This window comes from Acinetobacter sp. MD2(2019) (assembly GCF_035615615.1).
GTDB lineage: Bacteria > Pseudomonadota > Gammaproteobacteria > Pseudomonadales > Moraxellaceae > Acinetobacter.
Genome location: NZ_VTDU01000008.1, coordinates 57,672 through 114,129, shown reverse-complemented (window position 1 = coordinate 114,129; position 56,458 = coordinate 57,672). Strand labels below are relative to the sequence as shown.

The 56,458-nt window shown below is 41.6% G+C and carries 51 protein-coding genes and 2 pseudogenes (1 of these 53 running past the window's edge); 27 read left to right on the top strand and 26 right to left on the bottom strand.

The features are described from left to right. Positions 1–59 precede the first annotated feature (59 nt). A pseudogene (locus I2F62_RS13185) lies at positions 60–176 on the top strand (hypothetical protein); the annotation flags it as partial. A gap of 22 nt (positions 177–198) precedes the next feature. Here the strand turns inward: I2F62_RS13185 and I2F62_RS06410 are convergent. From I2F62_RS06410 to yccS, 4 genes and pseudogenes are all read right to left on the bottom strand, one after another. Beyond that, a pseudogene (locus tag I2F62_RS06410) lies at positions 199–831 on the bottom strand (xanthine permease); the annotation flags it as partial. A gap of 257 nt (positions 832–1,088) precedes the next feature. Beyond that, on the bottom strand, positions 1,089–3,695 hold the full coding sequence (locus I2F62_RS06405; protein ID WP_324626189.1) for a sulfite reductase flavoprotein subunit alpha: 2,607 nt from the start codon (positions 3,693–3,695) through the stop codon (positions 1,089–1,091). Between the two features lie 169 nt (positions 3,696–3,864). Further along, the gene (locus I2F62_RS06400; RefSeq protein ID WP_324626188.1) at positions 3,865–4,425 is read right to left on the bottom strand and encodes a YcxB family protein; all 561 of its coding nucleotides are present in this window, start codon (positions 4,423–4,425) and stop codon (positions 3,865–3,867) included. A gap of 80 nt (positions 4,426–4,505) precedes the next feature. Next, the gene (gene yccS / locus I2F62_RS06395; protein WP_324626187.1) at positions 4,506–6,677 is read right to left on the bottom strand and encodes a YccS family putative transporter; all 2,172 of its coding nucleotides are present in this window, start codon (positions 6,675–6,677) and stop codon (positions 4,506–4,508) included. Positions 6,678–6,802: 125 nt separating this feature from the next. Between yccS and I2F62_RS06390 the strand changes: the two genes are divergently transcribed. Then, positions 6,803–8,005, top strand: a complete 1,203-nt coding sequence (locus tag I2F62_RS06390) for a multidrug effflux MFS transporter (protein WP_324626186.1) — start codon at positions 6,803–6,805, stop codon at positions 8,003–8,005. A gap of 298 nt (positions 8,006–8,303) precedes the next feature. Here I2F62_RS06390 and I2F62_RS06385 read toward each other — a convergent pair whose 3' ends face one another. The 5 genes from I2F62_RS06385 to I2F62_RS06365 form a co-directional block, all read right to left on the bottom strand. After that, on the bottom strand, positions 8,304–8,858 hold the full coding sequence (locus I2F62_RS06385) for an RNA 2'-phosphotransferase (RefSeq protein ID WP_324626185.1): 555 nt from the start codon (positions 8,856–8,858) through the stop codon (positions 8,304–8,306). A gap of 1 nt (position 8,859) precedes the next feature. Beyond that, complete coding sequence (locus I2F62_RS06380; RefSeq protein ID WP_324626184.1) at positions 8,860–9,447, bottom strand: hypothetical protein; 588 nt, start codon at positions 9,445–9,447, stop codon at positions 8,860–8,862. A gap of 202 nt (positions 9,448–9,649) precedes the next feature. Beyond that, a complete protein-coding gene (locus I2F62_RS06375; protein ID WP_324626183.1) occupies positions 9,650–10,201 on the bottom strand; it encodes a hypothetical protein in 552 nt (183 codons plus the stop codon). A 99-nt stretch (positions 10,202–10,300) separates the two neighbouring features. Further along, positions 10,301–11,236 carry a tRNA dihydrouridine synthase gene (locus tag I2F62_RS06370; RefSeq protein ID WP_324626182.1) on the bottom strand — a complete coding sequence of 312 codons (936 nt, stop codon included), beginning with the start codon at positions 11,234–11,236 and terminating at the stop codon, positions 10,301–10,303. A 144-nt stretch (positions 11,237–11,380) separates the two neighbouring features. After that, complete coding sequence (locus I2F62_RS06365; protein ID WP_324626181.1) at positions 11,381–12,187, bottom strand: cytochrome C assembly family protein; 807 nt, start codon at positions 12,185–12,187, stop codon at positions 11,381–11,383. Between the two features lie 144 nt (positions 12,188–12,331). Here I2F62_RS06365 and ffh point away from each other — a divergent pair, with 144 nt between their 5' ends. Both ffh and I2F62_RS06355 read left to right on the top strand, forming a co-directional pair. Beyond that, complete coding sequence (ffh, locus tag I2F62_RS06360; protein ID WP_324626180.1) at positions 12,332–13,738, top strand: signal recognition particle protein; 1,407 nt, start codon at positions 12,332–12,334, stop codon at positions 13,736–13,738. 51 nt (positions 13,739–13,789) lie between these two features. Then, entirely contained in the window at positions 13,790–14,179 is a 390-nt protein-coding gene (locus I2F62_RS06355) for a tautomerase family protein (RefSeq protein ID WP_324626179.1), read from the top strand. Here I2F62_RS06355 and I2F62_RS06350 read toward each other — a convergent pair. Both I2F62_RS06350 and I2F62_RS06345 read right to left on the bottom strand, forming a co-directional pair. Beyond that, entirely contained in the window at positions 14,161–14,886 is a 726-nt protein-coding gene (locus I2F62_RS06350; RefSeq protein ID WP_324626178.1) for a type III pantothenate kinase, read from the bottom strand. The genes I2F62_RS06355 and I2F62_RS06350 overlap by 19 nt on opposite strands. 3 nt (positions 14,887–14,889) lie before the next feature. Next, positions 14,890–15,648 carry a biotin--[acetyl-CoA-carboxylase] ligase gene (locus tag I2F62_RS06345; protein WP_420713732.1) on the bottom strand — a complete coding sequence of 253 codons (759 nt, stop codon included), beginning with the start codon at positions 15,646–15,648 and terminating at the stop codon, positions 14,890–14,892. A gap of 29 nt (positions 15,649–15,677) precedes the next feature. On the opposite strand from I2F62_RS06345, the gene I2F62_RS06340 reads away from it, so the two are divergent. Continuing rightward, the gene (locus tag I2F62_RS06340; protein ID WP_324626176.1) at positions 15,678–16,481 is read left to right on the top strand and encodes a sulfite exporter TauE/SafE family protein; all 804 of its coding nucleotides are present in this window, start codon (positions 15,678–15,680) and stop codon (positions 16,479–16,481) included. Positions 16,482–16,606: 125 nt separating this feature from the next. On the opposite strand, the gene I2F62_RS06335 is transcribed toward I2F62_RS06340, so the two are convergent. Further along, positions 16,607–17,800, bottom strand: coding sequence for an aldose 1-epimerase family protein (locus tag I2F62_RS06335; RefSeq protein ID WP_324626175.1), 1,194 nt, complete (start codon positions 17,798–17,800; stop codon positions 16,607–16,609). A 411-nt stretch (positions 17,801–18,211) separates the two neighbouring features. Between I2F62_RS06335 and smc the strand changes: the two genes are divergently transcribed. The 4 genes from smc to ftn all read left to right on the top strand — a co-directional run bounded on the left by smc (position 18,212) and on the right by ftn (position 25,457). After that, on the top strand, positions 18,212–21,664 hold the full coding sequence (gene smc, locus I2F62_RS06330) for a chromosome segregation protein SMC (protein WP_324626174.1): 3,453 nt from the start codon (positions 18,212–18,214) through the stop codon (positions 21,662–21,664). Between the two features lies 1 nt (position 21,665). Next, the gene (locus tag I2F62_RS06325) at positions 21,666–22,652 is read left to right on the top strand and encodes a cell division protein ZipA C-terminal FtsZ-binding domain-containing protein (protein ID WP_324626173.1); all 987 of its coding nucleotides are present in this window, start codon (positions 21,666–21,668) and stop codon (positions 22,650–22,652) included. 68 nt (positions 22,653–22,720) lie between these two features. Continuing rightward, entirely contained in the window at positions 22,721–24,754 is a 2,034-nt protein-coding gene (ligA, locus tag I2F62_RS06320) for an NAD-dependent DNA ligase LigA (RefSeq protein ID WP_324626197.1), read from the top strand. A 238-nt stretch (positions 24,755–24,992) separates the two neighbouring features. Continuing rightward, positions 24,993–25,457 carry a heteropolymeric bacterioferritin subunit Ftn gene (gene ftn, locus I2F62_RS06315; RefSeq protein ID WP_324626172.1) on the top strand — a complete coding sequence of 155 codons (465 nt, stop codon included), beginning with the start codon at positions 24,993–24,995 and terminating at the stop codon, positions 25,455–25,457. Between the two features lie 129 nt (positions 25,458–25,586). Here ftn and I2F62_RS06310 read toward each other — a convergent pair whose 3' ends face one another. Next, a complete protein-coding gene (locus I2F62_RS06310) occupies positions 25,587–26,018 on the bottom strand; it encodes a hypothetical protein (RefSeq protein WP_324626171.1) in 432 nt (143 codons plus the stop codon). Between the two features lie 193 nt (positions 26,019–26,211). On the opposite strand from I2F62_RS06310, the gene I2F62_RS06305 reads away from it, so the two are divergent. Then, complete coding sequence (locus I2F62_RS06305; protein ID WP_324626170.1) at positions 26,212–26,742, top strand: YaeQ family protein; 531 nt, start codon at positions 26,212–26,214, stop codon at positions 26,740–26,742. Between the two features lie 45 nt (positions 26,743–26,787). Here the strand turns inward: I2F62_RS06305 and I2F62_RS06300 are convergent, their stop codons facing one another. The 3 genes from I2F62_RS06300 to I2F62_RS06290 form a co-directional block, all read right to left on the bottom strand. Beyond that, positions 26,788–27,270 (bottom strand): peroxiredoxin, encoded by a 483-nt coding sequence (locus I2F62_RS06300; protein ID WP_324626196.1) that lies wholly within the window; start codon positions 27,268–27,270, stop codon positions 26,788–26,790. A gap of 203 nt (positions 27,271–27,473) precedes the next feature. Beyond that, a complete protein-coding gene (nadC, locus tag I2F62_RS06295; RefSeq protein WP_324626169.1) occupies positions 27,474–28,322 on the bottom strand; it encodes a carboxylating nicotinate-nucleotide diphosphorylase in 849 nt (282 codons plus the stop codon). Between the two features lie 62 nt (positions 28,323–28,384). Beyond that, entirely contained in the window at positions 28,385–29,335 is a 951-nt protein-coding gene (locus I2F62_RS06290; RefSeq protein ID WP_324626168.1) for an NUDIX hydrolase, read from the bottom strand. Between the two features lie 406 nt (positions 29,336–29,741). On the opposite strand from I2F62_RS06290, the gene nadA reads away from it, so the two are divergent. Both nadA and nadB read left to right on the top strand, forming a co-directional pair. After that, on the top strand, positions 29,742–30,890 hold the full coding sequence (gene nadA, locus I2F62_RS06285) for a quinolinate synthase NadA (protein ID WP_324626195.1): 1,149 nt from the start codon (positions 29,742–29,744) through the stop codon (positions 30,888–30,890). Then, positions 30,868–32,430 (top strand): L-aspartate oxidase, encoded by a 1,563-nt coding sequence (gene nadB / locus I2F62_RS06280; RefSeq protein ID WP_324626167.1) that lies wholly within the window; start codon positions 30,868–30,870, stop codon positions 32,428–32,430. The genes nadA and nadB overlap by 23 nt, the downstream gene beginning before the upstream one ends. Here nadB and I2F62_RS06275 read toward each other — a convergent pair. Then, positions 32,427–33,059 (bottom strand): riboflavin synthase subunit alpha, encoded by a 633-nt coding sequence (locus tag I2F62_RS06275; RefSeq protein ID WP_324626166.1) that lies wholly within the window; start codon positions 33,057–33,059, stop codon positions 32,427–32,429. The genes nadB and I2F62_RS06275 overlap by 4 nt on opposite strands. 150 nt (positions 33,060–33,209) lie before the next feature. On the opposite strand from I2F62_RS06275, the gene I2F62_RS06270 reads away from it, so the two are divergent. From I2F62_RS06270 to bioD, 6 genes are all read left to right on the top strand, one after another. Then, positions 33,210–33,935: a phosphatase PAP2 family protein gene (locus I2F62_RS06270; protein WP_324626165.1), complete on the top strand. Its 726-nt coding sequence runs from the start codon at positions 33,210–33,212 to the stop codon at positions 33,933–33,935. A gap of 120 nt (positions 33,936–34,055) precedes the next feature. After that, positions 34,056–34,766, top strand: a complete 711-nt coding sequence (locus I2F62_RS06265; RefSeq protein ID WP_324626164.1) for an alpha/beta fold hydrolase — start codon at positions 34,056–34,058, stop codon at positions 34,764–34,766. 89 nt (positions 34,767–34,855) lie between these two features. Next, on the top strand, positions 34,856–36,136 hold the full coding sequence (gene bioA, locus I2F62_RS06260; protein ID WP_324626163.1) for an adenosylmethionine--8-amino-7-oxononanoate transaminase: 1,281 nt from the start codon (positions 34,856–34,858) through the stop codon (positions 36,134–36,136). Position 36,137: 1 nt separating this feature from the next. Beyond that, a complete protein-coding gene (locus I2F62_RS06255) occupies positions 36,138–37,298 on the top strand; it encodes an 8-amino-7-oxononanoate synthase (protein ID WP_324626162.1) in 1,161 nt (386 codons plus the stop codon). Between the two features lie 2 nt (positions 37,299–37,300). Beyond that, positions 37,301–38,068: a malonyl-ACP O-methyltransferase BioC gene (bioC, locus tag I2F62_RS06250; protein ID WP_324626161.1), complete on the top strand. Its 768-nt coding sequence runs from the start codon at positions 37,301–37,303 to the stop codon at positions 38,066–38,068. After that, positions 38,065–38,733 carry a dethiobiotin synthase gene (gene bioD / locus I2F62_RS06245; protein WP_324626160.1) on the top strand — a complete coding sequence of 223 codons (669 nt, stop codon included), beginning with the start codon at positions 38,065–38,067 and terminating at the stop codon, positions 38,731–38,733. Before bioC ends, bioD begins: the two co-directional genes overlap by 4 nt. A 24-nt stretch (positions 38,734–38,757) precedes the next feature. Here bioD and rluB read toward each other — a convergent pair whose 3' ends face one another. The 5 genes from rluB to I2F62_RS06220 form a co-directional block, all read right to left on the bottom strand. Continuing rightward, positions 38,758–39,723 (bottom strand): 23S rRNA pseudouridine(2605) synthase RluB, encoded by a 966-nt coding sequence (gene rluB / locus I2F62_RS06240; RefSeq protein ID WP_324626159.1) that lies wholly within the window; start codon positions 39,721–39,723, stop codon positions 38,758–38,760. A 41-nt stretch (positions 39,724–39,764) separates the two neighbouring features. Continuing rightward, positions 39,765–40,352, bottom strand: coding sequence for an SMC-Scp complex subunit ScpB (gene scpB, locus I2F62_RS06235; protein ID WP_324626158.1), 588 nt, complete (start codon positions 40,350–40,352; stop codon positions 39,765–39,767). Next, entirely contained in the window at positions 40,342–41,139 is a 798-nt protein-coding gene (locus I2F62_RS06230) for a segregation and condensation protein A (RefSeq protein ID WP_324626157.1), read from the bottom strand. The genes scpB and I2F62_RS06230 overlap by 11 nt, the downstream gene beginning before the upstream one ends. A 184-nt stretch (positions 41,140–41,323) precedes the next feature. Continuing rightward, entirely contained in the window at positions 41,324–41,941 is a 618-nt protein-coding gene (locus tag I2F62_RS06225) for an L-threonylcarbamoyladenylate synthase (RefSeq protein WP_324626194.1), read from the bottom strand. Between the two features lie 91 nt (positions 41,942–42,032). Further along, positions 42,033–42,695 (bottom strand): elongation factor P hydroxylase, encoded by a 663-nt coding sequence (locus I2F62_RS06220; RefSeq protein WP_324626156.1) that lies wholly within the window; start codon positions 42,693–42,695, stop codon positions 42,033–42,035. Positions 42,696–42,789: 94 nt separating this feature from the next. Between I2F62_RS06220 and I2F62_RS06215 the strand changes: the two genes are divergently transcribed. From I2F62_RS06215 to acpP, 5 genes are all read left to right on the top strand, one after another. Further along, positions 42,790–43,350, top strand: coding sequence for a YceD family protein (locus tag I2F62_RS06215; protein WP_324626155.1), 561 nt, complete (start codon positions 42,790–42,792; stop codon positions 43,348–43,350). 74 nt (positions 43,351–43,424) lie between these two features. Then, positions 43,425–43,607, top strand: a complete 183-nt coding sequence (rpmF, locus tag I2F62_RS06210; RefSeq protein WP_086213569.1) for a 50S ribosomal protein L32 — start codon at positions 43,425–43,427, stop codon at positions 43,605–43,607. A gap of 185 nt (positions 43,608–43,792) precedes the next feature. Further along, complete coding sequence (gene fabD / locus I2F62_RS06205) at positions 43,793–44,782, top strand: ACP S-malonyltransferase (protein WP_324626154.1); 990 nt, start codon at positions 43,793–43,795, stop codon at positions 44,780–44,782. Continuing rightward, positions 44,779–45,513 carry a 3-oxoacyl-ACP reductase FabG gene (gene fabG, locus I2F62_RS06200; protein WP_324626153.1) on the top strand — a complete coding sequence of 245 codons (735 nt, stop codon included), beginning with the start codon at positions 44,779–44,781 and terminating at the stop codon, positions 45,511–45,513. Before fabD ends, fabG begins: the two co-directional genes overlap by 4 nt. An 85-nt stretch (positions 45,514–45,598) precedes the next feature. Next, on the top strand, positions 45,599–45,835 hold the full coding sequence (gene acpP / locus I2F62_RS06195; RefSeq protein ID WP_324626152.1) for an acyl carrier protein: 237 nt from the start codon (positions 45,599–45,601) through the stop codon (positions 45,833–45,835). Positions 45,836–46,047: 212 nt separating this feature from the next. On the opposite strand, the gene I2F62_RS06190 is transcribed toward acpP, so the two are convergent. Both I2F62_RS06190 and I2F62_RS06185 read right to left on the bottom strand, forming a co-directional pair. Next, a complete protein-coding gene (locus I2F62_RS06190) occupies positions 46,048–48,453 on the bottom strand; it encodes a membrane-bound PQQ-dependent dehydrogenase, glucose/quinate/shikimate family (RefSeq protein ID WP_324626151.1) in 2,406 nt (801 codons plus the stop codon). Between the two features lie 157 nt (positions 48,454–48,610). Next, a complete protein-coding gene (locus tag I2F62_RS06185) occupies positions 48,611–48,808 on the bottom strand; it encodes a heavy metal-associated domain-containing protein (protein WP_324626150.1) in 198 nt (65 codons plus the stop codon). A 167-nt stretch (positions 48,809–48,975) separates the two neighbouring features. Between I2F62_RS06185 and I2F62_RS06180 the strand changes: the two genes are divergently transcribed. The 3 genes from I2F62_RS06180 (at position 48,976) to I2F62_RS06170 (ending at position 53,142) form a co-directional block, all read left to right on the top strand. After that, positions 48,976–51,459 carry a heavy metal translocating P-type ATPase gene (locus tag I2F62_RS06180; RefSeq protein ID WP_324626149.1) on the top strand — a complete coding sequence of 828 codons (2,484 nt, stop codon included), beginning with the start codon at positions 48,976–48,978 and terminating at the stop codon, positions 51,457–51,459. Positions 51,460–51,464: 5 nt separating this feature from the next. Next, positions 51,465–51,875, top strand: coding sequence for a Cu(I)-responsive transcriptional regulator (gene cueR, locus I2F62_RS06175; RefSeq protein WP_324626148.1), 411 nt, complete (start codon positions 51,465–51,467; stop codon positions 51,873–51,875). Between the two features lie 67 nt (positions 51,876–51,942). After that, positions 51,943–53,142: an amino acid aminotransferase gene (locus tag I2F62_RS06170; RefSeq protein ID WP_324626147.1), complete on the top strand. Its 1,200-nt coding sequence runs from the start codon at positions 51,943–51,945 to the stop codon at positions 53,140–53,142. Between the two features lie 82 nt (positions 53,143–53,224). Here I2F62_RS06170 and I2F62_RS06165 read toward each other — a convergent pair whose 3' ends face one another. Continuing rightward, on the bottom strand, positions 53,225–53,878 hold the full coding sequence (locus tag I2F62_RS06165) for an SMI1/KNR4 family protein (protein WP_324626146.1): 654 nt from the start codon (positions 53,876–53,878) through the stop codon (positions 53,225–53,227). A 252-nt stretch (positions 53,879–54,130) separates the two neighbouring features. On the opposite strand from I2F62_RS06165, the gene I2F62_RS06160 reads away from it, so the two are divergent. Continuing rightward, a complete protein-coding gene (locus I2F62_RS06160; protein WP_324626145.1) occupies positions 54,131–54,709 on the top strand; it encodes a DJ-1/PfpI family protein in 579 nt (192 codons plus the stop codon). A gap of 66 nt (positions 54,710–54,775) precedes the next feature. Here the strand turns inward: I2F62_RS06160 and betA are convergent, their stop codons facing one another. Beyond that, positions 54,776–56,458, bottom strand: the 3' portion of a protein-coding gene (gene betA / locus I2F62_RS06155; RefSeq protein ID WP_324626144.1) for a choline dehydrogenase. 21 nt of this gene lie beyond the right edge of the window; 1,683 of the gene's 1,704 nt are visible here — the last part of the coding sequence; its start codon lies beyond the right edge, outside the window; it ends in the stop codon at positions 54,776–54,778.

Genomic DNA, 56,458 nt, shown 5'->3' with positions numbered 1-56,458 from the left:
AGCTTTAGATATAGCATTTAATGAAATGTAGTAAACTTTTTTAATCTAGCTATAGCCCTGATTTTAATCCAATTGAAAAAGCATGGTCAGTTTTAAAAAGAAAAGTACGAAATATTGTCAGTCAAAAACAGAAAAATGTTATCGAAGCTTTAGATATAGCATTTAATGAAATGTAGTAAACTTTTTTAATCTAGCTATATAAGTCGTCATATCTCGATTTAAACCATAGGCAATAATTGCAATCAATATAAAGCCAAGAATAAATAACATGAATGATGCTGCAAAATATAGGATAAAGCTTCGAATACTCTTTTCTGCAACCCGTTGATCGCCCTGAGCATAAACGATAGTGATGCTATCACCAACGACAGGGATGGCTGTGGAGTTGATCGAATTATCTAAAGTATGTATCTGATGATCTTTATCGGTAAATGTGACTTGTGCGGTATGTCTTAGCTCATCAACGGTATACGAGCGATTATTTGAATCGGTTCTTTCTGTTTTTACCCATTCTGATGTGTAACTGACAATTCGGCCTGTATATGTTGGTTTGGTGCTCAAATTATAGATGGCTTGAGTAACCCAGTAGCTAAATGGAAAAAATATAGCACTGATCGAAAATACAACAGCAAATAAATAGGCGAATTCGAATTTACTTGGCCGCTCGGTTTTTGCTTTTATTTTTTTTCGTTGAGACGTTGAATGACTGACGCTATCCGATTTTTTATTTTGAATTAAACGATTCACCCATCTTTGGGTGAGGATAAATGACCAAACCATCAATAGCGCGACACAAACAAAAAATATCTGTCCTGATTCGGTTAATTTCACACGAGCATCCATAAAATGATGATGTTGTAGTAAGAATAAATAACATATTTGTGATATGAATGAATACATCGTATTGGTAAAATGTAAAAGATGTGATTTTAGCAATCAAGCATGATTAAAACAGACTTGAATGCATAAACTTATAAATATCATTTTTGATTGATGCTGTGAGATATTCGATTCAATTTTTGAATATGTCAATCATACGATCATAAAAAAACCAGACCGAAGTCTGGGCTTAAAATTAAACAATCAACTTAATAAACATCGCGGCGATAACGTCCTTGTTCACGTAATTGCTCGAGTTCATCTGCACCTAAAATTTCAATTAAGGCTTGTTCAACCCCAGTGGCCATACCTTCAATGCTGCCGCAAATATACAACACAGCATCTTGGTCTATCCAGCGTTTAACTTGCGCGGCATGTTGGCGTAGTACATCTTGCACATAAATTTTTTCTGCTTGATCGCGCGAGAAGGCGAGGTCAAGTTGCTGCAAATGTCCAGATTTAAGCCACGTGGTGAGTGTCGTTTCAAATAGGAAATCGTGTTCGCGCTGGCGTTCACCAAAAATTAACCAATTTTGTGAATACTGCATTTCGGCACGTTGCTGCAATAAGCTCATTAGCCCCGCAATACCAGTACCATTGCCAATGAAAATAATTGGACGGTTATCGTTAATGATATGAAAACTTTCATTGGTACGAATGCGCATTTGCACGGTTTGACCGACAGCCGCATGCTCACAGAGCCATCCAGAACCTAAGCCGACCGCGCCATTTTTATCACGACTGAGTCGAATGACTAAATCTAGATGTCCTTGTTTTGGAATACTGGCAATTGAATATTCTCTGACAGGAAGCACCGCCAAATTTTTCACAATTTCATCGGTAGTGGAAAAGCTTGGTAAAGGCGTGGTCAGGTTTTTATCTTGTAGCGCTGTTGCAAAGTCACAACCTTCAGATTTTACCCAATCATCGGCGGTGAAATCGGCATGACTTAAAAAGTCTGTAATGCGCGCTGTACTGTTGCATGGTTGCACTTCTGCAATATCACCGGCTTGCCAGAGAATATCATTACTGGTTTGAAGTTGAAGATGATAAATCGGATCACCTAAACTACTTGGGTTAATGTGCTCTCTTGAACAAAGCGTCCAATCGTCAAAGGTTTTTTGAATCTCGATGCGTTGTAGCTCTAAATCCGTCACTTCGGCAAGGGCATGTTGCCACTGTTCTAAATCATCTTTCGATGCATTATCTACTTCAATCAGTTCAAATAATGGCTGCGCTTGAGCGCGGGTTAGCCATTGCGCGAGCTGATGCCCAAATTGGCAATAGCTGTCTGGATATTCTTTTGAACCCAATGCCAAAACGGCATAGCGTAATTGAGCCAGATTGGCGGTTTCAGACATCACATTTTTTACAAAACTTTGTGCCAGATCTGGTGCTTCGCCTGTGCCATAGGTACTGACAACAAACAGCACTTGTTTTGCATTTTGCAGGTCAGCAAGGCTGGTTTTTTGCATAGATTGTATCTGTACAGTTTGTTTTGCATCTTGCAAACTGGTTGCAGTCAGCCATGCCAGTTCTTCTGCTGTGCCAGTTTGTGTTGCATAAACAATAAGCCAAGATGCGCCATCGCTAGGCTCATGAGGCATCGGTGCTAAGGCTGCACGCGCAGCTTGAGTTAATTTTTTTTGTTTGCGACGTTTTAAATACAGCATCCATCCGGTCACAAAGAACAGCGGCATTGCAAGCGAAGCTAACATGGCCATAAAGTGCCAGATGGGCCCAAAGAAACTGCCTCGATGTACCGGAAGCATACTGCTCATAATTTTTTCATTGAGCTTTTTATCTTCATACAGCTTGGTTTGTTCAAAGCTGTGTTGTTGTAGATTATAAACAGTGCTGTTGCGTGCGCGTTCGTGTTGTGGAATTGGGTCGACAAAGCTAATTTCGACTTTTTCTGGTTCTTTCGGTAAATTGAACGTCACCGATGAATAGGCGGTTTTATAGGTCTGTGTGAAGCTACTCCAAGACTGCGTTAAGGCTTGTTGGATTTGCATATTTGACAGTTGAGCGTCAGCTTCTGGGCCTCGCTCACGATTTCTTAGATTGCCATTGCCTTTTTGCTGCGGTTTATTGGCTGCTGCACCGCCTTCAGGGCGGGGTGGTTTCATGCCTTGCATTTGTGGGCGTTCAACCCCCATCACTTTAAACATGCCATCACGCCACCAGTCATACGACCAATACAAACCAGTCGTTGCAAACACCAAATAGAATAAAATGACCCATGTGCCCACAACCGCATGCAAATCCCAAATAAAATTTCTGCCTTTGAGTTTGGGCTTTACTGCAAACCATTGTTTAAAAGTATGTTTTTTAGGCCAGCGTAAATATAAGCCACTAAAAATAAAGAACAGCAGCATTAAAGTGGATGCAGCAGTAATTTGTTTTCCAACTTCACCGGCGGTTAAGTAGCGATGCAATTGTTGAATAAATTGAAAAAATTCACGTCCTTTGACTTCGGGTAATATTGCCGCCGTGTAGGGGTTAACCATTTGATTATAACCACGTCGTTCACCTTCTTTTTGAATATTGACTGTAGATGATGTGGTTGGACTGGCTGCAACGGTAATGCTATTCACTTTGGTTTCGGGATAGTGCTGCTGATAATATTGGTATAATTCCGCTGGTGTCATTTTGGCTTGTGGTTGCGCTTCAACGACATAACTATCGGTATTGATCCATTGTAATATTTGTTGATCGTAAGAAAAAATAGCACCAGTAACGCCCATCAACGATAAGATTAGGCCTGCTGTAATACCCAAAAACCAATGAATTTGAAAGAGTGATTTTTTAAACATGGCTGTAGTAGCATAGTCAACAAGAAGGAAATTTGAGCAGAATTATACACAGGATTGTTTGTTAAATGTTATTGTTTTTCATTTAATACTTATTATCATTATCTGGTTTGAAAAATTAAAAACCCCAGAACTTTGCGTTGCTGGGGTTTTGTGCAAGTTAATCTTTGGCTTAAACTTTTTTGGCTTCGCCAACGGTTTCTTGCAAATGTTTGCGAATGGTTGCAAAAGGGAAATTTTTGCTGTCCATACGTTTAGGTAAAATATACGCGCCTTGTTGATCTTTCACTTTAAAATTTAATAATAAAAATTCAGGAGTGTTGTACCATTCGTAAATGTCTTTCCATGCAATGGTGCCGACACCTTCTTGAATGCCCATTTGTTGACGCATGACAATACCGTGCGGTTGTACGCCTAAACGAATGCCTTTAATTTCCTGCGCAGGGAATTCATTCATTTTACGTTTCACATACCACTCTAAGCCAAATTTACGCACGAGTAAGTAAATTGCCACAGCAGCAAGCATGACCCAACAAAAAATAGTTGAGTAATTTTTAATTAAAATAAGCCCTAAAATTGCAAGTAACGTAGCCGCTCCCATAATTGCCCATGCTTTTAGGCCAATAGAATTGGTACTGCGCCAAATCACTAACTGCGCATTGCGCTGTTCTGCTTCGGATATTTCATAATTTACGGGCTGCAAAGTATATGCATATAAAGTCTTAGCGGTCATAGTGCGTCGTTACAATGGTTATAATTAAACGGAAAAATTTTAGCATCAAATAGGGTTTTCTTATACGAAAATATCAGCTTTTAAATCGAAGCGAATTCAGAAGCTGCATCATCGTGTGGATTACTCAATTTTTGCTTTAACGTCATGAGTTGATTCAAAATACTAAACATTAAAGAAAGCTGCTGCAAAATAATAAGCGCTTGCTGATCATGTTGGCTATTTTGAGAAAGACGTTGTCGTATTGTTTGTAACATATTTTGCGAAGATAAGTCAGGCATTTCGTCACGCAATAACGCACCACAGACATCTTCAAAGGCTTTGTCGAGCAAAGTTAACACCGCAGGATCTTCAATTTTTTCGCGATGTGCGCCAAGCGCTGCAATATAACTTAAGAAGGTATGATTTAAACACAGCAAATCAAACGAAGTGGTTTTTTGTTGCGGGTCGATATCGGGTTCGGTGGCTAAAGTCGAAATGAGCGAAGCAAGCTCGGCATCGGTATTGTGGGCATTGCGGCGAACCATACGATAATTCAGATTGTTGTTTCGCCCTTGATGATACTGCTGAACAATTTCGGTCAAATAATCGCATTGAGCCTGAAACGCACGGGTAATGCTTCGTGGTAAGCGGCGGAATTTCCAATCGGGGAAGATAAAGCTGACCCCAACCCATGCAAAGGCACAGCCAATAATTGTATCAATCAGGCGCGGCAGTGCAGCAGTGATGCCAAAACCATCTAAATTAAAGTTAATTAATGCCAAAATGGTAATAAATGCAGTGGCTTGTGCATATTGTTTACTGCGCAGTTCAAAGAACAAAATACCACTAATGATTAAAATGACCAGCTGACCTTCTGTCGATGGAACAAAAGATAAAATGCCATAACCAATAATAATCCCTACCAATGTGCCAATAATACGCAAACGCAAGCGGCGCTTGGTGGCATTAAAGTTGGGCTGACTCACAAACAGTGCGGTGAGTAAAATCCAGTAGCCATATTTAATGTCGGTCATTTGCACAAATAAATAGGCTGAAAATAGCACCAAAGAGAGGCGTACCGCGTGACGGAACAACACCGATTCAGGGGTTAAATGCTGTTTGATACGAATTTTGATATCCGCAAAGCCTTTTAAATCGTCATCTTTGAGTTGGTTTTCTTGCTTGGTGCTGTCAATACTTAAAGCACGTTCTGCTTCTAAGTTGCGTAATTGACCATCAATGGCTTTTAAGTTTTGGTACAGCGAATTTAACGCGTTAATCCAAATTGGGTCGTTCGGATATTGCTGCTCAAGTCGTTTTAGTGAATATTTTAAGTTTTCAAAGGCATGTTTAAAACGATTGCTGTGTTTATAGGTACTGTATTTTAAAATATTTTCGCTTAAATCTTTACAGGCTTTGCCTTGCAAAGACAGAATCCGTTGAAAACGAAATAGAATATCGCTGTGTTGAAAGTAGTCGGCTAATTTTTGGTAATCAATATGTGCGGAATTGACCCGTTCGTGAATATCTTGGGCAACAAAATAATATTGTAGACTGCGTCGGGTATCTTTTTGTCCACGGTCGCCTTTTAAGCGCGTGAGTAAAGCCGTTCGCATTTCATTAAATAAGCTCACCAGTTTGCCATTTTCTAACGACAAATCAATCATACTTTGGCGATAGCTTTCTGCGGTCATATCGACATCGAACAAATTAGATTTGGCAAATAAAAAATCGCCTAAAGATGAATAACTATTGGCCAGTTTGACTTGAACAGGGCGTACCGGAAACAGCAAAAAGCTTAAGGTGGATAAAACGCCATACCACGCGGCACCAATCACCAACAGCAGCGGTTGCATATACCATTGTTCAAATAAATGCACACCCAACATGGCATAAACTGAAACCACCAAACAACCATAAGAAATGGTGGCGTAACGCCGTCCTAATGAACCGAGTAAAATCCAAAAAATACAGGCAACAATGAGCCCAAGCGCAAAAAACACTGGATGCGGAAACAGAATTTGAATTGATGTTGCCGCAATAAAAAAACCAATGTAAGTATAGAGTTGATTCATTAACCGAACGGTAAAGCGATCATCAATATCACTTAAACCTGCGGCCACCACACCTAAGGTCAGTGGGATGGTTGCAATTTGAAAATGCAATAAATAAGGAACGAAGGTGGTTCCGATAAATGCAATTGCAATACGCAGGTTATACATTAAAGATGAATTATGGGTGAATTGACGAATACGTGCTAGACCGAGGTTCAAAGTGATTTCCTAACAGCTAAAAGATGATATTCTGTGCAACTTATGCTGGGATATTTCCCGTTTCATGCGTTGTGATTATACTTTAGTCGTATATTATTGTCTGCCACTCGAATCATTAAATTTTTATGCCAAACGCCACTCAAAAAAGCTATCCACTTTCATGGATTTTACTGCTTGCATTTTTAACTGCATTAGGGCCATTGTCAATTGACATGTATTTGCCCGCATTGCCACAAATGGCGCAAGATTTCCACACCACCGCGCAGAAGGTCGCCAATAGCTTACCTGCGTACTTTTTAGGTTTGGCGATGGGGCAGTTAATTTATGGTCCTATTAGTGACCGAATTGGACGTAAAAAACCATTATATTTTGGTCTGATACTTTATATTTTGGGCGGTTTATTATGTATTTATGCCAATAGCGCGTGGGCTTTAATTTTTTCTCGGGTGATACAAGCTTTAGGTGGTTGTGTTGGGGTGGTCATTGCACGTGCAGCCATTCGAGATCGTTTAGATGTAGAAGGTTCTGCACAAGCGTTTTCTAGCATGATGATTGTAATGGGAATTGCACCTGTCATTGCGCCAACCTTAGGCGCTGCAGTTTTGGCATTTTACCCATGGCAAGCCATTTTTAAAGTGTTGGCGTTTATTGGGTTGATTGGTTTATGTAGCGTACATTTCTTTTTTAAAGAAACCTTGGCCGTAGAAAAACGACTGCACTTAAATGTTCAACAAGTATTTTTACTGTATGGGCGCATTTTTGCCGACCGTCAGTTTGTATTGCCAATGCTGTGTGGTTGCTTAGGTGGCGGTGCATTATTTATTTACATTAGCTCGGCTACGGCTATTTTGATGGGGCAGTATCATTTATCGCAACAACACTTTGCTTATGTTTTTGGCTTAAATGCTTTTGGGATTAGCCTGATGTCTTATATCAATAAGCATCATCTAAGCAAGTTTTCGATTGTTCAACGGTTATTGCTCGGTGGAATGATGCAGTTTATAGGCGTTATCTGCTTGTTGGTTGCAGGAATGGTTGCAAGTTTCCCTTTATGGGGGGTGATGATCGGCATGTTTATTGTGGTTTCAAGTATTGGCTTAAGCGGCCCAAATGCCATGGCATTGGCAATGGCAGAACAAGGCGCAAGAGCCGGAACGGCCAGTGCAATTATGGGCAGTATGCAGTTTATGGTCGGGTTGTTTGGTGGCGTTTTATTGAACTTTTTAGTTTGGGATAGTTTGTTAAATATGGCGGTAGCGATGCTGCTGTGTAGTTCTCTGGCGCTGATTGCAACTTTTGGCACAATGAAAAACACTCTTGCAGAATAAGTTGAATAAACTAGGCTGAATATTGAATTCAGCCTTGGGTGTTTGTTTAAGCAGCATAAGGATATTGCTTAAACTCGGAAGTTTGTTCAAGTTTAAGAGTCAGCGCTTGTAAAAGTGGATATTGATTGACAGAAAACAGTGTGGGAACTTTTTCTTGAATAAAACGCCAAATGACGGCAAGGCTAATATTAATTTAACGTTTTGGGTATTGCCGAAGGTGGGGGATTTTAGTACAAAAGTTCAATCGAAGTAGTTTAGCCTCACTTTTTTTAATACTTTGCTACCTGCCATTATTACTTTATTCATCATTTCGTTTCAGGTATTTTTTCGGCACATTGTCAGTCAACCAAACGCCATTGTCTGAAATGAAAAATTGAAAATTGTCTTTATACATTTGTCCTGCAAGAACTTTGAAAATAAATGGTTTTCCGTGTCTTTGACCAACTTTTATTGCTGTTTCAATGTCAGCACTTAAATGTGTATGTTGTCTACTTCTTTTGTCCAGTCCTGACGCTAAAATAGATTGAACAAACTTTTCACTTGTTCCGTGATATAAAATTTTTGGTGGTTGTTTGTTTGTATAACCTAATTCTATCTCTATAGAATGTCCTTGACTTGCTCTTATTTTTTCAACAGTAGCATTAAAAGCAAATCGCTTCTTTGAGTTTGTTTCAACGATATGATTTAAAGTTGGTCTGTCAAACTTTACTCCGTAATTATTTGCTTTTTCAATTAATTCGTTAATGTCAACCCAACCATTTTGGTCAAGTTGAATGCCAATTGTTTCAGGTTGGTGTCGTAGTACCAAACTTAAAAATTTGCTTATATGTGTCAGTTGCTTATCGTTTGTCATATTATTTCCAATAGCTCATTAGATACTCTTTGATTTGATTTCTGTCAGTTAAGTCTATAAGCTCCAAACTATTCCAATTTATTAATACCAATTCACAATTTTTGCCTAATTCGTAAAGTGCTTCTAAAATTTTATTGAAATGGTCATTTGAGTTGATAAGAGATGTTGAAATCCAAATATTATTTATAAATTCGTTATTGCAGTCATAAAAGAAATTGAAACATGGCAAACTACAGGCGTTTGAAGTAGTTTTAGTGCAATTGATTATTGTATGCCCATTATATCGAATTTTTTTTGCTTTTTCAAAACCCTTTTCAATCAGTAAACTTTCAAAGTAATCAGTTTGTAATTCCTCATTTATCGTTGGGTAAGGAAGATTTTCGCGCATAAAAATGTCTGTAAACCCATATTCAGTTCTCGTTTTTTTAGTGAACTCATCAATTTGCTTTATTGATTTTTTGATCTGCTCAATATTCGTTCTTAGAACAATTTCAATTTGGCAATAGTCATCTGCCCAAAATGAAGGCAGATTTCTGTCTTCATTTTTTGGTTTTATGCCTTGTTTAAATATTTTGTCAAATAGCACCATTGTTGTTTTCCTATGTGTCGTCTTAAAATGTTTGCTAACGTTACGTGGCTTTGCAATGGCTGGGTAATTGAAGCACTTTCGCTCGGCTAATGTAGAAAAGTGGATAGAAGCGCACAAGTTCAATTCTGCACTTCAGCCCGCCTGATGCTAAGATCTTGTTAGACTAGACGTTCCAGTTGATATATGTTGTCTTCCGTTAAGATTATTCTTCATTTTGTCCGCCCACATTATGTTTCATTTTCTGTCCCATACTATTCGACACATAGCTTGCAACAAGTTCTTCTTTTTTTTGTCCGTTGGATAAATAGTTAATATCTATTGAACAGTCGCCAGTTATGTCAATCCAAACAGTTTTACTCTCACCATTTTCTAATTTGTCAATGTATCCACCACCGCAACCAACGATATTTATATTTGTCAAAGTTATCTGAGTCGAGTTTGTAAAAGTAATTCTCATTGTGTTGAGCAAAATAATTGTTATCGAACAATAAAGAAGCATGATGGGAATATTAAGCAACATAAGTCCGCAAGTTGTAAATAACTTTATCCTATTGTCTTTGTCCTTATGAGCTTTTAATAAAATTGAGATTAAAGCTCCAAGATTTATTAAACTTGTCAATGCAATGAAACCATAAGCGAAAAATAGTATTTCAAAAGCAGAAGTTATAAAGAAAAGTCCAAAAATAAGCGTCCCAAGCAAGAATGAAATTAATGCTATTTGTCCTCCGAGTTTTATGTATCGTTCTGTCATCATACGCTTTGTGGTAAGGTTTTGGGTATTCCTGAAAGTGAGTTAGATTATCTTAATATCGATAAATCTTAAGAAATGACATTGTTTTGCGTTTAAATTTTTTTATTTTATCGTCTGCTGTAGCTTTAAAATAATCTCATTTAACTCTTTTAGACGCTTTACGTCATCCCAAAGCAGTTTCGCTTCAGGATAGGACTTACTCATCATGCCGAGCCACTGTTTATAACGCCCAACCATATTCATGGCTTTTTTATAATTGCCATTTAAAAAGCGAATTTGCAAAGCAACCAAATCTTGCCAAGTGAGCAATGCATGATGCACATTTTCGCGAATACATAGGCTTAAGTCGGGCGTGGTTACCGCACCGCGCCCCAGCATTAAATCATCACAACCCGACTGTATCTGACAGTTTTGAGCATGCTCGGTATTCCAAATTTCGCCGTTGGCAATAATGTTAATTTTAATGGCTTCACGAATCGGCTGAATTTTTTCCCAATAGGCAGGTGGCGTATAAGCATCGGCTTTGGTGCGTGCATGTACCGTTAGCCAATTTGCCCCTGCGGCTTCAATGGCAAGGGCATTGTCTAAAGTGTGTTTTTCATCTAAATAACCTAAACGCATTTTTGCCGAAACTGGAATATGCGCGGGTACCGCATCACGCACGGCTTTAACTAGCTCATGCACAACGTCTGGTTCATCAAGTAAAACTGAGCCACCACGGTGGCGATTAACCGTTTTTGCAGGGCAACCAAAGTTTAAATCGATGGCCGGTGCGCCCAGTTGAACGGCTCGAATAGCATTTGCCGCCAGCATTTCAGGGTTATTCCCTAAAAATTGCACATGCACTGGTGTGCCAGCCGAGGTTTTCCCGCCATTTTTAAGTTCAGGGCAATAACTGTCATACACATGTTCGGGCAATAGGCTGTCGGTAACACGAATGAACTCAGTCACACACCAATCGAAACTGCCCACATGCGTAAGTACATCGCGCATAATTGGGTCGGTTAAGCCTTCCATCGGTGCTAAAATGAGTTTCAAAGCGAGCTCTGCCTTTAAAATAAAAAAAGCGTTATACGGTGTTTTGTTCGGGTTGTCTAGTACATCAAGATCAGACCTTGCGGCTGTTTAAAGCGGCATAGCAAGGTTTGAGATGCTGAAAAAAGTCGTTGAAAAAAGCGCAATTTAGCGCCCTAAAATCATTTCCAATACAAATTTACTGCCAATAAAGCCCATGGCCAATAAAAAGAAACCAATTAAGGTAAAGCGAATCGCTTTTTGCCCACGCCAGCCAAATTTAAAATGTCCAATCAGTAAGGCACCATAAATAAACCATGAAAAAATACTAAACACGGTTTTATGGGCTAAATGTTGGGTTAAGAAATTATCGACCATAACAAAGCCAAAAACCAAGGCAATACTTAATGTAATAAAGCCGGTAATGAGCATGTCGAACAGTAACGATTCCATAATCTGAAACGGTGGCAGTAAGTTCACCCACAAGCGTTTTTGTTTCTTTTTCAGTTCGCGGTCTTGCAACCACATTAAAATGGCGTGAATGGTTGCCATAAGCAAAACTGCATAAGCCGACAAAGACAAGATAATGTGAATATCTAGCCCAAGTGCGTGTTCGGTGGCATATTGGTTGGGCTGACTAAAGGCAAAACCAAAAATTAGACCAGTTGCCGCAACAGGAATGCCAATTAAATTCAAGGCAGTCACAGGGCGATAGCTGCTATAGATTAAGCTTAATAACAGCATTAAACCCGACGTGAACGACAACAGGTTGAAAACGTCATAATTGACGCCATGTAGAGTCAGCATGTCTTGTTTTAAAACAATGCCATGTAAACCTAAGCCCATAGCTAAGATGACGCCAATAAACCAACGATTGGGTTCACGTTTAGCAACAAGGTGTAAAAAGGAATACCAAAACCCTGTGGTATAAGCGATTAATGCGAGTATTGTGTACACCAAGGGGAGACTGATCATGTCAAACCTGTGTTGGAGCAATGAATATTCATGCGATACGATATAATTTTGAATTGAACTCAAGTATCCTATAGCATTATATGCATAAATTTTCTATTTTTAAGCAAGATTTTTTGCAACAGACCATTTTAAGCGGAATTTGCAATGTTTGATACCTTAACCGAACGACTCACGCAGAGTCTACGAAATGTTACTGGCACAGGCCAACTGACCGAAGACAACATCAAAGATACCCTACGTGAAGTACGTATGGCACTTTTAGAGGCAGACGTTGCCTTGCCTGTAACGCGCGAGTTTATTGCGAAAGTTAAGGAACAGGCATTAGGTCAGGAAGTGTTGACTCAACTTTCACCGGGTCAAGCCTTTGTAAAAATTGTGCATGATGAACTCACCAAAATGATGGGTGAGGCCAATGAAACTTTAGATTTAGCAGCGAAACCCCCTGTTGTTATTCTACTTGCAGGTTTACAAGGTGCGGGTAAAACCACCACTGCGGCAAAATTGGCACGCTTTTTAAGCGAACGCCAAAAGAAAAAAGTGATGACGGTGTCTGCCGACGTTTACCGTCCTGCGGCAATTAAACAGCTTCAAACTGTGTCGGCAGAAGTTGGGGCAGACTTTATTTTGTCTGACGCGTCAGAAAATCCGATTGATATTGTCAATCGTGCCATCGAACAAGCAAAAATTAAATTTGCCGATGTGTTAATTGTCGATACCGCAGGTCGTTTGCATGTCGATGAAGACATGATGGATGAAATTAAAGCCTTGCATGCAGCGGTTAAGCCAACCGAAACCTTGTTCGTGGTCGATGCCATGACAGGTCAGGATGCGGCCAATACTGCCAAAGCCTTTAATGATGCTTTAGCATTAACAGGTGTGATTTTAACCAAAACTGATGGTGATGCACGCGGTGGTGCTGCGCTTTCGGTACGTGCGATTACCGGTAAGCCAATTAAGTTCTTGGGTATGGGCGAAAAGCTGGATGCGCTTGAACCGTTCCATCCTGAACGTGTGGCACAGCGTATTTTGGGCATGGGTGATGTCCTTTCTTTAGTCGAAGAAGTTGAACGTAAAATCGACAAAGAAAAAGCCGAAAAAATGGCGAAAAAACTGCAAAAAGGCGGGAACTTCAACTTTGAAGATATGCTAATGCAGTTCGAGCAAATGAACAAAATGGGCGGCATGATGGGCTTCTTAGACAAGTTGCCTGGCATGAGCAATGCAGGATTACAGCAAGCGATTGAGCAAGCGAATCCTGAAAAACAAGTGAAAAAGATGGAAGCGATTATTCAGTCGATGACCATTAAAGAGCGTCGTAACCCCGACTTAATGAACCCAAGTCGTAAGAAGCGTATTGCTTTAGGGTGTGGTATGGATGTTGCCGAAGTCAATAAATTGATTAAGCAACATGCGCAAATGGCCAAAATGATGAAGAAATTTGCCAATCCATCTGGTCTTGGCAAAATGATGCGTTCACTGGGTGGTTTGCAAAAACAATTTGGTGGCGGTGGTGGTATGGGACCATTATTTGGTAGCAACGACAAGAAATAATATAAAAAAGCGCTTGAAGTTCAAGCGCTTTTTTATTGTAAGGAATTAAAAATGTCACAAATAAAAATATATGGGCTCAAAGCCACATTGGCGCAGTTCCGAGAAAAGATTTCTTATGCGCTGCATTCAGCTTTGGTAGATGCCTTGGCCTATCCAGCAGATAAGAAGTTTCAAAGATTCATTGCTTTAGATTCCGAGGATTTTATTTATCCAACGGATCGCACTGATCAATATTTGATTATTGAACTTTCAATGTTTGAGGGGCGTAGTACTTTGGCTAAAAAGAAGCTGATTGAATTGATTTTTCATAATATTGAGACGTCTTGTGGCATTGCGCCGCATAGTGTAGAAATCACTATTTTTGAAACCCCAAAAGAAAATTGGGGCATTCGCGGTCAACATGCACTAGATTTAGCACTCAATTACACGGTCGCGGTGTAATGCTGCAAACCTTTGAGCAGTAAATCAGTTTCAATTTTGGGGTGGTAGGCTTGTAAATGCTGGGCAAATAATGCTGCATCGCCACCCGTTAAAATAAGTTGGCGTGGGGTGTGCTGCAAAATTTTCTCAATGCTGCTAATGAGTCCGAGTAAAATGCCATGATGCACGCCATCTGCCGTGTTGCGTCCTGGGGTTAATTCAGCAAACGCAGAGTCGGGAATTTTAATGCCTTTGGTGTTTTGAATGAGCGCATCTCGCTGTAAATATAAATTGGGTAAAATATAGCCGCCCAAATGCTGCATGCCTTGGGTTAAATCGATGGTGAGCGCCGTACCACAACCGACAACGCAAAAATTCTGTTCGGGTTGTGCCACTGCCAGCACCTGTAACCAACGGTCAATCCCTAACTGTTTTGGTTCGTCATAGCCACAGCTTAAGCCTGCAAATTCTGCATGAACTTTGGCAATATGAATTGGTGCATTTAAAATCGCTAAAATTTGGCAAACACGTGCATTATTTGTGGCATCTAACACCGAAGAAATACCAATCTTGGCAATGCTTAAGCTTTTAAAGCTATGAACTAAGCCCAGTAACAAATCGGCAGGGGATTGCAAATGCAGCTCCGCGCCGTGTTGCAGTAGTTGATCTGCCTCGGTAATCCAATATTTAAGTCGGGTATTGCCTAAATCTAACCAGAGTTGACGCATGGTTTATCCTTGATTGGCAAGGCGCAAACGCCCTTGATAAAAATGAACAATCTCGCTTTCGGTTTGAATCAGCAGCGCGCCATCATTTTGAATTCCCAGATAGTGTCCTGAAACTTGCCCTTGTTGATGTTCAAAAATAATGGCTTGGTTTTTAAACATGGCCACATTGTTAAAACGCTGTGCAAGATTCGGACTGGCATGGTTAAACCACTGCGCCGCTTGTTGAATGGCTTTGTACATTTCAGCAATAATGGTTAAACGTGCTACATCGGTTAAACCTAATTCTTCAAGTGAGGTGGTTTGCTGGTCTAGCTGGGTCAATTCAGGTTGCGATCGTAAATTGATGCCCACGCCAATCACTGCTTGGGTGTTGGATAACGGTTCAACCAAAATACCGCCCCATTTGCCCTGTGTACTGTATAAATCGTTGGGCCATTTAATGAATAATTCTAAATCTTTAAAAATCGGCATGTGGATTAAATTGAGTGCAATTTCGAGTGCCAGACGACCATTTAACGCGCTTGTGGTCTGAATTAAGCAACTAAAATAAATATTCCCTTGCGGTGATACCCACGCCCGTTTATGTTGTCCACGACCTTGGGTTTGGCTTTCGCTACAGACTAACGCCGTTTGAACGCCTTGCGTTGCGAGTGCACGTACATCGTCATTGGTTGAAGTGGTACTTTGTTTTAATAAAATTACATCGGGCAGGCAATTGGCTTGCTCAAGATATTGATGTAACTGGCGCGTTTGAGTATCCATATCCATTAAAATAGCGAAGGAAATATAATATGGAGTTAATCATATATTTAGCTATTGGTGCAATTGCAGGCTTTACCGCAGGGCTATTTGGCGTGGGTGGTGGGTTGATTATTGTTCCAATTCTGTATGTGGTATTCAGCCAACAGCAATATACGCCCGATGTGGTGATGCATTTGGCTGTTGGAACGTCGCTGGCAACCATTATGGTCACCTCGCTAAGTTCGATTATGGCACATCATAAACGGGGTGCGGTGTTATGGTCGGTGGTTGCCAATTTTTCGCCCGGATTGGTGTTAGGTTCATTTTTAGGTGCTGGCATTGCCCACGTACTTTCTGCGCAAAGCTTGCAGTTGATTATTGGTGTGTTTGCAATTTGGGTGGCATCGCGGATGTTTTTGGGCGCCAATGTGGCCGTGGATACCTCAAAACAATTACCAACAACGTTGCAGCAAACGATGGTTGGCGGTGTGATTGGTACAGCATCGGCGATTTTTGGGGTGGGTGGTGGTTCTTTAACGGTTCCGTATTTAAATCATCATGGCGTGGTCATGCAAAAAGCGGTAGCAACTTCGGCAGCATGCGGTTTTCCTATTGCTGTGGCAGGTGCATTGGGGTTTATCTTTTTTGGCCATGAAGCCAATTTAGAGCTGCCGCAAACATGGGGCTATGTGCATTTATATGCCTTTTTCGGTATTAGCTGTATGAGCTTTTTGACTGCAAAAGTGGGCGCGAAAGTGGCACATGCGTTGTCCCCATCAGTGCTTAAAAAATGTTTTAGTGCTTTATTGTGCAGTATTGGTAGTTATTTTATTTATCAGGGTGTTTTTCATTAGCCCAAATTGCTGGGTTGTGTAAGCGTATGATTGGATAGGCGGCGCAGTTAATTTCAGCAGATAAATGTTGCCGAACTTGAGTCCGATTAAAATGTTGCATCGAACTCAGGTTAGGCATTTTTTGCTTATTCTTTTGCGATTGGGGTGTCTACTTGCTTAATTGCAGTTGTGCCTTGAATTTTTTGAATTGAATTCTGCACGTTTTGAACTTGGGTTCGGTTGCTTAATAACGAGTAAGTTAGATCAAAACTAACGCTTTGCCCCGGTGCAATTTTTTTAACACGATTTTGCTGTCTTTCAATGGTGACAGGATACGCATAGCTGGTGCCCGGTTCAATTCCCGTCACGTAGCCTTGTTTTAAGGTGTCGGTATTTTTCCAGAGTGTGAGTACAGGCAGTTGTTGGGTGTTAAATGCAATCGCCACGCCTTTATCGCCATTTTTGTTAAGCAACGCCGCAAGGGTATTGCCATTTTTGTCTGCTAAGGGTTTTAAATTAAACACCATTTCATCAAAGTTTGCGGTTGGGCCTGAATAACGCTGCCAATCTTTAAGTCCTTTTTTCGCATAATCATTAAATGGGCTGACTTCGCTGACCGGCGCTAAGAATTTCGCGCCATCTTCTAAAATGGGTTGGGAAAAATTACTGTGGTAAATAATTTGGTAGTCATGTGCATAGTCTGCATGGTTGGTCAAAACATCATGTAATTTAAATGAGTTTTCACCAGGAACATAACTCAATTCGGTCATGGTTTGCAGGTCAGTTTTTTTAAAGGTGCTTTCTTTAATTAAACCTTTTACATGAATGGCATACGGGGCTTTATCATCAATTTCAATGACAACATAAGATGCTGGCGTGTTTTGTGCCTTGCCATGTAACGTGTAAATTTGTCCATCTGCGGTTGTTGGGTGGCCTGTCCATTCATAACCACAACGCACTAACATTTCATTAAATCCGTCTAACCAACCTAAACCATTGCGACTTTCTAAATTAATATAGGCCGGATTGACCACTTCTGTTACTGGCGATTTCCAGCCTAAATGAATGCCGTTTCCTTCAGCATGCAGTAATCCCATGCCACGGGTGGGAGACAACGAAATAGTCAGACCTGTTGGGCTAGTGATGGTAATCACTTTGCTGCCTTCTTGTTTTCCGCCATGGAGGACTTTTTGTTCAATGCTATAATTTTGTCCTGCAGTTTTCCAATTGCCAACTTCAATATTGTTTTCAACATCGGTCAGTACGTAGGTTTTTGCATAGCTAGATACGCAGCTTAAAGCAATGGCTGCGCTTAACGCCAGACGGTAATGCATTTTCATTTCATATTCCTTAATGATTTATACGTATGCTGATACAACAGCACTGCCGTATCATATTTGATCTTATCTTTTGATGATATATGGCATTTTGATTGTTTGTTTAAAAATGGATATTTTCGTATTTTTGCATTGGCTAAAATGCATTTTTATCGATGAATTTATCTTGATTGCCACCGAGTGATGGTTTTAATTTATTGTGTTTAGCTGACGGTTGTAAAAAATGATCGAATGCCGTTATTTTGAACGAAAAAATGCAACAAGCCACTTTATTTATCTGTCATTTTTCTCGACACTTGTAAGCCGTATATTTTCAGCAATCGATGATGGCTTGTTTTAGTCTAGATAAAGTCAAAACCACGACTTTGTGTAGATAAAACAAGAGCAACGTGTGCGTTATTCAGTTAGGACATTATGCGTTTAAGCAGCTTAAAAGTTTCCGGCTTTAAATCTTTTGCCGACAGCACCACTTTACATTTTAAAGCCAACCGCAGTGCAATTGTTGGCCCAAATGGCTGTGGAAAATCGAATGTGATTGATGCTGTGCGTTGGGTGATGGGCGAGTCGAATGCACGCCAATTACGTGGCGGCAATATGCAAGATGTTATTTTTACTGGGACGGCCAAACGTAAGCCAGTTGGGCTGGCCAGTGTTGAATTACGCTTTGAAAATACGCAAGGCAAGTTGGGCGGTGCTTATAATGCCTATAATGAACTGGCAGTGCGCCGCCAAGTCAGCCGTGATGGAAAATCTGAATATTTTTTAAATGGCACCCGCTGCCGCAGACGCGATATTACCGACATTTTTTTGGGTACAGGCTTAGGCCCACGCTCGTATGCCATTATTGAACAAGGCATGATTAACCGTTTGGTCGATGCCAAGCCTGAAGAAATGCGGGTCTATATTGAAGAAGCTGCGGGCATTTCACGTTATCAGGCACGTCGCCGTGAAACCTTACAGCATTTAGAACATACCACGCAAAATTTGTTGCGTTTAGAAGATATTGCGCACGAATTGAATGGGCAATTAAAAGCTCTAAAACGCCAAGCTGAAACAGCCATTCAATATAAAAGCTTAGAAACGCAAATTCACACGCTGAAAGTTGAAATTTTATCGTTCCAATCGCAACAAAGTACCCGACTTCAGCACGAATATCATGTGCAGCTCGATAGTTTGGGTGAAAAATTTAAGCATGTTCGTTCTGAACTCACCACGCTTGAGCACGATTTAGGCTCTACCAACGATTTATTTCAGCGTTTAATTCAGCAATCATCGCCTTTACAACGTGAATGGCAAGAGGCTGAAAAAAAACGTGCAGCGCTTGAAATGACCTTGCAGCAAAAACAAGCCTTATTCGAACAAAATAATACGCAGTTAACCCAGTATTTAAGTCAAAAGCAGCACAGCAAAGAGCGCTTACAACTGATAGATATTCAATTGGATGATTTGTGTGAACAGCAAAATCAGCGACAACAGCAATGGCTACAATACGATGCCGAGCATCAGCAAAACATACAACAAAGCAGTAATTTAAAACAGCAGCATCAACAGGCGCAGCAAGCTTTTGAAAACATTAAATTACAGGTCGATCAATACCAGCAAAAACATGCACAGATGCTTTCGCAGAGCGAACAATTGCAAAAGAACATTCTGCGTTTAAATCATCAAAAAGAAACTTTAGATGCACAGCAATTGCAGGTGAAGCATCAAGTTGAAGATGAGCAAGTTCAGGCATTGTTGGCACAGCAGCAGCAAGGGCAGACCTTGCTTGTTGAGGTTGAGCAGCAATTATTTGAATGTGAACAACGGCGAGAAGCAACGCAGCAACAATTGCTAGACATGCAGCAACAACGCAGTGAGTTGCAGTCAGATATTCAAGGTTTGCAACGCGAGCAGAAAAATTTACAACAATTGATGGCACAGCAGTTGCCGAGCCATCGCCAGCCCATTTTACAGCTTTTACAAGTTTTGCAGTTGACTGCGCAAGGCAAACAACATGCTGGATTGGTCGAAAAGTTTTTAGCCAAGTGGTTGTCGGCGGCGATGTTGGAATCTTCGATGACCTTTCAAACTGAGCAGGCGCGGCAGTTAAAAGTGAGTCTTGCCGAGCCAACTTTAGACGTGGTCGGGTTACCCAGTTTAAGCACATGGATTGTTGAGCCGCAGTTGTCCATTTGGCAGCAGGTGGCTTTGGCACCGAGTCTAGATTATGCCTTGGCCTTACAAACCAGCTTAGCCGCAGGCGAAAGTATTTTAACTTTAGATGGTTATCATATTGGGTCAGACTGGGTGATTGGACTATTTTTTGATGAAGACAGCCAAGCTGCGCAAGGTGCATTAAGTCATCAGGTACGTTTAGATGAAATTGCTGCTGCGCTGATTCCGTTACAACAACAATTTACGCACTGTGTGCAACAAATTTCTGAGCTTGAAAAAGAGCAGCGCTTGTTTCAGCAACAGCAACAACAATTCAAACAGCAATTGAAACAGCAGCAACAACAACAGCAACAGACAGATGTGCAAATTGCTAAATTACAAAGTAGCCAACAGGCGTTTTCTTTGCAGCAACAACAATTAGCACAGCAAATTCAACAGCTAGAGGTGCAGCTTGAAGAAGATGCTATGCAAAAAGATGACTTAGAAATTGATTTGCATGCTTTGCAAATTAAGCTTGAGCAACTTTTACCCGAGCATGGGCAACGACAGGCAGCCTTAGAAGCACTTGAAACACATCTGATGGCACAGCAAGAAAAACAACAGTTTAGCCAGCAACATGTTGATGAAAACCGACAGCAATTGACACAGCTTACTCAGCAAATTGAATTGCTAGAAAAAGATCAGAGTTTCTTAAAAACACAGCAGCAGCAATTACAGCAGCAGATTGCTTTAGCACAAAATTATGTAGACCCGATTCAATTAGAATTACCTACTTTATTGAGTCAACTTGAGCAACAAAGCGAAATTGCCGACAAATTACAACAGCAATGGACACACTGGCAAGACGAGCTCAACAGTGTTCAATCGCGTCAACAGCAACTCACCACACAACGGCATGAATATCAACAGCAAGATGAACTGCTGCGAAACACGCTGGAGCAAACGCGTTTAGCTTGGCAAGCGGCAAAATCAGACATTGCACATTATGCTCAGCAGTTAAATGAACTTCAGGCGCAGCCTTTGCTTGAGGTTAAAATTGATTTAGATGCCCATCAACAAAGCTTACAGACTGTACAGCAAAAACTTTCTAAACTTGGCGCCGTGAACTTAGCGGCATCAGAAGAATATCAAGATGTGTCGACACGCCATGCAGAATTAACCCATCAAATGCAAGATTTGGAAAATACGGTTGAGCAATTGCAACAAGCCATGAAAAGTATTGACCAAGAAACCAAAAAACTGTTTATGAATACCTTTGAAAAAATTAATGTTGAGTTACAGGCATTATTTCCAAAAGTATTTAATGGCGGCGAAGCCAGTTTAAGTTTAGAGGGCGATTGGCAGTCTGGGGTGAAATTAATGGCGCGTCCGCCGGGTAAACGCAATAGTTCATTGGCGTTATTGTCGGGTGGAGAGAAGGCACTTACGGCACTGGCTTTGGTGTTTGCCATCTTCCGTTTGAATCCTGCGCCATTTTGTGTTTTAGATGAAGTCGATGCGCCTTTAGACGATGCAAATGTACAACGGTTTTGTAATTTGGTAAAAGAACTTTCAGAACAGGTACAATTCATTTACATTACACATAATAAGCTTGCAATGACGATGGCAACCGATTTATTGGGTGTGACCATGCCTGAACCGGGTGCCTCGAAACTTGTTACAGTCAATTTAGAAGAAGCGAAAGAATACGGGTTAGTAGCGGAGTCATAAGATGGAAATCTCGACCATTGCAGGTATTGTTATCGCGGTGATCATTATTATATTTGGTTTATTTTTAGTTTTTAGAAAGCCAAAAGAATATGTCCCGTCATTAGAAACAGAATTACATATTAACCCTGAAACCAATCAGCCGGTCATTCCGCGCTTTGTGCGTGATCAGTTGGCACAGATTACGCCCGCAGCAGAACCCAGTGTAGCTAATAACGTAGCGAATGATGAAAAACCTGCCGAAGCGTTGGCGCAACCTGAAATAGCAGCAGAAATTGCATCGCCAACTGCGGAAAATCAAGCGCAGGCTGAACAAGTCAAAGACCATACCGAAATTGCTGCAAGCGCAGCGACCGATACACAAGCAATTGAAACTGTAGCTACACCAACCGCAGAAGCTTTGCCTGAACAAGCCAAAGAAGATGAACAGCCGCGTTTAGATTTAAGTTTAAATGCCGATATGCAAACGGCTGAAGTGGCGGCTTTTGAAGAAGAAAGCTCCATCTTAGATTTACATCTGCACGAACAACAGTGCTATGACGATGAAAGCGCGTTGTCCAAAGCGGAACATATTATTGCTTTAAATGTATTTCCTAATCCGCGTAAGGTATTATCTGGCGACAAAGCATTGAAAACCTTACTTAAATATGGATTGCGTTTTGGTGAGCTCTCTTGTTTTCATCGCTATGAAGACATTAATGAACCTAGCCCGTTGATGTTTTCGGTGTTACGTATGACCGATGAAGGGCCGTCAGGATTTGATCTTGAAAGCTTATCTGCCGAGCAAATTCAAGGCTTTTCGTTCTTTTTAGCGTTACCAAATGCACATGCGCAAACCGGATTTGACATGATGGTAAGTATTGCAGGGCTGATTGCTCGTGATGTTGATGGTAAAGTGTTTGATGAAAATAATTGTGAACTCACCCAACAATTAAAAGAACATTGGCGACATCAAGTGATTGATTACAAACCACAAGCCACGCCGGCTTAAGCAAAACTCAGTAATTTTTAAACATTTAGGGCGGAATCGATCCGCCCTTTTATATGGTGGAATGAATGATGGAACCAGCAGCAGTGATTGCGCAAATGCGACAATTAATTCAAATCATTGCACAACATAACCATGCTTATTATGTAATGGATCAACCCAGCATTACAGACAGTGAGTATGATCAACTGTTTCATCAGTTAAAAGCATTAGAAGCTGAACATCCAGACTTGGTTCAGGCCGATACGCCAACCTTACGTGTGGGTGGCAAAGCGCTAGCGAAATTTGAAACGCTGACCCATGCCGTGCCAATGTTATCGCTTGGAAATGTGTTTAATCAGGACGATTTATTTGCCTTTGCGCGCCGTGTTGAAGAACGATTACCGAACCAACAAGTCAATTACGATGTTGAATTAAAGTTAGATGGTTTGGCCATTTCGCTATGGTACGAACGTGGCGTGTTAATTCGTGGCGTAACCCGTGGCGATGGCGAAATGGGTGAGGATATTACCCAAAATGTGAAAACTATTCGTAATTTACCCAAAGTTTTATCGAGCGCCAAGCATACTATTCCCGACCTTTTAGAAGTACGCGGTGAAGTGCTGATTCCAAAGTCGGGTTTTGAGCGCTTAAATGCCGAGCAAGCGGCTAAAGGCGATAAAACCTTTGCCAATCCACGCAATGCCGCAGCAGGCAGTTTAAGACAGCTTGACCCTGAAATTGCTGCTTCTCGTCCATTGGCATTTTATGCTTACGGCATTGCACAATGCCAACCGCACCACGGTTTAACAACCATGCATGACAGTTTGCATTGGTTGACCCAATTCGGCTTTTCGATTGCCGAACGTCAATTTTTATGTCAAACAATTCAAGAGGTTCAACAACGCTATGAACAAATTCAACAAGAACGCCCCAATTTAGCGGTTGAAATTGATGGCATGGTGATTAAAGTCGATGACTTAAAACAGCAACAACAATTAGGCTTTTTAAGCCGTGAACCACGCTGGGCAACGGCTTATAAATTTCCTGCTGAAATTGCCTTAACCACAGTTGAAAATATTGACTGGCAAGTCGGGCGTACTGGAATTTTAACGCCTGTTGCACGTTTAAAACCTGTTTTGGTGGGGGGCGTGACTGTATCCAACGTGACTTTGCATAATATTGGCGAAATTCATCGTTTAGATATTCACATTAAAGATCAAGTCAGCGTCTACCGCAGTGGCGATGTGATTCCCAAAGTCGAGCGCGTTTGGGCCAACATGCGCCCTGAAGATGCCATTGCAGTGTATTTGCCAAGTACTTGTCCCGTTTGTGATTCGCCGGTGGTCATACCTGAAGGTGAGGCTTTGGCGCGTTGTTCTGGTGGATTATATTGTGCGGCACAACGTATTGAAGCGATTCGGCATTTCGTTTCGCGTAAAGCCATGGACATTGAAGGCTTGGGCGATCGCTGGGCAGAATCGCTGTTACACTTAAATTTATTAAAGGATGTTTCCGATATTTATCAATTACATCAACACCGAGCAACTTTGTTAGGTGTGGAAAAAATGGGTGAAAAGTCGGTACAAAATTTAATTGATGCTATTGAAGGAAGTAAGAAAACCACCTTAGCGCGCTTCATTTATGCGTTGGGCATTCGAGGGGTTGGCGAAACCACAGCACGCATGTTGGCCAATACCTTTCAAACTTTGGACGCATTACGCCAAGCCAATATGGATGAATTAAAGAAAACCCCCGATGTTGGCGATATTACCGCAGAATGGATTGTGGATTTCTTTCAAGCGCAACATAATATTGAAGTGGTCGATCGTTTATTGGCCGCAGGCATTGAATGGGATGTACCAATTGCACCGAGTCGACAACCGTTTAATGGCGAAAGTTGGGTGCTCACAGGCACATTGTCGGAGCTAACTCGAGATCAGGCAACGCAAATGTTACAAGCGTTGGGTGCGCGGGTGAGTGGCAGTGTTTCAAGCAAGACCAAATGCGTGGTTGCAGGTGAAAAGGCAGGTTCTAAATTAGAAAAAGCTGAAAAATTGGGCATTGCGGTTTTATCTGAGGCTGAATTTATTGCTTTAATGCATGAACATGGGCAAACGATTTAAATCGGCTAACCGTTTTAGTTACAAAAAAGAAATCTTACTCTTTTTTATAAACGATTGAAAAAATAAGCGCTTAAATTGACTTAAGCGCTTATTTTTTATTTAAAAAGCCCCAAAGTGAATTGATAATGGGTATGGTTATCATTTTAATTTGATAAAAATCATGGACTTAATCTATATTTGCTTTTGCAATATGCAATAAAACCAAGCATAATATGCACATTAGAACAGGAGAAGAATTATGCGTGGTAATCCAGAAGTCATTGACTATCTTAATATGCTAATTGGTGGCGAACTGGCTGCTCGTGATCAATATCTTATTCACTCTCGCATGTACGAAGATTGGGGATTAAGTAAGATTTTTGAACGCATTGACCATGAAATGCAAGAAGAAGCGGATCATGCCGATGCGATTATCCGCCGCGTGTTGTTCCTTGAAGGTACACCAAACATGAACCGTGAAGACATTAATGTTGGAACGGATGTTGTTAGCTGTTTAAAAGCAGATTTGGCACTTGAATATGACGTACGTGCTAAATTGGCAAAAGGCATTCAACTGTGTGAAGAAAAAGGCGATTTCATTAGTCGTGATATGTTGCGCCAACAATTGTCTGATACAGAAGAAGACCATACCTATTGGTTAGAAAAACAAATTCGTTTAATTGAATTAATTGGTTTAGCAAATTACATCCAATCGCAAATGTAATTCGTGTTTAAACCCCAAAAGGCAGTACCTAAAATGGTACTGCCTTTTTTTATGGCTGCAATTTTTGCTTTAAAAAACTAAAGAATGGCATGAACGATATTTTTTATAAAAATAAGCGATTTGAATGGCTTAGGTTTTATCTTCACGGGTATAGTTTTCTAAAAGTGCCAGCGCATCGGATAAGGCATTGTGTGGATTTTTTGAGACGATGATTGAATTTTGATTGGTCGGTTTCCATATTTGCATGGTTAATGGCGGTGTTTGAATACATTGTCCGGGCTGGGTCATCAACGCATTTAAAAATAAAGCGATGTCTTCAGGCCAATCGGCAATAATATGAATAGAATCATAGTTAAATAAAAAAGCCTGCAATTTCGCCTGAAAATCTAAATAATTGATAGGCTCTTGATTTAATTTTGGAATTACATTGTCTTTCACCCAAGGAATTGGTTCATTGCAGGCTAAAACTTCGTAAAAATAGTTTTTGTTTGTGTCCACTAATGCAAGCGAGATGAGTGGCCCATTAAATCCATTAAACTCACAATCTAAAAATAGCTTCATTGCGTGCAAAATATCCTGATATGAAACGTACTTGAAGTCAATTAAAACAGCATGATGTCATTCTGCATAGTTATCCTGCGACATTCATTTAGATTCTTGCATTATGAATCTGAAACTTGGCGATTTGGCTGATAAAAAATAGTAAATTTTCATAAAAAAAGCTAAGCTAGCGCCAAATTTTAGGACATTTACCATGGCATTAAAAGCAACCATTTATAAAGCAGATTTGAATATTGCAAATATGGATACGCATCAATACGCGGACTACCAACTAACCATGGCTTTACATCCTTCAGAAACCATTGAACGCTTAATGGTGCGGATCTTAGCATTTTCACGCTTTGCCAATGCGTCGCTTGAATTTACCAAAGACTTGTTCGAAACCGATGAACCGGCTTTATGGGAAAAAGATTTAACTGGTCAACTCGAGCAGTGGATTGAAGTGGGCTGTCCCGATGAAGATAAAGTCAAAAAAGCCAGTTCGCGTTGTCCCAAAGTGGCCGTTATTAGCTATGGCGGTGCGGTAGATGAATGGTATAAACGCAGTAGTAAGCTGAAAACGCTTAAAAATGTAGAAGTTTGGCGTATCTCTGAAAAAACCAGTCAAGAGATTGAAAGCCTGTGCGCAAGAACCATGCAGCTTCAGTTAAATGTGATGGATGGTGAATGGAGCTTAATTGGCGACAATGGACAAGCCAGCATTGAATGGGAACAATTACAGTAACCCATACATCATCAAGTGGGAGAACTGCTTGATGATGCCTACAATTTATTTAAGCGTTGCTAACTTTTGAATGTCATCTAACACTTGCTTGGCATGGGTTTGCGTGTCGACACTACTATAGTGATAGACAATGACACCTTTTGGGTCGATTAAAAAACTTTCTCGTTTTGCAAATTGCATAAAACCTAAATTTCGCACAATTCCAAATTGGTTCGCCAATGTTCGTTGTGGGTCGGCCAAAATAGGAAAGGGTAAATCAAGTTTTGTAGAAAATTTTTGATGAGATTGCACATCGTCCAAACTGACCCCAAGTACCACAGCAGCATGCTGTAAAAATTGTGGATACAGCGCTTTAAACTGTTTGGCTTCTTCGGTGCATCCGGGTGAATTATCTTTAGGATAAAAATACAGCACCACCCATTTGCCCTGATACTGGCTAAGTTGATGCCAATTTCCTTTTTGATCTTGCAGCTTAAATGCCGGTGCTTTTTGTCCCATCCATTGTTTTTGTGCATTATTTTCTGTCATTAACGCGGTAGTATTGGCATGAGTATCGGTGATACCTACTGTTAAAAGCGCCAAACAAATGAATGGGCGTAATCGTGATAAAACATGCATGATCAAGGCTCTATGCAAGATAATTGAGCTTCATTTTACCCACAAATTTGCCTTTATGCTCAACGGAAATCGATAAGCATAAAGTCAAATAAAGGCAAAAATTGCCAAAAAAATTATAAATAATCTAAGCCAATATCTAAATAACGCGCGCTATGGGTGACATAGCCTAGTGCCAAGAAGTCGACTCCTGTTTCTGCAATCGCCACGGCTGTTTCAGGATGAATACCGCCTGACGCCTCAGTTTTTGCCTGACCTTTACACATAGCAACTGCGGTTGTGAGTTGATCGAGCGACATGTTGTCCAGCAAGACCAAAGAAACACCTTCTTTTAACACACGTTCTAATTGTTCTAGCGTATCGACTTCAACTTCAATGGGAATTAAGTGGCCTGCGTAGTCTTTGGCCCGCTGAATGGTTAAAGTAATATCGCCACCGGCCAGCGCAATATGATTGTCTTTAATTAAAATAGCATCGTCTAAACCCATTCGATGATTGCGTCCACCACCGACGCGAACGGCATATTTTTGAATATCACGTAATCCTGGGATGGTTTTTCGCGTGCAGGTAAGTCTCGCTTGGGTATGTGCAAAACTACTTTGAATGTGGTGAGTGGTGGTTGAAATACCACTTAAATGGGTTAAAAAGTTAAGCGCGGTACGTTCAGCACTTAAAATTGCCCGTGCATTGCCTTGAATGCTGGCAATAATATCGCCTGCGTGTAATGCGTCACCATCTTGCAGATGCGCTGAAAATGCAATATTGCGATCCATCTGTAAAAAAGAGAGTCGGGCAAAATCAATGCCGCATAAAATACCGGTTTCACGTGCCACAATGTGTAATTGCGTATTTTGCTGCGCATCAACGACCGCTTCAGAGGTAATGTCACCTCTGCGACCTAAATCTTCCCTTAATGCAGATTGAACCAGAGGCAAAATTAAAACCTCTGCTAATGCATATTGCATGGCGAGCTCTCCAATATATACTCAAGTGGAGTATATATTGTGAAATGTTCACTAGGCAAATGTTAATTATTAACCGTAGGAAACTTATAGCCTGACAGTAAGCTTTCTTGTAGCACATCCGATTTAAAGCGATACAATTGCGCTGGGCGGCCACGTTCGGGTGTGGATTCTTTGCCTGTGGCTTCAACCAAATTCTGATTGTTGATTAAGCGGCGGAAATTTTGTTTATGTAATTCAACACCATTTAACGCTTCAATACTTTGTTGTAGTTGGAATAAGGTGAATTCAGGAGGCATTAATTCAAAAATAACTGGGCGATATTGCATTTTTGCTCTTAAGCGCGACATGGCGGTTGCCAACACTCGCCGATGATGATTTTGCATTTCTTTGCCCACAATACTTGGCGGGAGTCGATCATCAAAAAAAGGTGACTCTGGAATTAACCCAACTTCATACATCAGTTCATAACGAAGCAGGGTATTTTCTTCATGCCATGTAAAACCGTCCCGTGCCCAACATAAATTCATACGCTGTTGGCGCATATGCCGAATGCGAGTTGACGGGGCTGAATCGACCCAATTTTGAATGTGTGGCAGAATTTGTTCGATGATGTGCTGCGAACGTCCTTGTCTTAAATCTTCCCACGGGAAATAGTCATACCAATCTTGCCATTTGGCATCTAAATTTAAGCTGTGCTCATCCGCTTCTTTTACTAAGCCTAAATAACTAATATAAACAACATGATGACCTATTTTTTTTGAACGGTTAATATCCACAAACGTATATAACTGCTCCATATAACCTAGCGGTTGTTCGGTTTGTTGTTGCACCCATGTTCGTGCGCCCGCTTGTAGTGAGTGATGAATGGGCGTGAGAGGGCCATGAGGGAGTAGGGACGCGTCTTGAATAGTTAACACCCGAGCCGAAAAGTCGGTCACAGCAATCAGCACAGCAACCAGTTCTGTTGCGGTTTCTTTGGAATAATTAAGCCCTAAATCTGCTTGTGGCTGCATGTGTCGTCTAATCTTTATGGATGTCATTTTACATTGTATGCAAAACCGATCACAAAGCAAAAAATAGCGTGTGGATTGATGCCATATTTCATACAGCTTGCATATTTAATAAGCAATTTTTATATATTCAAAATAAATAGATTCAGTACATCACTCATCACCCATTTTTCTGCTTTTATGTAGCACAAAATAAACACGGATTGGGTTTTATTTACAGAGCTTGGTTTTAATCTCCGATTAAAAAATATTGAAAATGAAGCCATTAAGCTATTTTTGCTCAAGGTGAGCAAAAATAGCTTGTTTTTATATGCTCGCTATGAGCATAATTAAAAAAAGACACGGTTTAGGATTAACCATGAAGGAACATTTCGCCCATTTCCCATATGAAAAACCTAGCTTGGCCTTTATGCAGGCACATGTGGCCGATGCCGAGCAAATTCAAAACTTGAATGCTTGTACATTGCATGAAGCTTGGGCAAAAGTTCCCGAAAAGCTTGATTGTGCCAGTATTCAGCGTTATCAAGATGAAATTACCGCACTGCTTAAACAACAGCGAGCTGTCATGGTGGCGCATTATTATGTCGAGCCTGAATTACAAGATTTGGCCTTAGCCACAGGCGGTATGGTGGGCGATTCTCTTGAAATGGCGCGGTTTTGTAAGGAGCATGATGCGCAAACCTTGTTGGTGGCAGGGGTGCGCTTTATGGGCGAAACAGCAAAAATTTTAAGCCCAGAAAAAACCGTGTTAATGCCAGATTTGGCAGCAACGTGTTCTTTAGATTTAGGCTGTCCGGCCACTGAATTTAAGCAGTTTTGCGATCAACATCCAGAACGTACCGTTGTGGTATATGCCAATACCAGTGCAGAGGTGAAAGCGCATGCCGATTGGGTGGTGACTTCATCTATAGCAATTGAAATTGTTGAATATTTAAAACAAAAAGGCGAAAAAATTATTTGGGGGCCGGACCGCCATTTAGGTGAATATATTCAGCAAAAAACCGGTGCAGATATGCTGTTATGGCAAGGCTCATGTATTGTGCATAACGAATTTAAAGCCATTGAATTGCAACATTTAAAACAACAACATCCAGAGGCATTGGTGTTGGTACATCCTGAATCGCCTGCTGAAGTGGTGGCTTTGGCCGATGTAGTCGGTTCAACCAGTAAGCTATTAAATGCGGTTAAACAACGTCCAGAAGCGGCATTTATTGTTGCGACCGATCAGGGCATTTTGCATGAAATGAAAAAACATGCACCGCATCAACAATTTTATGCTGCGCCAACCGCAGGCCATGGTGCAACGTGTAAATCGTGTGCATTTTGCCCGTGGATGGCAATGAATGGTTTAGCGGCATGTGTAGCTGCATTAAAGCATCAAGATCAACAAATTCATTTAAGCGCCGCATTGGTTGAAAAAGCCAAACAACCCATTTTAAAAATGTTGAATTTCGCAGCAGCGTATAAAGGCTATCAACAACAGCAAGGTTTAGCCAAAGAATTGGTGATGTTTAAAGATTGGTTGGCAGAGCAGCATGAACACCATTCAGCATTATGATGTTTTAATTATTGGGGCGGGGCTAGCAGGTTTAACTGTTGCTTTATCTTTGCCTAGCCACTTAAAAATTGCCATTGTGGCTAAAGCCGATTTAAATACTTGCGCGAGTTATTTGGCACAAGGCGGCATTGCCGCAGTTTTAGATGCAGACGACAGCTTTGCCCAGCATATTGAAGATACTTTAATTGCAGGCGCAGGGTTGTGTGATGTACAGCAGGTTGAAAAGATCTTACACGATGCCCCGCAATCCATTGATTGGCTAATTCAGCAAGGTGTCACTTTTACCTGTCAGGATAATCAACAACTGCATTTAACCCGTGAAGGCGGTCATGGTCAGCGCCGAGTGGCTCATGTTGCCGATTACACCGGATATGAAATTACATCTACGTTACAACAGCGACTTAAACAGCAGTTTAATGTGACCTGTTTAACCGAGCATGATGTTAAAACATTGTGGGTTGAACAAGGGCAATGCAAGGGTGCGGTGTTGATTAATGCTCATCAACAGCTTAGTACCATTGCAGCACAACATACTATTTTAGCCACTGGTGGGCTTGGGCAATTGTTTGCTTTAACCACCAATCCAGTGACAGCAACCGGCGATGGCGTAGCATTGGCGTGGCAAGCCGGTTGCCGAGTGGCGAATTTAGAATTTATTCAGTTCCATCCAACCGCGCTGGCTTTGCCGAATGCAGATGGTTTTTTAATTTCAGAAGCTTTACGCGGTGAAGGAGGCATTTTAAGAGATCATCAAGGGCGGCGTTTTATGCCTGAGTACGATGTGCGTGCGGAACTTGCACCTCGAGATATTGTGGCGCGCGCCATTGCCAATGAGCTGCAAAAAAATCCAAGCGTGTATTTGGATATGACGCATTTATCAGCAGAATTTATTCAACATCATTTTCCGGCTATTTATCAACATTGTTTAAGTTTGGGCTTAGATATTTGCAGCCAGCAAATTCCCGTTGCGCCTGCTGCACATTATGCCTGTGGTGGGGTATTTAGTGATGCCGATGGTCGAAGTGATGTGGTGAATTTGTATGTGGTTGGCGAAGTTGCCTGCACAGGGCTGCATGGTGCCAATCGGCTTGCGAGTAATTCTTTACTCGAATGTGTGGTGGTTGGGCGGCGTATCGCCCAGTTAATTTGTCAACCCACCGAATGGCAAGTACCTCACGCTAGCGCACACAGCATTCAACTACAGTTTCATCCGCTTGCGCCATTCCAATATAATCAGTCATTTTCATTCGCGCAGTTACAGCAACGTATGAGTCAATGTTTTGGAATTCAGCGGAACTTTGCGGATATGCAGCAGTTGTATCAGCAGTTATTGTATTGGCGGCAGCAATGTATTGCACAGCAGGAATGCGTGCCGCATGGGTTATATACCGCCTTGCTGATGCTAAAAAGTGCGTTGCAGCGCCATGAAAGTCGTGGAACGCATTTTAATCAGGATTGTCCTGATTTAAGCGAGCAGATACAAATGACCATCATTGATGGACAGAGCATCTTATCAGCTAGATGTGCAGATTTGGTTTAAATGCCACGCTCCATTTTATTGGCATAAATGGCTTCAATGGTATCGACCAAAGTACGGGTGGTTTGGTCAATTTCATAATTTAAAAAATCGCCTTGCTGCACAAATTGTAAATTGGTTAAACGTAGCGTTTCTGGAATTAAATCGACTGAAATTTGATGTGTGGTTTTATCGACATGATTCACTGTTAAACTACAGCCGTGTAAGCCAATAAAGCCTTTTAAAAAGAAATAGCGCATTTTTTCGGGCGGAATGGCTAAATCTAAATGTAAGGTTGCACCGTTGTGAATAGCTTGTTTAACTTCGGCCATGCCTTCAATATGCCCGTATAGTTGATGCCCCCCATTTTCCATTCCCATTTTAAAGGAACGTTCAATATTCACCTGTTGTTCGGGTTTAAGCTGTGCCAACGTGGTGATTTGTTGCGTGGTGTCGGCAACATCAAAGCTGACCCAGCTGAAGTCGTTTGCAATTTCGGTTACGGTTAAACATGTGCCATCAATGGCGACACTGGCACCAATAAAAACATCATTTAAAAAGCCTTTGCTGTTGCTGACAAAAATGGTGCGATACCCATTTTTAGTTTCAATGTTTTGAATTTTTTCAGTGCCTAAAACAATGCCTGTATACATGTGCAGATTTTCTAAACCAAAGAATATGCTGCATTATAAGCCGCTTTTACCTGAAAGTCTGTCTGTCATCAAAAGGTAAAAAAGGCGTCATCATGTTGTCAAAAAAGCGGATTAATTTAAGCCTAATTTCTGTTTGAGCTTAACGTTAAAATGAAGGCAAAAATATCTGTAGCAATTATGCTTGGGGCGAGTGTATTGGGTTCGGCGGCAGTAAATGCACAGCCCAAAGATTCTTTTTTAACTGCGGCACAAGCCCCAGATAGCTTGCAAATTTTGCCTGCACCACCGGCATATGACAGTGTTGATTTTTTGCGCGACAAAGCTGCGTATGATCAGGCACGAAGCCTTGTTGGTACTGCACGTTGGAAGCAAGCCGCCGATGATGCAGATTTATCCGATGCCAATATTGGTCAACCTTTTTCGCAAGCATTTGGTATAGAAATTTCTGAAAAAAACACCCCAATCACTTACGATGTATTAAAAAAACTGCGTACAGACAGTGGCAATTACGCCACAAAAGCTGCCAAAGAGCACTATATGCGCTTACGACCTTTTGTGTTTTTTAATAGCCATTCGTGTACCCCTAATGATGAAGCCAATTTAAGCAAAAATGGTTCATATCCTTCAGGGCATACCACCATTGGTTGGTCAAGTGCATTGATTTTGGCAGAAATTCGCCCAGATCGCCAAAATGAAATTTTAAAACGTGGCTATGAATTTGGGCAAAGTCGCGTCATTTGTGGAATGCATTGGCAAAGTGATGTAGACGCAGGGCGTATAACCGGTGCTGCTGAAGTAGCACGTTTGCATGCCGATGCCCAATTTATGCAACAACTCGATGCAGCCAAACGCGAAATTCAAAATAAACTCAAATAATTGATCCCTGCTTTTGTAATGATGCGATAGAAGCACGGTTTAAATTTGGCAGATCTTGCACATAGTGAAAATTCACATTGGCGTATACTGCTAAGCTTAAATTTTGAATGGATGACACACATGTCCAAGCGTATATTGCTGATTACAGGGTGGGGCGTAGGCATTGCGCCGTTGCAGGCGTTGCAAACGGCATTGCAGCAACAAGGGCATTGTGTTGAACTCATGGATATTTTTGATGCACAGCAGCCTGACGCATTACAAAAAGCTGTGCAGCAGGCGCAGTTGGCCGATATTCTAATAGGGTGGTCATTGGGTGGGCAGTTGGCACTTTTGCTGGCGCACACCTTATGGCAACGGTTTCAACAAGCAAAACCTGTAATTTGTTTGGCAAGCAATCCTTGTTTTGTGGCCAATGTAACATGGCCACATGCCATGCCTGAAAATGAATTTCATCGGTTTAAACAACAATTTTTAAATAACCCTGCGGCGACCTTAAAGCAGTTTTATTTAAACATTTGCACAGGTCAGCCAGCATTAAAACAAAACTGGTCATTTTTATTAACCCATGCCAATCCGCCGCAAAAAATAGAATTAATCCAAGGATTATTGCAACTTCAGTCGCTCCATTTGTGCGATATTTTACGTACATATCCAGCACCGATTCATTTTGTTTTTGCCGAGCAAGACACACTGGTTCCAAGCAAAGTTCAGCAAAATATTTTACAAATCGCCACAAAAAACGTTAGCGTGCAGCTTTTAGAAAATGCTGGACATAGTTTTCCTGTGTTTGATATCCAGCAAACTTTGCAAGCAATTGACACTTTTTTATAAGTCCTGATTTTTTGACTGATCTGGCAATAGAATCTATTGAAAAAACACCTTACTATGCAGTCCATTGTGTAAAAACGGACTGATGTAACATGGTCGATCAATTCGATGCGCAGCATTTATGGCATCCTTATACTTCAATGCTGAATCCATTGCCGACATTTAAGGTTAAACAGGCATATGGCTCTACCATTGAATTAGAAGATGGTAGAACGTTGATCGATGGCATGTCATCTTGGTGGTGTGCAATCCATGGGTATAATCATCCTGAATTAAACCAAGCCGTAACCGACCAATTAACCCGTATGTCGCATATTATGTTTGGTGGTTTAACGCATGACCCTGCCATTGAACTGGGTAAATTGCTTTTAAGTATTACACCACCACAACTGCAAAAAATCTTCTATGCCGACTCCGGTTCAGTTGCTGTGGAAGTGGCTTTAAAAATGGCGGTGCAATATTGGAATGCCCAAGGCAAAAAAGAAAAAACCAATTTTGTCAGTACACGTTCGGGCTACCATGGCGATACGTGGAATGCGATGTCGGTGTGCGACCCTGTAACTGGCATGCATCAAATTTTTGGTTCCTGTTTACCGGTTCGTTATTTTGTGGCAGCACCGCAAAGCCGTTTTGATGGCGCGTGGAATCCACAAGATATATTTGAATTAGAACAATTACTTAAAGATAAGCACGAGCAGCTTGCAGCATTTATCATTGAGCCGATTGTGCAGGGGGCCGGTGGCATGCGTTTTTATCATCCTGAATATTTGCGCCAAGTGAAACGTTTGTGTGAAAAATATCAGTTATTGGTCATTTTTGATGAAATTGCCACAGGTTTTGGTCGCACAGGTAAACTGTTTGCGTGGGAACATGCGCAAGTTGAACCAGATATTATGTGCATTGGCAAAGCCTTAACCGGTGGTTATCTCACGCTGTCTGCAACATTAACCACCACCGAGGTTGCCGAAACAATTTCCCGTGGTGAAGCAGGCGTGTTTATGCACGGCCCAACTTTTATGGCGAATCCCTTAGCGTGTGCAGTTGCGCATCGCAGTACCCAGTTGTTACTGGCACAAAACTGGCAGCAGCGAATTCGCGACATTGAAACGCAGTTAACTAAGGCTTTAACTCCGCTGGCCGATCTTGCGCACGTGGCCGATGTTCGGGTACTTGGTGCAATTGGTGTGGTTGAACTGAACCATGCGGTAGACATGGCGCAGTTACAGCAAGAATTTGTGCAACGTGGCATTTGGGTGCGCCCATTTGGAAAATTGGTTTATGTAATGCCGCCGTATATTATTCTAGAAGATGAGCTTGATACCTTATTAATGCAGTTAATTGCTGTGGTTTCACAACTTAAAGGAGGCGCGTGATATGGCTTTGCTTGACCATTATGCAGCAGCGCTTGCACAGCTCAAACAACAAGGTAATTATCGGCAATTTACCGACAATACTCAGTTTGAAAAAATGATCTGTGTCGATGGACAACAAATGCTGAATTTGTCATCCAATGATTATTTGGGTTTAGCAAATCAGCAAGAATTACGCACGCAATTTTTTCAACAGCTGCCGATGCACAAACGACAGTTAACCACATCATCATCGCGGTTGCTGACGGGCAATTATCCAGAATATAGCGCTTTAGAGCAGAGTTTATCGCAGGCTTTTTTAGGACGTAGTGCCTTGTTATTTAACAGCGGCTACCACATGAATATTGGCATTTTGCCAGCGCTTGCCGACAGCAAAACCTTAATTTTGGCAGATAAACTGATTCATGCCAGTATGATTGATGGCATTCGATTAAGCAGCGCCAAATATGTGCGTTATCGCCACAACGACTTAAGCCATTTGCAGCAATTAATTGAAAAATATCATGATGATGCGGCATTTGAACGGATTATTGTGGTCACCGAAAGTATTTTTAGTATGGATGGCGATGAAACTGATTTAGCCGCGTTGGCAGCCATTAAAGCGCAATTTGCCAAAGTTATGCTCTATGTCGATGAGGCGCATGCCATTGGCGTGCGCGGCGAAAAAGGTTTGGGCTGTGCTGAACAATACGCAGTGATTGATCAGATCGACTTTTTAGTGGGGACGTTTGGTAAAGCCATTGCTTCAATGGGGGGATATTTAATTTGCGATGAAATTATTAAAGCCTATTTAATTAACAGCATGCGTCCGTTAATTTTTAGTACGGCACTGCCACCCATCAATATTGCATGGACACAATTTATCTTTGAACACATGCAAACGATGCACGCACAGCGTCAACATTTACAGCACATGAGCCAATACTTACAGCAGCAAATTACCGCTTTGGGGTATAGTAGTCCTTCAACCAGTCATTTAGTGCCGATAGTGATTAGCGAGAGTCGCCGTGCGGTGGAAAAAGCCAAAGCATTGCAAGCCGAAGGGTTTTATATTATGCCCGTGCGTCCACCAACGGTTCCACAAAACAGTGCGCGGCTTAGAGTGTCTTTAAATGCACAGATTACGCAAAATGAGTTACAACAGCTTGTAAGTAGACTGGTTTAAGTATGCATATTGATAAAAGCAAAGTTCAGCAACGGTTTGCCAGAGCAAAATATAGCTATACCGAACAGGCGATTGCACAGCAACAGATTTGCCAGCATTTGTCTGCCTTAATACAGCAATACTGCCCAACACCGCTAAAAAAGGTGTTTGAAATTGGCTGTGGTTCAGGCAATTTAACGCATTTATTGCTGCCGCAATTGCAAATTGAGCAGTATATTGTGAATGATTTATATCCGGCGGTGATGGAATTCTTCAAACACGATGCCAATGTGGATTTTTGTTTGGGCGATGCTGAAACCATTGTTTATCCTAAACAATTAACGGCAATTGTTTCTAGCTCTGCGTTACAGTGGATGCAAGATTTAAACCATGTTTTTGCTAAAATTCATCAGGCATTGCATAGTCAGGGGTGGTTTTGTTTTTCCATTTTTGGCCCAGAAAATTTAAAAGAAATTAAGGCACTCACAGGGCAAGGTTTAAGCTACCATTCTGCCGAGCAAATCACCACCTTGCTGCAACAGCAAGGCTTTGAGGTTTTGCACACCGAACAGCATAGTATTCAGCTTATGTTTAGTCATCCTTTACGGGTACTCAAGCATTTAAAAGCAACGGGCGTAACCGCAAGCTCACACCATTTTGTGTGGACCAAACAACGCTTAAAGCAGTTTGATCAAGACTACGCGCAGTTTAGTCAAATTAACGATCAGGGCGTGTCTTATTATCCTTTAACGTACCATCCCATTTATATTATTGCGCGGAGAACAGTATGACGGCTCAGGTTTATTTCGTCAGTGGGATTGATACAGGCATCGGTAAAACCTATGCCACCGGTTATTTAGCCAAACAACAACTCGCCCAAGGGCAAAAAGTCATTACCCAAAAATTAATTCAAACTGGTAATTTAGAAACGTCAGAAGATATCGAGCAGCATCGGCAGATTATGGGTTCGGGGTGGTTTACAGAAGATCACAGCAAACTTACCATGCCTGAAATTTTTACTTATCCTGCATCGCCCCATTTATCTGCGCGTTTAGATGGACGTACAGTAAATTTTAATAAAATTACCGAAGCCACCAAGCAACTGGCCGCAAATTTTGACGTGGTTTTTTTAGAAGGTGCGGGTGGTTTAATGGTGCCTTTAACGGAAGAAATCCTCACGATTGATTATATTCAGCAGCAGAATTTCCCCGTTATTTTAGTGACATCGGGGCGTTTGGGCAGTATTAACCACACCTTACTTAGCTTAGAGGCAATCAAAGCGCGTAATATTCAATTACATGCGCTGGCGTATAACTTAAACGATGAATCCGAAGATACAATTATTTCAACAGATACACAGCGTTATTTGAAACAGTATTTATCGATGCATTTTCCAACTGCACATTGGCTGGATATTCCCAAAATTGATGCTAATGCACAAAAAAATGCCTCTTAAAAAAGAGGCATTTTTTATACTATTTTAACGGTGATTGTCGCGTTTGAAGCCAAACGGACTGCGTTGTCCACCTTGACGTTCTTGGCGCTCACCACGTTCTTGACGTTGAGGTGCGCGTTGTTGTGGTTGAGATTGTTCTTCATTGTCACGACGTTGTTGACGTAAGAAGCCACCACGACGTGCAGCCATTGGCTTTTCCGTCATTTTTTCTGCACGACGTTTTGCCATACCAAACAAACCAGTACCTTGACGTGGTTTTAACTCAACCAATTTGGTGAGGTTGTCAATTTCTTGCTTGTCGAGCTCAGTCCAACGACCAGTACGTAGTTCACGTGGTAAAATCACTGAACCATAACGGGTACGCAGTAAACGGCTAACTTTTAAACCTTGCGATTCAAATAAACGACGCACTTCACGGTTACGACCTTCTTTAACCACCACTTGATACCAACGGTTAATCCCTTCGCCACCTAAGTCAGATAACGACTCAAATTTAGCAGGACCATCATCTAAAGTGACACCGTTAATTAAGGTTCTGCGCATTTGTGGCGTTAATTCACCCATCACACGGACTGCGTATTCACGTTCTACTTCATTCGATGGATGCATTAAGCGGTTAGCCATTTCACCATCGTTAGTAAATAACAATAAACCTGTACTGTTAATATCTAAACGTCCCACCATCACCCAGCGGTCATTGGCAATTTGTGGTAAATTATCAAATACGGTTGGGCGTTGTTCAGGATCATTACGTGAACAAATTTCACCTTCAGGCTTATAATAAACCAATACGCGACGACGAATTTCATCTTCAATTTGGAATTGAACCTTACGGCCATCGATACGCAGTTCGTCGGTAGGTTCAATACGTTCGCCCACTTGGGCAATTTTACCGTTGACACTCACACGTCCAGCGGCAATCACTTCTTCCATATAACGACGAGAACCTAGTCCTATACGGGCAAGTACCTTTTGTAGTTTTTCACTCATGACAGTAAACCTTAGAATTAATCAATCAACAGTCCACCTATTCACGACTTTGGTGCATTGGCATCAAGTGTCATGAAAGCTTCCTTGGCATCCTGTAGGGGAGGCAGTTGGTTTAAAGATGACAAACCAAAAGCATTTAAAAAATGGGGAGTTGTGACCAGCAAGGCGGGTCTTCCCGGGAGTTCACGGAAACCAGATTCTTTAATCCAGTTCCAGTCGAATAAAGTACGTAAAATTTGACTATTATTGCTCACGCCTCGAATCTGTTCGATATCGGCACGTGTTACCGGTTGATGGTAAGCAACCACAGCAATGGTTTCAAGTAACGATGGCGACAGCTTGGTTGGGCGTTCCGGCCAAGTTTGACGAATCATATCGCGGTATTTGCTACGCACTTGAAAGCGAAAACCTTGTGCTGTTTCAATCAGTTCAATGGAACGGCCGTGTTGCAATACAGCTAACTGCTGTAAATATTGGCGTAGCTGCTGTTTATTATATTGGTTTTGAAAGGCTTCTTTCAAGCGTGCAATTGAAACAGGCGCATCGCTTGCAAAAATAATCGCTTCAAGTTGCATAAGAACTTCGTGATGTAAGTCATCAACGGCCATTGGCATAGAATCAAGCGTCATGTGCTGTCCCTCGAATAGATAAAGGTGCCTCTTGACCTGTGCCAACAATGTGTAGTTTTTGTTGGCGTGTTAATTCAAGCACCGCCATAAATGTCACCACCATGCCCATTTTACCTTGTGCAGGATTGAGCAGGCTTTGAAAGTCTAGAATTTGTCCAGAGGCGGCCATGGCTTCAATATGAGCAATGCGTTCTTCAAGCAGTACTGGTTCTTGCTGCACTTGATGAATAACCGGTTCAGGTCGATTAAAAATACAAAATAAGGCATCGCGAAGGCTTGCGGCATCGTAACCTTCATACACGCTATGATCTTGCCCAAACTGAACTTGGGTATTAAAGGTATCTCGTTCTAAAATTGGCAATTGCCCTAAACGTTCTGCGGCTTGTTTAATGCGTAAATAGGTTTCTAAACGATCAATTAATTCCTGTTTAGGATCTTTTTCAAGTTGCACACTTGCTGGTTTTGGCAGTAAAAGTCGCGATTTTAAATCGGCCAGTAAGGCAGCCATCACCATATAATCGGCTGTTAGTTCAATATTAAACGATTTCATTGCATCCATATACGCAAGGTACTGGGTCGCAATCGGGGCAATATCGAGTTGTAATAAATCGAATCCATTTTTTTGAATTAAATAGATTAAAAAGTCCAATGGCCCTTCAAATTGTTCCAAAAGGATTTGAAAGGCAGCAGGGGGAATATATAAATCTTCAGGTACATCTTGCTGCCACTCATCTAAAATACGAATATTCGATAAAGCGACCGCTTCAGCGTCGATATTTTGATTCATTACACTATTTATGCCACGCGAATTTTCAAAAGCATGAAAAACCAACTTAAGCGTTTTAAGTTGAGGAGATAAAAAAATAAGTCGCATATACTAAGCGATTTCAATGCAGAATGAAATAAAGATCATCTGGATTTCGGATAAAAGCGCATAATCTGTTTAAAACCAATACAGATGGTTTGAAAAATTATTCGAATGCACTTACATCGCCAACGCCATGTCGTATCACGCTTGGATGATCGCCCGATAAATCGACAATACTGGTGGTGCTAAGTGTGCCAAAACCGCCATCAATAAATACATCAATCCGTTTACCCAATTGCATTTCAATTTCGTAAGGATCATCTAACGGATCTTCATGATTCGGTAAAATTAAGGTACTGGTGAGTAACGGTTCGCCTAATTCTTTGAGCAGCATTTGGCAAATGGGGTTGTTGGGAACGCGTAGCCCAATCGTTTTCTTTTTCGGGTGCATCAGCCGTTTGGGCACTTCACTGGTCGCGGTCAAAATAAAAGTGGTTACTGCAGGTGTATTGGCTTTGAGCAGTCGATAGGTGGCATTATCGACTTTGGCAAAGGTGGCAATGTCGGATAAATCGCTACATAAAATCGCATATTGATGTTTATTGCCTAAATTACGAATTTGAGCAATTCGCTCCATCGCAGCTTTATTCCCAATTTGACAGCCAATCGCGTAGGCCGCATCGGTAGGGTAAACCACTACATCGCCAGCACGAATGCGTTCTACTGCTTGTTGGATGAGTCTCGGTTGCGGGTTGTCAGGATGAATTCTTAAATGAAGCATAATCATTGTTCTCCGTAGCTGCCTGAGATTTATACATATTATGAGCGTGTTGCGTGCCTTGTACAAATTTTTAACTGGCCCACGGGCGAACTTAATCTAACATTTCACGTTTAAATTCTGTTGCCTGTAAACTTTTGCCATTGCGTGTGCATAGGCAAATGCACTGAATAAAGCGCGTGGCATCGGGTGGTAAAGATGCATTGCCTGCAAAAAAAGCCTGAACTTTGTTAAATACCGCATCTTTAAATTGATGACCGTTGCCGCCTTCACCAGTTAAATTATCCAGCGAGACACGAAAGTTGCGGCCAAAAGCGGTGGCAAATAACCATTCAATGGCTTGCGGTTTGACTTCCACTTGTTCAAATAATTGTTGCTGTTCTTTCGTGCGGCCATCGGGTGCATACCAATAGCCTAAGTCAGGTTGTAAGCGGCGTTTGGACCCAGCAATGGTCCAATGACTAATTTCATGCAGCGCGCTATTAAAAAAACCATGCGCAAATTGAATTTTTGCAGGTTCATTTGCTGTCGCTGGAAAATATTCAGGTTCGTGCTCACCTTTGAACAAAATAACATTATGGTGGGAAAACCACGCATTAAAGTGTAAGATAAGCCAATCTACTTGGTTCTCTTCAGAAATAGCCTCTGACCACAGCGCACGTTGTACTTGGTCTAGGCCGATGTTTGGGTCCCAAATAGGTAGGGTGTGAACAAGTGATGACGTGTTAACTTTCGGTTGCGGCTGCAACAATTGCATGACTTATTTACCCAATGGTTCTGTCTTAAAGTGCAAAATTGTATCTTAAACTTTGACAGAGTTCAGATGAATTTGTAGAATTGCCGCCTTAATTATGTCAGCTAATACCTTTCCGGCACAAATTGAGCCGTTTAAATGGGCTGAACAAGGCTATACATGGTCAGGAACACTGCCCCTGTCACGCTTTGCTCGAATTGCTCGTGAAGCAGTTGGATCGATTGATGATCAATCGGTTCAGGTAAATTGTAAACTATCAATGGACGCGTATTATCGTGTCGTATGGTTGGATGCACACGTAGAAACACAACTTCCGATGGAATGCCAACGTTGTTTGGATACTGTCGAGATAGAACTGGTTTCAGACGTTCATTTGGCCCTCGTCGATGATGAATCACTGATAGAGCGCTTGGATGAGGATGCTGATTTCATCGTATTAGGTGAAAATGAGACATCAACAAAAGGCTCGTATGAACAAGCTGCTACTGTTGATTTACTCACTTTACTTGAAGATGAGTTATTATTGTTGGTGCCATTATCTCCTAAACATCAAGTTTGTGAGCATAAGCATCAACCGACCGAACAGGACATTGTTGAAGAAAAACGGGATAATCCGTTTGATATTTTGACAAGCTTAAAAGGTAAACTAAACTCATAAAGTATGTTATACTTTTGAGTTAGGGTAACTGAAATTGTTCTGATCCATTTTTTCGATTTTTGTAAGGAGCCATCATGGCCGTTCAGCAAAACCGTAAAAGTCGCTCTCGCCGTGACATGCGCCGTTCACATGACGCTTTAACCGAGAATGCATTAACTGTAGACCAAGCTACTGGTGAAACTCATCGTCGTCACCATGTAACTAAAGACGGTATCTACCGTGGTCGTCAATTATTCGCTAAAGCATCTGCTGAATAATTGAAGTGCATTAAAGTTTTCTTTAATGTAAAAGGGGAGCGAAAGCTCCCTTTTTTTGTGCCCAAAAAAAGATGTTAGAAAAAATGTATCTAAAAATGTTGTCGTATTTGGCAATTAAAATGTAAAAAAAATAATGTTAAATTGCTGCTCCAAACTTCAATAGAAGACTAAAAAGGATTCTTTATATGTCTGCTAAACGACTCGAGCAGGTTGCTCAAGCCTCAAAAACTGCCTTTGTATTTCCGGGGCAAGGTTCACAAAAAATCGGCATGCTCGCTGAAATTGCAGAACAGTTTAGCAGCGTGCAAGAAACTTTTGCGGAAGCTTCTGCTGCTGTGGGTTTCGATTTATGGCACATTGCACAAAGTGGTGAAGGCTTAAATGAAACAGCCAACACTCAACCCGTACTTTTAACGGCAAGTATTGCTTTATGGCGTGTTTGGTTAGAGCAAGGTGGTTTAGCACCAAATTTTCTAGCAGGGCACTCTTTAGGTGAATACAGTGCTTTGGTGGCTGGTGAGGCCATGAGCTTGGCAGATGCCGTCAAATTAGTCCATTTACGTGGCAAACTCATGCAAAGTGCTGTGCCGCAAGGTGAAGGTGCAATGGCAGCTATTTTAGGCATGGCCGATGAGCAAGTACTTGCACTGTGTAAAGCTGTGACTGAAGCTGCTGCTGAAGGTTCTGTGAATGCAGCAAATTATAATACCAAAGGGCAAGTCGTGGTTGCAGGGACAACCGCTTTGGTTGAAGCAGTTATGGCACAAGCCAAAGAACAAGGTGCTAAAGCAATTGCTTTGCCTGTTTCTGTGCCTTCGCATTGTTTGCTGATGAAACCTGCTGCTGAGCAGTTTGCAGCGGCTTTGGAACAAACTGCCATTGAACTGCCTTGTATACCTGTAATACAAAATGTAAACGCGGCAGTTGCAAGCAATGTTGCACAGCTTCGCCAAGCATTAACTGAACAATTATATCAATCTGTACAGTGGACCAATACCATTCAATCCTTGCAAGATCAAGGTGTTACATATATTGTTGAATGTGGGCCGGGTGCAGTTTTAAGTAACATGGCAAAACGTTTGCCAAATATTGAGAAAACATTTGCGCTGGATACACCAAGTCGCATGGAAGATGCGCTAAAAACGATTTTAGCCGCAGAAGGAACAAATGTATGACACAAGAACGTAAAGTTGCCCTCGTAACCGGCGCGAGCCGTGGAATTGGTGCGGCGATTGCACAACAACTTCTTCAAGATGGTTTTTTTGTTGTGGGTACAGCAACCTCTGAAGCTGGCGCAGAAAAATTGACGCAAGCTTTTGCTGAGCAAGGCGTGGGCGCTGTGCTAGATGTTCGTGATGGTCAAGCCATTGATGCATTGGTGACAGACATCGAGCAAAAGTATGGCTCAGTCTTGGTTCTAGTCAATAACGCGGGCATTACCCGTGACAACTTATTGTTGCGTATGTCTGAAGATGATTGGGATGATATTTTAAATATTCATTTAAAGGCAGTGTATCGCTTGTCGAAACGTGTATTAAAAGGCATGACCCGCGCACGTTTTGGACGCATTATTAATATTAGTTCTGTGGTTGCACATTTTGCTAACCCTGGCCAAGCCAATTATTCTGCTGCAAAAGCGGGAATTGAGGCTTTTAGCCGTAGCTTAGCGAAAGAAATGGGCAGTCGCCAAATTACTGTAAATTCGGTTGCACCAGGCTTTATTGCAACTGAAATGACAGAGCAGTTAAGTGAAGAAATTCGCAAAAAAATGAGTGAGCAAGTTGCATTAGGACGTCTAGGAGATCCTCAAGATATCGCAAATGCAGTGAGTTTTCTCGCCAGCGATAAATCCAGTTACATTACAGGTAATGTCTTACATGTAAATGGTGGTTTATATATGGCTTAATATAAGCTGTAAACCTTTTAAATTTTTGAATATTCAATTAAACTAACGGCATTAAAAAACGCCATAAGCAGTGAGGAGATTTCCTGTGAGCGATATCGAACAACGTGTTAAAGCAGCAGTTGCAGAACAATTGGGTCTACGTGCTGAAGAAATCAAAAACGAAGCATCTTTTACAGATGACTTAGGTGCTGATTCTTTAGACTTAGTTGAACTTGTAATGTCTTTTGAAAATGATTTCGACATTACTATTCCAGATGAAGATTCTAACGAATTAACAACTGTTCAATCTGCAATTGATTATGTAGCTAAAAAACTTGGCTAATTGTCAGTTCTGATTAAAAAAAAACCACTTCTTTTGAAGTGGTTTTTTTATGTTAAATCCCTTTATTCTAGCTGATGCACTCAGATAACGTGACCGATCTTAAAATTATGTAATCTTAAAATAAAGCCAACCTAAAATTAAACATCTTTGCTGCGAAACGAGGCCAATAAAAAACAGCGACCGAAGTCGCTGTTTTTTATTACCTAAAGCAATTATTTATTCGATGGCAATTTAAATGCCACTAAATAATCCCCTACAGGTGTTTTCATAAAGTGATGACCACCCGCCATAATCACGAGATACTGCTCGCCATTAATGGAGTAGGTCATTGGTGTAGCTTGACCACCCGCAGGAAGTACTGCACTCCATAACTCTTTACCTGTGCGATTATCAAAAGCACGGATCTTATCGTCAGTGGTTGCTGCAACGAAGGTTAAACCACCCGCAGTAATAATTGGGCCACCGTTGTTTGGTGTACCAATATTAATTGGCATATGGGTTGCAATATTAAATGGCCCATTACGTTCTGCGCTACCCAATGGATGCTGCCACAAGATTGATTTGGTATGTAAATCAATAGCGGTAATCATGCCATACGGTGGCTCGCTACACAGCATGCCTGTTGAACTGAAGAATGCAGTGATTTTCACGCCATACGGTGTATCTGCCATTGGTCGACCCGCACCACCTACAGATTTGTAGTTAGGATCATCCATTGACTTCAAGCCTTCTTTATCTGCCTCTTTACGAGACAATAATTGGGCATACATTGGTGTGTTATTCCAGTTGGCAATTAATAAACCACGGTTACCATCATAAGCATAGCTACCCCAATCGCTACCACCATTGTTACCTGGATACATGATCCACGGTTTGTCTAAACTTGGTGGTGTATCAATACCTTGGTAATTGGCTTGACGATATTTAATACGACACATCATTTGGTCGATAGGTGAAATGCCCCACATTTTGGTTTCATTTAAGTCGCCAAAATTAGCGCCCAAGCGTGGAATTTCAACCGAGAACGGTTGCGTTGGTGAACGTGGATCGTCTTTTACGCCACCTGTTGTTGGAACAGCTTTTTCTTCAACGCGAGTTAAAGGCTTACCAGTGATGCGGTTTAAAATAAAGGTTTGACCTAATTTAGTTGGTACTAACATGGCAGGAACAGCTTTACCTGTATTGTCAGGGTAGTCCATTAAGGTTGGTTGTGAACCTAAATCTTGATCCCAAACGTCTTTATGTACCGTTTGGAAAGACCAACGTAAATCACCTGTTTTGGCATCGAGTGCCACCACAGCAGCATTGACTTTTTCTTCTTCAGGGCTACGTAACGCGCTGTAATGGTCGGCAGCAGCATTGCCCATTGGAACGTAAATTAAGCCAAGTTTGTCATCACCCACCATGGCAGTCCACGAGTTTGGTGTACCACGGCTGTATTCTTGTCCGTCTTTTGGTTCGCTATGGTCGTTTGGACGTTTAACATCCCATGCCCATTTGAATTTACCTGTTTCTGCGTCATAACCACGAATCACGCCCGATGGTGCCCAACGGCGTTGGTTATCACGCACTTCTTGGTTGGTAATCACGGTGTCATTTACCACAACGACAGGCGCAGTGACCGCAGTAAAGCCAGGCGTTACAGGTCCCATACCAGTATTTAAATCGGTTTGACCATGTGTACCAAAGCCTTCACAGGTTTTACCTGTTTCAGTGTCGACAGCAATTAAACGCATGTCTAGCGTACCGACCAAAATACGGCTATGGCAAGCTTGACCACGTGGAATCACTTTTGATTCATAATAGGTTAAACCACGGCATGCAGCGGTATAAGGAACACTTTTATATTCCACGCCCGATTTAAATTTCCAGACTTCTTTACCTGTTGCAGGGTCAATACGGCTGATATTATTGGTTGCACTACAGACGTATAAGCCATTACCGACTTTAATTGGCGTATGTTCTGCAGCCCATTTGTTGTCTTTACCCGCAGGTGGTAAATCGCCAGTACGATAGACCCATGCTTGTTTCAGCTCTTTAACGTTGTCTGTATTAATTAATTGTAATGGCGAGTAACGCGTTGCATTACTGTCACGGCCATAATGTGTCCAGTCCGAATCGGCTTGAGTTGGATCAGTGACTGCTCCAACCAATGGTTTGTCAGACAATGCTTGACCTGATTCATAGCTGTTGTGTGGTAAAAATGCACAAATACCCGTCACTACAAAAGCAGCACCAATCACTGCGGTCAGGCTATAAGAGATTTTGCGACTAACCCCACGTCCAATATATGGCAACAATAAGGTTAAGAAGAAGGCAAATACGGCAACTAAAGCAAGGCGCGGTACCCAGCCCCAGAAACGACTACCTGTTTCATAAATCGTCCAAATCAGCGTGACAACAAAAAAGACCCCAAATAATTTGGCGCCCATTAAATTGTTTTTAAATAGAAAACCTGAAGATGCGCTTAGGATGATCCCTGCAAACAGGTAATACCAAGAGCCACCTAAAATAGCTAAATAAGCACCACCAAAAAGTAAGGGCAGGGCTAGAAGCAGTAATAATGCGGCAAAAATCCGAATTGGAATGATGCCGCGTGGGGTTGGGGATACTTCCATAGATGAATCCTAAATAAATGACAGCAGAACAGCACACAAAACAGTCCAATCAGAATAAAAATAATGATTGACGTTTTATCTTGCTGTTCTTGGGTGTCTAGAAGTTTGGGATTAAATAATAAAAGCTAAAATTCCTCTTCATCTTAGCTTTTAAGACTTAATCTTTGCGTAAAGCGGGGAAGCCGTCATCGGCCAGAGCATGCATAATTTCGTCAGCACTGCTTTGGCTATGTACAGTTACGATTTTTTGCTCGAGTTCAATATTAATTTCTGCATTTGGATCAATGGCTTTAATTGTTGCAGTGACGCCACGAGCACATCCACCACAAGTCATGTTCTGAATTTCGAGTTTCATGTGTTTTTCTACCGGATATTTATTTCCTTTATGTTAAAGCTTAACATAATGGTAAGGTCAAGTGAACACATTCAATTGCAATTGATTCTTGTTTAATTAATTGACCTTAACCCTAGGTCAGGGTTTAAACTAGCTGTATATCTTTGTTTGCTCGTTCAGGTTTGGCTATGGATCATTCGCAATTGTCGTATATAAAAAACTTACAAATTAAAGGAATGACCTGTGCATCATGTGTTGGGCGGGTTGAAAAAGCCTTGGCAAAAGTAGAGGGCGTAACACAGGTCAGTGTTAACTTAGCAACCGAGCAAGCACACATTGAAAGCCAGATTGCGTTAGACAACGAAACGCTTGAAAAAGCAGTGAATCGCGCTGGGTTTGATATTGATTTACCAGATAAAAAAGTTGAGCTGTCCATTCAAGGTATGACCTGTGCATCATGTGTCGGACGCGTTGAAAAAGCCTTGCAAAAAGTCGATGGTGTGCTAGATGTACAGGTCAATTTAGCCACAGAAAAAGCGACAATTGTGGTAAAAGATGGCGTCACCGAAAATGCATTAATTCAAGCCACAACACGCGCAGGTTACGAGGCCAGTGTTGTTCTGCCCGAGCAAATTAGTAAGGTTAATGAACTTGCACAACGCAGAGCAGAAGAAGCGAAATTACTAAAAAAAGATTTTTATATTGCGCTTATTTTTACCTTTCCAGTATTTATTTTAGAAATGTTTGGGCACGTTTTTCCCGCAGTGCATCATTTTATTGCAAGTCATATTGGTCTGCAAAATAGTCGTTTAATTCAATTTGTTTGCACAAGCCTTGTGTTGCTTTTAGCAGGTCGGCGCTTTTATCAAAAAGGCATACCTGCTTTATTGCGCTTAGCGCCAGATATGAACTCGTTGGTTGCCGTGGGAACCTTGGCGGCCTATAGCTTCTCTTGTATTGCCACGTTTTTTCCTCATGTATTGCCGCAAAGTAGCAGAGATGTTTATTTTGAATCTGCCGCGGTGATTGTGACTTTAATTTTATTGGGCCGTTATTTAGAAGCCAAAGCGAAGGGCAGAACATCCAATGCAATCCAGCATTTATTAGGCTTACAACCCAAAACTGCGAAAATTTTAAAAAATGGTGAAATACAAACTGTTGCTATTGCAGATGTACAGCAAGGCATGCAGTTATTAATTCAGCCCGGAGAAAAAATTCCAGTTGATGCGAAGGTTTTGCAAGGGCAAAGCTTTATTGATGAGTCCATGATTACCGGCGAGCCGCTTGCGGTAGCGAAACAAGTCGGTGATGCTGTGGTGGCCGGCACAATCAATCAGCAAGGTACCTTAACGATTCAGGCAACGGCTGTGGGTGCAAATACCTTACTTGCGCAAATTGTGCATTTGGTAGAACAAGCGCAAGCCACAAAATTACCCATTCAGGGTTTGGTCGACAAAGTCACCCTCTGGTTTGTTCCCGTAGTGATGGGCTTAGCTGCAATGACCTTTTTCGTTTGGTGGTTCTATGGGCCACAACCTGCGTTAAGTTTGGCGCTAGTGAATGCGGTTGCCGTACTCATTATTGCATGCCCTTGTGCCATGGGGTTGGCAACTCCGACCTCAATTATGGTTAGTACTGGTCGCGGTGCAGAGTTGGGTATTTTGTTCAAACAAGGCGATGCATTGCAACACTTACAACAAGCCAAAGTGGTGGCATTTGATAAAACTGGAACACTCACCGAAGGCAAACCAAGCTTAACTGAATTCGAGGTTTTAGCTCCGTTTGATGCAACCCAAATTCTGGCGTGGGCGGCAGCCGTTGAGCAAAAATCTGAACATCCGATTGCCAACGCTATTGTTGATCATGCACAAGCACAGCACATTCAACTGCCAAGCGTTGAACAGTTTAAGGCGCTGACCGGTTATGGCGTAGAAGCGAGTATAGATGGTCATCAAATTCATTTGGGTGCAGCACGCTTAATGCAACAACTTGGGCTGTCTTTAAGTGCATTCGATGACAAAATGCAGCAATTGGCAAATGCCGGTCAAACACCAATTTATATGGCCGTCGATGGACAACTCGCAGCCATGTTGGTGGTGGCAGATGCCATTAAAGCCACCACAGCCAGCGCCATTCAGCATTTGCATCAATTGGGCTTAAAAATTGTCATGATTACGGGCGATCATCACTTAACCGCACAAGCCATTGCCAAGCAATTAGGGATTGATGAAGTTGTGGCAGAAGTGTTACCTGCAGATAAAGCAAACAGCGTAAAAGCGTTACAGCAAAAATATGGCAGTTTGGCTTTCGTAGGCGATGGTATTAACGATGCGCCAGCTTTGGCCGCCGCAGATATTGGCATTGCCGTTGGTACAGGCACCGATATTGCGATTGAATCGGCAGATGTGGTGTTAATGTCGGGCAACTTACAAGGCGTGAGTAACGCCATTGCACTGAGTAAAGCCACAATTTCAAATATTCGGCAGAATTTATTTTGGGCATTTGTATATAATGCAGCCTTAATTCCCGTCGCAGCAGGCGCGTTGTATCCTGCCTATGGCATTTTGTTATCGCCCATGTTTGCAGCATTTGCTATGGCGATGTCTTCGGTATTTGTATTAGGGAATGCTTTGCGTTTAAAGCGTTTTAACGCGGTGTTCTCTCAAGGATGATTGTGATGAATATTGGTGAAGTGGCTCAATTAACTGGGCTTTCAAGTAAAATGATTCGTTATTATGAAACGATGGGGCTACTTCCCAATATTGAGCGCAGTGCTGCGGGTTACCGTATTTATTCGGCGCAAGACATTAAAAGTTTGCAGTTTATTGCCCACGCGCGCGAACTCGATTTTTCGGTGGCGCAAATTAAAGAATTATTGGCATTGTGGCGCAACCAAAGTCGGCAAAGTGCTGAAGTGAAACAACTGGCGTTACAACACATCTATCAGCTAGAAAAAAGAATTGCTGAATTACAAGCAATGCTGGCAATTTTAAAACAAACCGCCGCTTGTTGTGACGGCGGTGAAATGGCAGAGTGTCCTATTTTAGAACAGATTGAGTTGGGTGTGACACCATGTTCAACTGGCTAAAAAATGAGTCAATTCAGCTTTAAATCTGTGCTTATAATGCAGAGGAAATCATCAAGATGGATCAGTTATGTTTCAACATGTAGAACCGTATGCGGGCGACCCAATTTTAACGTTAATGGAAAAATTCCAAAAAGATCAACGCTCGAATAAAGTCAATTTAAGTATTGGGTTGTATTACACCGAAGAAGGCATTGTGCCGCAGTTGAATGCAGTCAAACAAGCGGCACTGCGAAGCAATCAAGAAGTTGAAAAAGCCAAACTTTACTTGCCAATGTCGGGTCTAAAAAGCTATTGCGATGTAACACAAGTCTTATTACTGGGTCAAAACAGCAAGGCAAAAGCAGAAAACCGTGCGGTGACCATTCAAACTTTAGGCGGTTCAGGCGCACTTAAAGTGGGTGCGGATTTCTTAAAAAAATATTTCCCGCAATCTAAAGTGTGGGTCAGCCGTCCAACATGGGAAAACCATATTGCGATTTTTCAAGGCGCGGGTTTTGATGTTGCCGAATATCCATATTTCGATGCCAATACCAATGGCGTGGCATTCGATGACATGTTGGCGTGCTTAAAGCAATTGCCCGAGCAAGACATTGTACTATTGCATCCGTGCTGCCATAACCCAACCGGTGCAGATTTAACCCCTGCACAGTGGGATGAAGTCATTGCTGTGCTGATCGAGCGCAATCTTATTCCATTTTTGGATATTGCTTACCAAGGTTTTGCTGAAGATTTAGAAAAAGATGCTTACGCAATTCATGCTTTAGATCAAGCTGGGGCAAAATTTTTATTGAGTAATTCGTTCTCTAAAATTTTCTCTTTATATGGCGAGCGTGTTGGTGGCTTAACTGCCGTTTGCGACTCTAGCGACGATGCAGAGCATGTGTTAGGGCAGTTCAAAGCTACAGTTCGCAAAATCTATTCAAGCCCACCGACTACAGGTGCGGTACTGGTCGATACTGTTTTAAGTGATGAAGCCTTGCGTTTAGATTGGCAAGAAGAATTACACAGCATGTGCGCGCGGATTGCCGAAATGCGTACGATTTTGCGTGATGAACTCACCCAACGTGTACCAAACCGTGACTTTAGTTATTTGGTGAATCAACGTGGAATGTTCAGTTACACGGGCTTAACTGCCGAACAAGTAGACCGTTTACGCGAAGAATTCGCCATTTATTTATTGCGTAGCGGACGCATGTGCGTTGCGGGCTTAAATAAAAACAATGTGTACTATGTGGCGGAGTCGATTGCCAAAGTCCTTGCGGTTTAATTGTTTGTACTAAACGACATATATGCCCCCATAAATGAAATTTCAGTTATGGGGGCATATTCAAAAATGCTTTAGCGCTTCATTAAAAATTTCTTTTCCAACGAATATTGCTTTTAGATTTCCAATTGTTTAAATCGATTTCGGGGATGCAATCAAGAAAGTGATTGCCATCTTCCAAGGCTTCTTCATTTAACAAATAATGACCTTGTTTTAAATCCAGTAAAAACGTTTCGACCAATTCTTCTATTGAGTTTGCAACCAGCAGCACCGCATCATACTCATAATCTATAAAGATAATTTGTCCATATTGCTTCGGATTCTGTGGATCTAAATCTAAAGCGATACTGCTACGCGCGGAATCATCACCAAATTTTATCCATAATGGATTACGGTGGTTTTCAGGGTTTATGCCTGAATCAACATTTTCCATTTTGAAGAAAGTATCTTCTTGTGCGTTTTTTACTTCCAAATAATTTTTTTGAACAAAATCGATATCAAAAAAGTCTAAGCCATAAAATAAACTGCCCACATTGGCAGATTGGGCATTGAAACCATTATGCCAAGCATAGAGTTCTTTAAATGCTTGTGGAATTGGCTTTTGAATGGTTTGTTCTAATTGGTCTAACTGATCTGCTGTTGCAGGCAAGTTAAACGATTCATGCACAATTTTAGGTGCATGAATACACAGCCACTGTTCTATGTCTTGCAAATGTTGTTGAAAGGGTGCGATCGACATGTTTTCTTACTATCAAGTGAATTGAATTTAATCATATTTTAGCGCAGCGTTTTGTTGAATCTGCTATTTTTTTGTAGTGAAACATCATGGTTTTTTCTTGATTATTGTTTATTTTATGCGCAAATTTTAATTCGGTTTAATGTATAGGTTAGATTGATTTTTAAACGATGCTTACCTAGTATAAATGACAGTAACAATGTGAATAAAACATCTTGATTGATGATGTATAGAACAACACACGAGGACGAAACAATGACAAAACAAATATTAATGCTGGTTGGTGATTACGCCGAAGATTATGAAACCATGGTGCCATTTCAATTTTTACTTGGCCTTGGTTATGTGGTACATGCCGTTTGTCCCGAAAAAAAAGCGGGCGATAGCATTGCCACCGCCATTCACGACTTTGAAGGTCAGCAAACCTATAGTGAAAAACGTGGGCATAACTTTGCTATTAATTATGACTTTGATGCGGTGAATATTGAAAATTATGTGGGCTTGTTAATTCCGGGCGGGCGCGCGCCTGAATATTTACGCATGTACCCGCGGGTGATTGAAATTGTGCAGCAGTTTGATGCTGCACAAAAACCGATTGCGGCGGTGTGTCATGGGCCACAACTTTTGGCCGCAGCTGGCGTTATTACAGGGAAAACTTGCTCGGCGTATCCTGCCTGTGCCGCAGAGGTGAAATTGGCTGGAGGAAATTATGCCGATATTGACGTCACCGAAGCGGTAACCGATGGACATTTGGTGACAGCACCGGCATGGCCTGCGCATCCGGCGTGGCTTGCCCAGTTTGTAAAAGTATTGGGCGCGCGAATTGAAATTTAAGTCCATAAAAAATCCCGATGGCTGCGAACAGCAATCGGGATTTTTTTAGGTTTTAATGCATTAAAATTACAATAAGTTTTCGTCAAACTCACGCAATGGTGCATTACGTAAATGTTTCGGGTTGGCTTTAAAGTAAGGTGCTTCAGAACGTGGTAATTTTTGACCACGAATTACATCGGCAATTTTTTCACCAATCATAATGGTGGTGGCATTTAAGTTACCCGTAATAATTAGCGGCATAATTGAGGCATCGACCACACGTAACCCTTCAACACCGTGTACGCGTGCTTGAGCATCGACCACTGCCATATCATCTTCACCCATTTTACAACTACACGATGGATGGAAGGCCGTTTCGGCATGTTCACGCACAAAAGCATCTAATTCGGCATCGGTTTTTGCGCTACGGCTTGGGCTGATTTCTCGGCCACGATACGGGTCTAACGCAGGTTGCTGCATGATTTCACGGGTGATACGAATACCATCTCGGAATTCTTGCCAATCTTGTTCGGTCGACATGTAGTTAAACAAGATACTTGGGTGATCGTGCGGATTTAAACTTTTAATGCGGATACGTCCACGTGACGGAGAGCGCATTGAACCAACATGGGCTTGGAAGCCATGTTCTTTGACCGCGTTCGAACCATTGTAGTTAATGGCAACAGGTAAGAAATGATATTGAATATTTGGCCATTCAAATTCTTCACGGCTACGAATAAAACCGCCTGCTTCAAATTGGTTACTTGCACCAGTGCCTTTACCTAAAAATAACCATTCCGCACCAATGGCAGGTTGGTTATACCACTGCAATGCAGGGTAGAGTGAAACTGGCTGTTTACACTCATATTGTAAGTACATTTCTAAATGGTCTTGTAGATTTTCACCAACGCCCGGTAAGTCATGCACCACAGGAATGCCAAATTTATCGAGTAACGCTTTTGCGGCAACACCTGAGCGCTGTAAAATTTGTGGTGATGCAATAGTGCCTGCACACAGCAATACTTCACGGCGCGCATTCACTACTGTTGGTGTGGTATCGCTGCCTTGTAAATATTGCACACCAATGGCACGTTTACCTGAAAATAAAATTTTATCGGTCACAGCATGGGTTTTAATGGTTAAATTGGGACGACCTTTGGCCATATCTAAATAACCACGCGCCGTACTAGAGCGACGACCTTGTGGAGTCACTGTACGATCCATCGGGCCGAAGCCTTCTTGTTGATAACCATTTAAATCGTCAGTACGAGGATAACCAGCTTGTACACCCGCTTCAACCATAGCGTGGAATAATACGTTATTGCCGGCTTTTGGAGTGGTTACACTAACAGGACCTTGACCACCATGGTAATCGTTGGCGCCAATATCTCGGGTTTCTGCTTTACGGTAATACGGTAAGCAGTCGGCATAACTCCATTCTTCTAAACCTTTAAAGGTGGCCCAGTTGTCTAAGTCCATGGCATTCCCACGGATATAACACATCCCGTTAATCAGCGATGATCCGCCTAAACCTTTACCACGGCCACATTCCATACGGCGATTGTTCATGTGTGGTTCAGGGTCGGTTTCATAGGCCCAGTTATAGCGTCTGCCTTGTAAAGGGAAGGCGAGTGCTGCCGGCATTTGGGTACGAAAATCGAGACGGTAGTCTGGGCCACCGGCTTCTAATAATAATACTGAAACATCTGCATCTTCAGTTAAGCGCGCTGCAAGGACATTGCCTGCCGAGCCTGCGCCAATAATAATATA

What these genes read in the sequence shown, in the direction of transcription:
- I2F62_RS06350 (WP_324626178.1), bottom strand. Translation starts at nt 14,886, where the DNA reads ATGCGTCAACTCTGGTTAGATTTAGGCAATACCCGACTTAAATATTGG.
- nadA (WP_324626195.1), top strand. Translation starts at nt 29,742, where the DNA reads ATGCAGGCACATGTGGCCGATGCCGAGCAAATTCAAAACTTGAATGCT.
- I2F62_RS06385 (WP_324626185.1), bottom strand. Translation starts at nt 8,858, where the DNA reads ATGACAAACGATAAGCAACTGACACATATAAGCAAATTTTTAAGTTTG.
- I2F62_RS06230 (WP_324626157.1), bottom strand. Translation starts at nt 41,139, where the DNA reads ATGAATCAAAATATCGACGCTGAAGCGGTCGCTTTATCGAATATTCGT.
- I2F62_RS06275 (WP_324626166.1), bottom strand. Translation starts at nt 33,059, where the DNA reads ATGTATACAGGCATTGTTTTAGGCACTGAAAAAATTCAAAACATTGAA.
- ftn (WP_324626172.1), top strand. Translation starts at nt 24,993, where the DNA reads ATGCGTGGTAATCCAGAAGTCATTGACTATCTTAATATGCTAATTGGT.
- rpmF (WP_086213569.1), top strand. Translation starts at nt 43,425, where the DNA reads ATGGCCGTTCAGCAAAACCGTAAAAGTCGCTCTCGCCGTGACATGCGC.
- bioC (WP_324626161.1), top strand. Translation starts at nt 37,301, where the DNA reads ATGCATATTGATAAAAGCAAAGTTCAGCAACGGTTTGCCAGAGCAAAA.
- I2F62_RS06185 (WP_324626150.1), bottom strand. Translation starts at nt 48,808, where the DNA reads ATGAAACTCGAAATTCAGAACATGACTTGTGGTGGATGTGCTCGTGGC.
- cueR (WP_324626148.1), top strand. Translation starts at nt 51,465, where the DNA reads ATGAATATTGGTGAAGTGGCTCAATTAACTGGGCTTTCAAGTAAAATG.
- I2F62_RS06290 (WP_324626168.1), bottom strand. Translation starts at nt 29,335, where the DNA reads ATGCAGCCACAAGCAGATTTAGGGCTTAATTATTCCAAAGAAACCGCA.
- I2F62_RS06190 (WP_324626151.1), bottom strand. Translation starts at nt 48,453, where the DNA reads ATGGAAGTATCCCCAACCCCACGCGGCATCATTCCAATTCGGATTTTT.
- I2F62_RS06300 (WP_324626196.1), bottom strand. Translation starts at nt 27,270, where the DNA reads ATGACAGAAAATAATGCACAAAAACAATGGATGGGACAAAAAGCACCG.
- I2F62_RS06225 (WP_324626194.1), bottom strand. Translation starts at nt 41,941, where the DNA reads ATGCTTCATTTAAGAATTCATCCTGACAACCCGCAACCGAGACTCATC.
- I2F62_RS06160 (WP_324626145.1), top strand. Translation starts at nt 54,131, where the DNA reads ATGACAAAACAAATATTAATGCTGGTTGGTGATTACGCCGAAGATTAT.
- I2F62_RS06305 (WP_324626170.1), top strand. Translation starts at nt 26,212, where the DNA reads ATGGCATTAAAAGCAACCATTTATAAAGCAGATTTGAATATTGCAAAT.
- ligA (WP_324626197.1), top strand. Translation starts at nt 22,721, where the DNA reads ATGGAACCAGCAGCAGTGATTGCGCAAATGCGACAATTAATTCAAATC.
- I2F62_RS06310 (WP_324626171.1), bottom strand. Translation starts at nt 26,018, where the DNA reads ATGAAGCTATTTTTAGATTGTGAGTTTAATGGATTTAATGGGCCACTC.
- I2F62_RS06265 (WP_324626164.1), top strand. Translation starts at nt 34,056, where the DNA reads ATGTCCAAGCGTATATTGCTGATTACAGGGTGGGGCGTAGGCATTGCG.
- I2F62_RS06165 (WP_324626146.1), bottom strand. Translation starts at nt 53,878, where the DNA reads ATGTCGATCGCACCCTTTCAACAACATTTGCAAGACATAGAACAGTGG.
- ffh (WP_324626180.1), top strand. Translation starts at nt 12,332, where the DNA reads ATGTTTGATACCTTAACCGAACGACTCACGCAGAGTCTACGAAATGTT.
- I2F62_RS06270 (WP_324626165.1), top strand. Translation starts at nt 33,210, where the DNA reads ATGAAGGCAAAAATATCTGTAGCAATTATGCTTGGGGCGAGTGTATTG.
- I2F62_RS06255 (WP_324626162.1), top strand. Translation starts at nt 36,138, where the DNA reads ATGGCTTTGCTTGACCATTATGCAGCAGCGCTTGCACAGCTCAAACAA.
- I2F62_RS06405 (WP_324626189.1), bottom strand. Translation starts at nt 3,695, where the DNA reads ATGTTTAAAAAATCACTCTTTCAAATTCATTGGTTTTTGGGTATTACA.
- scpB (WP_324626158.1), bottom strand. Translation starts at nt 40,352, where the DNA reads ATGACGCTTGATTCTATGCCAATGGCCGTTGATGACTTACATCACGAA.
- fabD (WP_324626154.1), top strand. Translation starts at nt 43,793, where the DNA reads ATGTCTGCTAAACGACTCGAGCAGGTTGCTCAAGCCTCAAAAACTGCC.
- I2F62_RS06375 (WP_324626183.1), bottom strand. Translation starts at nt 10,201, where the DNA reads ATGATGACAGAACGATACATAAAACTCGGAGGACAAATAGCATTAATT.
- fabG (WP_324626153.1), top strand. Translation starts at nt 44,779, where the DNA reads ATGACACAAGAACGTAAAGTTGCCCTCGTAACCGGCGCGAGCCGTGGA.
- I2F62_RS06345 (WP_420713732.1), bottom strand. Translation starts at nt 15,648, where the DNA reads ATGGATACTCAAACGCGCCAGTTACATCAATATCTTGAGCAAGCCAAT.
- I2F62_RS06335 (WP_324626175.1), bottom strand. Translation starts at nt 17,800, where the DNA reads ATGAAAATGCATTACCGTCTGGCGTTAAGCGCAGCCATTGCTTTAAGC.
- I2F62_RS06380 (WP_324626184.1), bottom strand. Translation starts at nt 9,447, where the DNA reads ATGGTGCTATTTGACAAAATATTTAAACAAGGCATAAAACCAAAAAAT.
- I2F62_RS06400 (WP_324626188.1), bottom strand. Translation starts at nt 4,425, where the DNA reads ATGACCGCTAAGACTTTATATGCATATACTTTGCAGCCCGTAAATTAT.
- nadB (WP_324626167.1), top strand. Translation starts at nt 30,868, where the DNA reads ATGAACACCATTCAGCATTATGATGTTTTAATTATTGGGGCGGGGCTA.
- bioD (WP_324626160.1), top strand. Translation starts at nt 38,065, where the DNA reads ATGACGGCTCAGGTTTATTTCGTCAGTGGGATTGATACAGGCATCGGT.
- rluB (WP_324626159.1), bottom strand. Translation starts at nt 39,723, where the DNA reads ATGAGTGAAAAACTACAAAAGGTACTTGCCCGTATAGGACTAGGTTCT.
- I2F62_RS06220 (WP_324626156.1), bottom strand. Translation starts at nt 42,695, where the DNA reads ATGCAATTGTTGCAGCCGCAACCGAAAGTTAACACGTCATCACTTGTT.
- I2F62_RS06170 (WP_324626147.1), top strand. Translation starts at nt 51,943, where the DNA reads ATGTTTCAACATGTAGAACCGTATGCGGGCGACCCAATTTTAACGTTA.
- I2F62_RS06365 (WP_324626181.1), bottom strand. Translation starts at nt 12,187, where the DNA reads ATGATCAGTCTCCCCTTGGTGTACACAATACTCGCATTAATCGCTTAT.
- I2F62_RS06390 (WP_324626186.1), top strand. Translation starts at nt 6,803, where the DNA reads ATGCCAAACGCCACTCAAAAAAGCTATCCACTTTCATGGATTTTACTG.
- smc (WP_324626174.1), top strand. Translation starts at nt 18,212, where the DNA reads ATGCGTTTAAGCAGCTTAAAAGTTTCCGGCTTTAAATCTTTTGCCGAC.
- bioA (WP_324626163.1), top strand. Translation starts at nt 34,856, where the DNA reads ATGGTCGATCAATTCGATGCGCAGCATTTATGGCATCCTTATACTTCA.
- I2F62_RS06340 (WP_324626176.1), top strand. Translation starts at nt 15,678, where the DNA reads ATGGAGTTAATCATATATTTAGCTATTGGTGCAATTGCAGGCTTTACC.
- I2F62_RS06355 (WP_324626179.1), top strand. Translation starts at nt 13,790, where the DNA reads ATGTCACAAATAAAAATATATGGGCTCAAAGCCACATTGGCGCAGTTC.
- I2F62_RS06180 (WP_324626149.1), top strand. Translation starts at nt 48,976, where the DNA reads ATGGATCATTCGCAATTGTCGTATATAAAAAACTTACAAATTAAAGGA.
- I2F62_RS06215 (WP_324626155.1), top strand. Translation starts at nt 42,790, where the DNA reads ATGTCAGCTAATACCTTTCCGGCACAAATTGAGCCGTTTAAATGGGCT.
- I2F62_RS06325 (WP_324626173.1), top strand. Translation starts at nt 21,666, where the DNA reads ATGGAAATCTCGACCATTGCAGGTATTGTTATCGCGGTGATCATTATT.
- nadC (WP_324626169.1), bottom strand. Translation starts at nt 28,322, where the DNA reads ATGCAATATGCATTAGCAGAGGTTTTAATTTTGCCTCTGGTTCAATCT.